Annotated in this window: 50 protein-coding genes and 1 tRNA gene (1 of these 51 only partly in view); 31 read left to right on the top strand and 20 right to left on the bottom strand. The window is 71.6% G+C overall.

Annotated features, from left to right (window positions below):
* Positions 1-31 precede the first annotated feature (31 nt).
* Positions 32-406: a hypothetical protein gene (locus AB0937_RS15350; protein ID WP_366712058.1), complete on the top strand. Its 375-nt coding sequence runs from the start codon at positions 32-34 to the stop codon at positions 404-406.
* A gap of 33 nt (positions 407-439) precedes the next feature.
* Here AB0937_RS15350 and AB0937_RS15345 read toward each other — a convergent pair whose 3' ends face one another.
* From AB0937_RS15345 to AB0937_RS15330, 4 genes are all read right to left on the bottom strand, one after another.
* Positions 440-730, bottom strand: a complete 291-nt coding sequence (locus AB0937_RS15345) for a hypothetical protein (RefSeq protein WP_366712057.1) — start codon at positions 728-730, stop codon at positions 440-442.
* Positions 730-1332, bottom strand: coding sequence for a class F sortase (locus AB0937_RS15340; RefSeq protein ID WP_366712055.1), 603 nt, complete (start codon positions 1330-1332; stop codon positions 730-732). Before AB0937_RS15340 ends, AB0937_RS15345 begins: the two co-directional genes overlap by 1 nt.
* A gap of 25 nt (positions 1333-1357) precedes the next feature.
* Complete coding sequence (locus AB0937_RS15335) at positions 1358-2185, bottom strand: DUF4397 domain-containing protein (RefSeq protein WP_366712054.1); 828 nt, start codon at positions 2183-2185, stop codon at positions 1358-1360.
* Between the two features lie 96 nt (positions 2186-2281).
* Entirely contained in the window at positions 2282-2887 is a 606-nt protein-coding gene (locus AB0937_RS15330) for a sigma-70 family RNA polymerase sigma factor (RefSeq protein WP_366712053.1), read from the bottom strand.
* A gap of 161 nt (positions 2888-3048) precedes the next feature.
* On the opposite strand from AB0937_RS15330, the gene AB0937_RS15325 reads away from it, so the two are divergent.
* From AB0937_RS15325 to AB0937_RS15310, 4 genes are all read left to right on the top strand, one after another.
* Positions 3049-4338, top strand: a complete 1290-nt coding sequence (locus tag AB0937_RS15325; protein ID WP_366712052.1) for a MerR family transcriptional regulator — start codon at positions 3049-3051, stop codon at positions 4336-4338.
* 196 nt (positions 4339-4534) lie between these two features.
* Positions 4535-5767, top strand: a complete 1233-nt coding sequence (locus AB0937_RS15320; protein ID WP_366712050.1) for a lycopene cyclase family protein — start codon at positions 4535-4537, stop codon at positions 5765-5767.
* Positions 5764-6480, top strand: coding sequence for a class I SAM-dependent methyltransferase (locus AB0937_RS15315; protein ID WP_366712048.1), 717 nt, complete (start codon positions 5764-5766; stop codon positions 6478-6480). The genes AB0937_RS15320 and AB0937_RS15315 overlap by 4 nt, the downstream gene beginning before the upstream one ends.
* Positions 6477-8051, top strand: coding sequence for an FAD-dependent oxidoreductase (locus AB0937_RS15310; RefSeq protein ID WP_366712046.1), 1575 nt, complete (start codon positions 6477-6479; stop codon positions 8049-8051). The genes AB0937_RS15315 and AB0937_RS15310 overlap by 4 nt, the downstream gene beginning before the upstream one ends.
* A 55-nt stretch (positions 8052-8106) precedes the next feature.
* Here the strand turns inward: AB0937_RS15310 and AB0937_RS15305 are convergent, their stop codons facing one another.
* From AB0937_RS15305 to AB0937_RS15275, 7 genes are all read right to left on the bottom strand, one after another.
* Positions 8107-9123, bottom strand: a complete 1017-nt coding sequence (locus tag AB0937_RS15305; protein WP_366712045.1) for a DUF5914 domain-containing protein — start codon at positions 9121-9123, stop codon at positions 8107-8109.
* Entirely contained in the window at positions 9116-10099 is a 984-nt protein-coding gene (locus AB0937_RS15300; RefSeq protein ID WP_366712043.1) for a phytoene/squalene synthase family protein, read from the bottom strand. Before AB0937_RS15300 ends, AB0937_RS15305 begins: the two co-directional genes overlap by 8 nt.
* A complete protein-coding gene (crtI, locus tag AB0937_RS15295; RefSeq protein ID WP_366712041.1) occupies positions 10086-11648 on the bottom strand; it encodes a phytoene desaturase family protein in 1563 nt (520 codons plus the stop codon). The genes AB0937_RS15300 and crtI overlap by 14 nt, the downstream gene beginning before the upstream one ends.
* Positions 11645-12787, bottom strand: coding sequence for a polyprenyl synthetase family protein (locus AB0937_RS15290; RefSeq protein WP_366712040.1), 1143 nt, complete (start codon positions 12785-12787; stop codon positions 11645-11647). Before AB0937_RS15290 ends, crtI begins: the two co-directional genes overlap by 4 nt.
* 84 nt (positions 12788-12871) lie before the next feature.
* Positions 12872-14245: a deoxyribodipyrimidine photo-lyase gene (locus AB0937_RS15285; RefSeq protein ID WP_366712039.1), complete on the bottom strand. Its 1374-nt coding sequence runs from the start codon at positions 14243-14245 to the stop codon at positions 12872-12874.
* Positions 14246-14248: 3 nt separating this feature from the next.
* Positions 14249-15829: an SDR family oxidoreductase gene (locus tag AB0937_RS15280; RefSeq protein ID WP_366712038.1), complete on the bottom strand. Its 1581-nt coding sequence runs from the start codon at positions 15827-15829 to the stop codon at positions 14249-14251.
* A 119-nt stretch (positions 15830-15948) separates the two neighbouring features.
* Positions 15949-18030, bottom strand: coding sequence for an MMPL family transporter (locus tag AB0937_RS15275; RefSeq protein ID WP_366712037.1), 2082 nt, complete (start codon positions 18028-18030; stop codon positions 15949-15951).
* A gap of 89 nt (positions 18031-18119) precedes the next feature.
* Between AB0937_RS15275 and AB0937_RS15270 the strand changes: the two genes are divergently transcribed.
* The 6 genes from AB0937_RS15270 (at position 18120) to tgmB (ending at position 21784) form a co-directional block, all read left to right on the top strand.
* A complete protein-coding gene (locus AB0937_RS15270; protein ID WP_366712035.1) occupies positions 18120-18629 on the top strand; it encodes a MarR family transcriptional regulator in 510 nt (169 codons plus the stop codon).
* Positions 18630-18693: 64 nt separating this feature from the next.
* Positions 18694-18855 carry a hypothetical protein gene (locus tag AB0937_RS15265; RefSeq protein WP_366712034.1) on the top strand — a complete coding sequence of 54 codons (162 nt, stop codon included), beginning with the start codon at positions 18694-18696 and terminating at the stop codon, positions 18853-18855.
* A gap of 131 nt (positions 18856-18986) precedes the next feature.
* Positions 18987-19724: an RNA polymerase sigma factor gene (locus AB0937_RS15260; protein ID WP_366712033.1), complete on the top strand. Its 738-nt coding sequence runs from the start codon at positions 18987-18989 to the stop codon at positions 19722-19724.
* Positions 19725-19975: 251 nt separating this feature from the next.
* Positions 19976-20470 (top strand): hypothetical protein, encoded by a 495-nt coding sequence (locus AB0937_RS15255; RefSeq protein WP_366712031.1) that lies wholly within the window; start codon positions 19976-19978, stop codon positions 20468-20470.
* A gap of 176 nt (positions 20471-20646) precedes the next feature.
* Positions 20647-20838, top strand: a complete 192-nt coding sequence (gene tgmA, locus AB0937_RS15250; RefSeq protein WP_366712030.1) for a putative ATP-grasp-modified RiPP — start codon at positions 20647-20649, stop codon at positions 20836-20838.
* Between the two features lie 13 nt (positions 20839-20851).
* A complete protein-coding gene (tgmB, locus tag AB0937_RS15245; protein WP_366712029.1) occupies positions 20852-21784 on the top strand; it encodes an ATP-grasp ribosomal peptide maturase in 933 nt (310 codons plus the stop codon).
* Between the two features lie 32 nt (positions 21785-21816).
* On the opposite strand, the gene AB0937_RS15240 is transcribed toward tgmB, so the two are convergent.
* Entirely contained in the window at positions 21817-22647 is an 831-nt protein-coding gene (locus AB0937_RS15240; protein ID WP_366712028.1) for an oxidoreductase, read from the bottom strand.
* 82 nt (positions 22648-22729) lie between these two features.
* Here AB0937_RS15240 and AB0937_RS15235 point away from each other — a divergent pair, with 82 nt between their 5' ends.
* The 6 genes from AB0937_RS15235 (at position 22730) to AB0937_RS15210 (ending at position 27426) form a co-directional block, all read left to right on the top strand.
* The gene (locus tag AB0937_RS15235) at positions 22730-23647 is read left to right on the top strand and encodes a LysR family transcriptional regulator (protein ID WP_366712027.1); all 918 of its coding nucleotides are present in this window, start codon (positions 22730-22732) and stop codon (positions 23645-23647) included.
* 86 nt (positions 23648-23733) lie between these two features.
* Positions 23734-24912: a DUF4190 domain-containing protein gene (locus tag AB0937_RS15230; RefSeq protein WP_366712026.1), complete on the top strand. Its 1179-nt coding sequence runs from the start codon at positions 23734-23736 to the stop codon at positions 24910-24912.
* A gap of 147 nt (positions 24913-25059) precedes the next feature.
* Positions 25060-25812 (top strand): GntR family transcriptional regulator, encoded by a 753-nt coding sequence (locus AB0937_RS15225; protein ID WP_366712025.1) that lies wholly within the window; start codon positions 25060-25062, stop codon positions 25810-25812.
* A gap of 339 nt (positions 25813-26151) precedes the next feature.
* Positions 26152-26346: an SPOR domain-containing protein gene (locus AB0937_RS15220; RefSeq protein WP_366712024.1), complete on the top strand. Its 195-nt coding sequence runs from the start codon at positions 26152-26154 to the stop codon at positions 26344-26346.
* Between the two features lie 62 nt (positions 26347-26408).
* Positions 26409-26858 carry a (deoxy)nucleoside triphosphate pyrophosphohydrolase gene (locus AB0937_RS15215; RefSeq protein WP_366712022.1) on the top strand — a complete coding sequence of 150 codons (450 nt, stop codon included), beginning with the start codon at positions 26409-26411 and terminating at the stop codon, positions 26856-26858.
* Between the two features lie 124 nt (positions 26859-26982).
* Entirely contained in the window at positions 26983-27426 is a 444-nt protein-coding gene (locus AB0937_RS15210; protein ID WP_366712181.1) for an ATP-binding protein, read from the top strand.
* Here AB0937_RS15210 and AB0937_RS15205 read toward each other — a convergent pair.
* Positions 27381-27464, bottom strand: a tRNA-Glu gene (locus tag AB0937_RS15205). The genes AB0937_RS15210 and AB0937_RS15205 overlap by 46 nt on opposite strands.
* A 214-nt stretch (positions 27465-27678) precedes the next feature.
* On the opposite strand from AB0937_RS15205, the gene AB0937_RS15200 reads away from it, so the two are divergent.
* Positions 27679-30315, top strand: coding sequence for a SpoIIE family protein phosphatase (locus tag AB0937_RS15200; protein ID WP_366712021.1), 2637 nt, complete (start codon positions 27679-27681; stop codon positions 30313-30315).
* A 68-nt stretch (positions 30316-30383) separates the two neighbouring features.
* On the top strand, positions 30384-31478 hold the full coding sequence (locus AB0937_RS15195; RefSeq protein WP_366712020.1) for a glycosyl hydrolase family 18 protein: 1095 nt from the start codon (positions 30384-30386) through the stop codon (positions 31476-31478).
* Here AB0937_RS15195 and AB0937_RS15190 read toward each other — a convergent pair.
* The 4 genes from AB0937_RS15190 to AB0937_RS15175 are packed head-to-tail and all read right to left on the bottom strand — an operon-like array spanning position 31467 to position 35407.
* Positions 31467-32243 carry a succinate dehydrogenase/fumarate reductase iron-sulfur subunit gene (locus tag AB0937_RS15190; protein ID WP_366712019.1) on the bottom strand — a complete coding sequence of 259 codons (777 nt, stop codon included), beginning with the start codon at positions 32241-32243 and terminating at the stop codon, positions 31467-31469. The two genes, AB0937_RS15195 and AB0937_RS15190, sit on opposite strands and share 12 nt — an antisense overlap.
* Positions 32240-34204: a fumarate reductase/succinate dehydrogenase flavoprotein subunit gene (locus AB0937_RS15185; RefSeq protein WP_366712018.1), complete on the bottom strand. Its 1965-nt coding sequence runs from the start codon at positions 34202-34204 to the stop codon at positions 32240-32242. The genes AB0937_RS15190 and AB0937_RS15185 overlap by 4 nt, the downstream gene beginning before the upstream one ends.
* Before the next feature lie 18 nt (positions 34205-34222).
* Positions 34223-35059 carry a hypothetical protein gene (locus AB0937_RS15180; protein WP_366712016.1) on the bottom strand — a complete coding sequence of 279 codons (837 nt, stop codon included), beginning with the start codon at positions 35057-35059 and terminating at the stop codon, positions 34223-34225.
* A gap of 57 nt (positions 35060-35116) precedes the next feature.
* Entirely contained in the window at positions 35117-35407 is a 291-nt protein-coding gene (locus tag AB0937_RS15175; RefSeq protein WP_234846170.1) for a hypothetical protein, read from the bottom strand.
* A gap of 288 nt (positions 35408-35695) precedes the next feature.
* On the opposite strand from AB0937_RS15175, the gene AB0937_RS15170 reads away from it, so the two are divergent.
* From AB0937_RS15170 to AB0937_RS15135, 8 genes are all read left to right on the top strand, one after another.
* Entirely contained in the window at positions 35696-37834 is a 2139-nt protein-coding gene (locus tag AB0937_RS15170; RefSeq protein WP_366712015.1) for an ABC transporter family substrate-binding protein, read from the top strand.
* A gap of 114 nt (positions 37835-37948) precedes the next feature.
* Positions 37949-38602 carry a hypothetical protein gene (locus AB0937_RS15165; RefSeq protein ID WP_366712014.1) on the top strand — a complete coding sequence of 218 codons (654 nt, stop codon included), beginning with the start codon at positions 37949-37951 and terminating at the stop codon, positions 38600-38602.
* A gap of 140 nt (positions 38603-38742) precedes the next feature.
* Positions 38743-40650 carry a translational GTPase TypA gene (gene typA, locus AB0937_RS15160; protein ID WP_366712013.1) on the top strand — a complete coding sequence of 636 codons (1908 nt, stop codon included), beginning with the start codon at positions 38743-38745 and terminating at the stop codon, positions 40648-40650.
* A 611-nt stretch (positions 40651-41261) separates the two neighbouring features.
* Positions 41262-42884: an ABC transporter substrate-binding protein gene (locus AB0937_RS15155; RefSeq protein ID WP_366712012.1), complete on the top strand. Its 1623-nt coding sequence runs from the start codon at positions 41262-41264 to the stop codon at positions 42882-42884.
* 151 nt (positions 42885-43035) lie between these two features.
* On the top strand, positions 43036-43968 hold the full coding sequence (locus AB0937_RS15150) for an ABC transporter permease (protein WP_366712011.1): 933 nt from the start codon (positions 43036-43038) through the stop codon (positions 43966-43968).
* The gene (locus AB0937_RS15145) at positions 43961-44893 is read left to right on the top strand and encodes an ABC transporter permease (RefSeq protein ID WP_366712010.1); all 933 of its coding nucleotides are present in this window, start codon (positions 43961-43963) and stop codon (positions 44891-44893) included. The genes AB0937_RS15150 and AB0937_RS15145 overlap by 8 nt, the downstream gene beginning before the upstream one ends.
* A gap of 11 nt (positions 44894-44904) precedes the next feature.
* Positions 44905-45963 (top strand): ABC transporter ATP-binding protein, encoded by a 1059-nt coding sequence (locus tag AB0937_RS15140; RefSeq protein ID WP_366712008.1) that lies wholly within the window; start codon positions 44905-44907, stop codon positions 45961-45963.
* A complete protein-coding gene (locus tag AB0937_RS15135) occupies positions 45956-47104 on the top strand; it encodes a dipeptide ABC transporter ATP-binding protein (protein WP_366712007.1) in 1149 nt (382 codons plus the stop codon). The genes AB0937_RS15140 and AB0937_RS15135 overlap by 8 nt, the downstream gene beginning before the upstream one ends.
* Before the next feature lie 103 nt (positions 47105-47207).
* Here the strand turns inward: AB0937_RS15135 and AB0937_RS15130 are convergent, their stop codons facing one another.
* The 3 genes from AB0937_RS15130 to AB0937_RS15120 form a co-directional block, all read right to left on the bottom strand.
* Complete coding sequence (locus AB0937_RS15130) at positions 47208-47750, bottom strand: hypothetical protein (protein ID WP_366712006.1); 543 nt, start codon at positions 47748-47750, stop codon at positions 47208-47210.
* Between the two features lie 154 nt (positions 47751-47904).
* The gene (locus AB0937_RS15125) at positions 47905-48345 is read right to left on the bottom strand and encodes a GNAT family N-acetyltransferase (RefSeq protein WP_366712005.1); all 441 of its coding nucleotides are present in this window, start codon (positions 48343-48345) and stop codon (positions 47905-47907) included.
* Positions 48346-48601: 256 nt separating this feature from the next.
* Positions 48602-50728, bottom strand: coding sequence for a prolyl oligopeptidase family serine peptidase (locus AB0937_RS15120; protein WP_366712003.1), 2127 nt, complete (start codon positions 50726-50728; stop codon positions 48602-48604).
* Positions 50729-50905: 177 nt separating this feature from the next.
* Between AB0937_RS15120 and AB0937_RS15115 the strand changes: the two genes are divergently transcribed.
* The 4 genes from AB0937_RS15115 to AB0937_RS15100 form a co-directional block, all read left to right on the top strand.
* On the top strand, positions 50906-51100 hold the full coding sequence (locus AB0937_RS15115; protein ID WP_031103282.1) for a hypothetical protein: 195 nt from the start codon (positions 50906-50908) through the stop codon (positions 51098-51100).
* Between the two features lie 179 nt (positions 51101-51279).
* A complete protein-coding gene (locus AB0937_RS15110; protein WP_366712002.1) occupies positions 51280-54876 on the top strand; it encodes a DEAD/DEAH box helicase family protein in 3597 nt (1198 codons plus the stop codon).
* Positions 54873-56399 carry a restriction endonuclease subunit S gene (locus AB0937_RS15105; RefSeq protein ID WP_366712000.1) on the top strand — a complete coding sequence of 509 codons (1527 nt, stop codon included), beginning with the start codon at positions 54873-54875 and terminating at the stop codon, positions 56397-56399. Before AB0937_RS15110 ends, AB0937_RS15105 begins: the two co-directional genes overlap by 4 nt.
* Positions 56396-57399, top strand: partial view of a class I SAM-dependent DNA methyltransferase gene (locus tag AB0937_RS15100; protein ID WP_366711998.1) — the 5' portion only. It continues 592 nt past the right edge of the window; 1004 of the gene's 1596 nt are visible here — the first part of the coding sequence; the start codon lies at positions 56396-56398; its stop codon lies beyond the right edge, outside the window. The genes AB0937_RS15105 and AB0937_RS15100 overlap by 4 nt, the downstream gene beginning before the upstream one ends.

Genomic DNA, 57399 nt, shown 5'->3' with positions numbered 1-57399 from the left:
AATCGACCTGGCCGCGCTCAGCGCGACGGACTTGCGCTATGGATTCTTCGAGTATCCGGTCGACTTCGTCGTGGGCGGGCACGCGTTCCTTTCGGCCGCTCGGCCCCCATTGACCGACATCATGTTCACTCTGGGGTACTCGCTGGAAGACTTGCGGTCCGTCGGGGCGGCGGAGATCGACTTCACGGAGAACAGCTACGTCATCCGGCTGAGACGCGCGGGCGACCAGGTGCAGTTCACCTCTACGCGCGGCGTTCCGATGCCGCATCCCAGCTGCTCGTTCGATGCGTACGCGGCCGAGGCCCGGGCATTCATCACCGGCGGTGTGGAGTATCTCGAACGTCGTCATCCGGCACTGGCCCGGAATCCGGCGATGACTTCACTGCGGGAACTGGCGGACATCTGACCGCGAGGTGTCGAGGCACGGGTGCGTGCCGCGTCACCCTTCCGGAGCGGCGTGGGAGCCGGGCCCCTCGTCGCCCCCTGCGGGTGGGGCGGGTTCCTGGGAGACCTCGCGGACGATGTGGTGCCAGACGTGGTCCGGGGGCGGGGTGGGCAGGTCCAGGGCCTTCGCGGTGCGGGCCGCTGTCACCAGGCGGTTCAGCACGCGGAGCTCGTCCCGGCAGCGGTCGCACTGTTCGACGTGACGCAGGGCCTCGGTGTCGGCCTCGGTCGGGGTGGCGTTGCGCAGCGCCAGTTCCACCAGGTGCGCGGGCTCTACGTGGGCCACTACGCCCTCCCGGACTCGACGGGTTCCGCCGTGACGACGAGGTTGGACAGGTAGCCGCCGCGCTCGGGGACGAACGGGGGCGCGCACGTGATGAGCGTGAGGACCGGGGCACCCGTGCGGCGGAACGCCGAGGGCGGCAACTCGTCCTTGGGCACCGTGACGCGTGCGAGGACGCGGTACCGCACCGGTTCCGCCCCGGCCCGCCGCACCTCCACGCGGTCCCCGCGGCGTACGTCGTACAGCCCGGCGAATTCGCCGATGGCCCCGGTGTCGCTGTCCACGTGGCCGACGAGCACCGCAGAACCCGAAGCGCTGCCGGGCGCCGGGCCGTAGCGGTACCAGCCGGCCACGGACGGGTCGTCGGGGACGGTCATGTCCCCCCGGTCCGTCACGCCGACCGGCGCGACCCGGGCGTCCACGCCCACGTCGGGCAGCAGGACGCGCCGGGGCGGCGGGGCCTGCGCCAGGAGAGGATCCTCCTCCGCCGCCGCGTCGGCCGTCCGCCCGGAGGGCGCGGTCGTGAAGCCGGGCGGAGGCGCGGCCGGCTGCGACGGCCGGTCCGGAAAACCGAGGACGGCTGCCAGAGCGGCAGCCGCCAGCATCGGTCCCGTAAGCCGTCGCGTGCCCTCAGCCACGTCGGCGGACGACCCGGCGGGCCACCAGCATGCCCGCCACCGCGACCGCTCCGGCCCCGGCGGCCCAGGCCGGGCCCAGGTCGGAGGAGTTCGTCGCGACGGCGGCTCCGCTGCCGCCCGCGGGGACGCCGCGCGGCGACGACGCCATGCCGCTGAACGTCTGCGTCGCCAGGGCCAGGTTCTTGTCGTCGGCGCTGCCCCAGGCGTAGACGACGTTGCTCGTGCCTTCGCCGAGCTTCAGGTCGGCCGGGCCTATGGCCACGGTGTCCGTCCCGGCGAGCACCACATCGGCGTTCAGGGTGCCCGCGTCGACGACGGCGGTGTCCTCCTTCGGGTTGGTCAGGTCGGTGAAGACGGGCTGTCCGCCCGCCCGGACGTCGACGGCCGGGGCTGCCGCGACATGGCGGACCGTCAGACGGGACTTGCCCGCCTCCACCTGCGAGACGTCGTTGGTGAAGGCCGTCAGCTCCGGTTTGCCGTCGGCGGAGAGATGGGCGGCGACCGTGGCGTTCGCGCCTTCGGGCACCTCGATCTTCTTCTCCAGGGCTGGAGTGCCGTCCGGGCCCTGGCCCGCTTCGAAGATCTGGATGTCGTAGGTACCGGCGTCGAGGGACTGCGGGTCGGTCACCGTGCCGGGCTTGAAGTCGCCGATCAGTTCGTCGCCGTTGGCGTACACGTCCACGGTCATGCCGGGGATGCCGTGGAAGACGGACACCATGGCCTGGTCCTGCTGTTCTGCCAGGGCGGGCGCGGAAACGCCGAGGGCCAGGGCGCAGGCTCCGGCCGAGGCGGCGATGGCGAGGCGGGTGCGGTGGATCATGGGAATCTTCCCTTCGTACGGAGCCTCCGTACGGTGCGGAGTCTCGGTCCTGTTTCGGATGCGGGGGCCGCCGCGGATGCGCGTGCGGCGGCGCCGCTACAGGTCCGTGTCGGGGACCGGGGGCTGCTCGATCACCATGCGCAGCCGGTGCAGGCCGCGGCGGGCGTGGCTCTTGACGGTCCCCAGGGGCATACCGGTCCGCTCCGCGATCTGCGCCTGGGTCAGGTCCTCGTAGAACGCCATGCACAGCACCTCCCGCTGGTGGCGCGGCAGCCGTGCCAGGGCGTCGACCAGCAGGACCCGGTCCAGGACGTGGTCCGGTGCCGCCTCGTCGGGCCCGGTGGTGTCCGCGTCCCGGGCGGCCGAGTCGATGAGGGTCAGGCGCCGTGTGCGGGCCGCCAGCGCGTCGACGATCTTGCGGCGCGTGATGCCGACCAGCCAGGCGCCGAGCGGGCCCCTCTCGGGGCGGAAGCCTGCCCTGCCGTTCCAGGCGCCGAGGAAGACCTGCTGCGTGACGTCCTCCGCCTCGTAGGTGTCGCCGAGCAGTCGGGTGGCCATGGTGTGGACGAGCGCGCCCCAGCGCCGGTAGATCGCGGCGAACGCCTCCTCGTCGGCGGCGACGAGGCCCCGGGCCAGCTCCTCCTCGTACCGCGTTTCCTCCGTGGGGGCGGCGGGGGCGGTGAGTCGCGTATTCGTGATCATGGCCTGGTTCCTCCTGCAGTGCGTCGCGCGGGGACGGAAGGCCGTCTGCCGAACCGCACCGGTCGCGCTGCACGAGCCGCGACCGTGCGCTCCCGGCCAGTGTCTGGTGCGCAAACGACGCGCCTCAACATGCGTCGTTTGTGCGTCGTACAGTCGGAGGTATGGGTACACACGAACGGGACAGCGAGCGCCGCGGACGCGAAGGCCGGCCGCTCGGCGACGGGCCGCTTCGGGGTGGGCTGCCCGGGGGTGGCCTGACCACCGGCGAGGTGGCCAGGAGGCTGGGGGTGGCGCCCACCACGGTCCGTACCTGGGACCGCCGCTACGGCCTGGGACCCGACGCGCACACCGGCGGCCGGCACCGGCGGTGGACCCCGTCGGACGTGGCGCGGCTGGAGCGGATGTGCGCCCTGACGGCGACCGGGATACCGCCCGCCGAGGCGGCCCGCGCGGTGCTCGCCGAAACGACGCAGCAGGCGGACCCGGCGGATGGGGCCGCGCGGGCAGCGCCACAGTCGGACACGGCCGGAGGAGCGCCCCGGGCGGCGCGGCCGTCGGGCCCCGCCGGCCGGGCCGCCCGAGCGTCCCTCGTGGCGCTCCCGGACACGGCGCCGGGAGCGTTCTCGGACGCGGCCCGTGATGTGGCCCGGGGAGCGGTCTCGGATCCGGCCCTTGATGTGGCTCCGGGCCGACCGGACGCCGGCCCGGAGTCGCCGAGACCGGTGGTCCCCGGCCCGCCGGCCGCCGACGCGGCATCGCGACCGCGGCCGTCCGCCCGCACCCGCAGCCGGGCCGGCAGCGGGCTGCGCCTCGGTGACGTGCGCCAGGAGTGCAAAGGCATCGCCCGTGCCGCTCTGCGCCTCGACGCCTCCGCGCTGGACGACCTGCTGGAGACCGCGATAGCCGAGCACGGCCTGGTCGCCGCCTGGACCGAGGTGATCATGCCGACCCTCCAGGCGGTCGGCCGCAAGTGGGAGAGCTCCGGGGAGAAGTACGTCGAGGTCGAGCACTTCCTGTCCTGGCACGTCTCCGGCGCACTGCGGCGAGGCGCCCCGCCCGCGGCCGCCGACCGCCCGGGCGCGACCGTCGTGCTCGCCTGTGTGCCGGGGGAGAACCACACACTGCCCCTGGAGGTGCTGTCGGCGGCACTGGCCGAACGCGGCCTGCCGGTGCGCATGTTCGGCGGCGCCCTGCCCGTGGAGTCCCTCGTCACGGCCGTCCGCAGAACGGGGCCGGCGGCGGTGGGGCTGTGGGCGCAGTCCCGGACGACCGCCAGCAGGCCGCTGGCCCAGCACGTGGCCGCGATGGAGTGGGGGGTGCGGGGCGCCCGCCGCAAGCCGGTCGTGCTGACGATAGGGCCCGGCTGGACCGGCCGGACGGTCCCCGGACTGCCCCGTCCGACGGGGCTGGCCGAGGCCGTCGCGGTGCTGGAGTCGGTCGTGTCGCGGTAACCCGGCCGACTGCATCCGAACACCGCCTCCGGCGGGAAGCGGTGAACGGACAGACCGAACCGGACGAGACGAACAGACTGAACGAACACAGCGAACGAACACAGCGAACGAACAGAGCGAACGAACAGTCCAGACAGTCCCAGTGGGCAAGGCGGCCGGAGCGGGGTGCGGAGATGAGCGGCGCGTGGGGGGCCCGGTGAGCGAAGGGCCCGTCGACACGTCCGACGTGGTGATCCTCGGGGGCGGTGCCGCCGGCCTCAGCCTCGCGTACCGGCTGCTCGAAACCGGCGTCGCGACCGTCACCGTGGTGGAGCCGCCCGACGGCCCCGCACGCCCGGCGGAACGCACCTGGTGCTACTGGGAACGGGGCGACGCCGGCAGCGAGGGCGATGCCGGCTTCGGCGAAGCGGTCACCGCCACCTGGCCCCTGCTGCGGGTGCACGGCCCCGACGGGAGCCCGCTCACCGTCGATCCGGCGCCCTTCCGCTACCGCATGGTCCGTTCCACCGCGTTCGAACGGCTGGTGCACGCGCGACTGGAGCGGTCGCCCGGCGGGCGGCTGCTGCGTGCGACCGCGGACACGGTGCGCGACGTGCCCGGAGGCGCCGAGGTCCGCTGCACCGCACCCGGCGGACGGACCCTGACCCTGCGCTCGCGCCACGTGTTCGACTCGCGGCCCCTGCGCACCCTGCCACCGGCCCGTACGCAACTGCTGCAGCACTTCCGCGGCTGGTTCGTGCGCACCGGCGCCGGCCGGTTCGACCCCGCGGTCGCCGATCTCATGGACTTCCGGGTGCCCCAGCCGCGCCACGGCCTCGCCTTCGGCTACGTCCTGCCGCTGGCACCGGACCGGGCACTCGTCGAGTACACCGAGTTCTCCCGGCGCCCGCTCACGACGGCGGCGTACGAGGCGGCGCTCGGCCACTACGCCCGCGAGGTGCTGCGCCTGGGCGAGTTCGCGGTGGAGTCGGCCGAGCAGGGCGTCATCCCCATGACCGACGCCCGCTTCCCCCGGCGCACCGGCACGGCCGTCTTCCGCATCGGCACGGCGGGCGGCGCCACCCGCCCCGCCACCGGCTACACCTTCGCCGCGGTGCAGCGGCACAGCCGGGCCGTCGCCGCGGCCCTGCGGGACGGGCGCGCCACCGTGCCCGCGCCCCACGGCCGGCGGGCACTCGCCATGGACGCGGTGCTGCTGCGGGCCCTCGACACCGGGCGGATCGACGGCCCCGCCTTCTTCACCGGCCTCTTCCGCCGCACACCCGCGCACCGCCTGCTGCGCTTCCTCGACGGCGCCACCTCGCTCCGGGAGGAGTGGGGCATCGGACTGCGCACCCCCGTGGGCCCGATGCTGCGCACCGCGCTCGAGGTGCCCTTCCTGCCCCGCCGTACCCACCCCGCCCCAGGAACCGGAGAAAGCCCCCGATGACCCTGCTGCGCGACCGCGACCTGGCACACGCCTTCGACCACGCGTCCCACACCTACGACCGCCTCACCGGCCTCAGCCCGGGCTACCGCGCCGACCTGCTGCGCTCGGCCCGCCGGCTCCGGCTGCCGCAGGACGGGGCGGGGCTGCACCTGCTCGACCTGGGCTGCGGCACCGGCGCCTCCACCCGGGCCCTGCTGCGGGCCGCGCCCCGGGCGCGGATCACCGCGGTGGACGCCTCCGCGGGCATGCTGCGGCGGGCGCTGGCCAAGCCGTGGCCCGACACCGTGCGCTTCCTGCACCTGAGCGCCGAGGAACTCGCGGCGGCCGGCGAGGGGCCCTTCGACGCGATCTTCGCCGCCTACCTGTTCCGCAACGTCTCCGACCCGGACGGCGTCCTCGGCACGGTGCGCGCACTGCTGCGGCCGGGCGGGAGGCTCGCCGTCCACGAGTACAGCCTCGGCGGCTCGCCGGCGCACCGGGCGCTGTGGACGGCCGTGTGCCAGGGCGTGATCATCCCCGCGGGCACCCTCACCGGTGACCGCGCCCTGTACCGGCACCTGTGGCACAGCGTCCTCGACTTCGACACCGCCTCCGCCTTCACCGGACGGCTGACCCGGGCCGGGTTCACCGGTGCGCGCGCCCTCCCCCTGGCCGGATGGCAGACCGGTATCACGCACACGTTCGTCGCCGCGGCGGGGGAGGCCGGCCGATGAGGCGCCCGACGAGCCCCCGCCCCGCCGCCCGGCGCGGCCGGGACCGCAAGGCCGAGGTCCTCATGCCCGCGCCGGGCCGGGACCGGTTCGCGCCGGGGGACGCGCCGTCCGTCGCCGTGGTCGGCGGCGGCATCGCCGGACTCGCCGCGGCCACCGGACTGGCCGAACGCGGCGCCCGGGTCACCCTCTACGAACGCGAGAACGCTCTCGGCGGCCGCCTCGCCGGGCACCCCACCCGGCTGGCGGACGGCTCCGAGGTGACCATGAGCCGCGGCTTCCACGCCTTCTTCCGTCAGTACTACAACCTGCGCGGGCTGCTGCGTCGCACCGACCCCGCCCTCGCCCGCCTCACCCCGCTGCCCGACTACCCCCTGCGGCACAGCGGCGGACTCACCGACAGTTTCGCCCGCGTCCCGCGCACCCCGCCCCTGAGCGCCCTCGGCTTCGTCGCCCTCAGCCCCACCTTCGGCTGGCGCGACCTCACCGCCCTGGACGCGCGGGCGGCGCTGCCGCTGACGGACGTACGCGTGCCCGACGTGTACAGACGCTTCGACGGGATCAGCGCGACCGCCTTCCTGGAACGCGTCCGCTTCCCCGAGGCCGCGCACCACCTGGCGTTCGAGGTGTTCTCGCGCAGCTTCTTCGCCGACCCGCGTGAACTCTCCGCCGCCGAACTGATGCTGATGTTCCACATCTACTTCCTCGGCTCCTCGGAGGGGCTGCTCTTCGACGTGCCCGACGAGCCCTTCCCGCAGGCCCTGTGGGAGCCGCTCGCCGACTACCTCCGGCGCCTCGGCGCGACCCTGCGCACCGGCACCCCCGTCCACGGAGTGGAGCCCGGCGGCGCCGGCGGAGCCGAGGTGCGCACCGGCACCGGCACCGACCGGCACGACGCCGTGGTGCTCGCGCTCGACACCGCCGGGCTGCGACAGGTCGTCGCCGCCTCACCCGGCCTCGGCACCGCCCCCTGGCGCGGCGGCATCGCCGCCCTGCGCACCGCCCCGCCCTTCCTCGTCTCACGGCTCTGGCTCGACCGGCCGGTCCGCGCCGACCGCCCCGGCTTCCTCGGCACCAGCGGCTACGACGGCCTGGACAACATCAGCGTCCTGGAACGCTACGAGGGCGAGGCCGCCCGCTGGGCCGCGAAGCACGACGGTTCCGTGGTGGAACTGCACGCCTACGCCGTCACCCCCGGGGCGGACCGGGAGAGCGTGCAGGACGCGCTGCTCGGGCAGTTGCGGCGGGTGTACCCGGAGACCGGCCGGGCGCATGTCGTGGACGCCCGGCACGAGTGGCGGTCGGACTGCCCGCTCTTCCCGGTCGGCACCCACCACCTGCGCCCCACCGTACGCACCCCGCACCCGTGGCTGACGCTGGCCGGTGACGGGCTGCGCTGCGACCTGCCCGTGGCCCTGATGGAACGCGCCGCCACCACGGGCTTCCTGGCGTCCAACGCCCTGCTCGCCGAGTGGGGCGTCCGCGGCCAGGTGCTGTGGACCGTGCCACGGTCGGGCCGCTCCCGGGTGCTGCGGGCACTCGGGACGCTCGCGGAACGTCCGGTGCGCCGGTGAAGGGCCGCCGGACGGGCCCGGGCCGCTCCGCGCAGGCCCGTCCGGCGGGGTCGTGTCAGCCCGGGAAGCGTCCGGTGCTGCGCAACTCCCAGCGCCTCTCGGCGTAGGCCAGGTCGTCACGCCACAGCCGCCCGGCCGTGTGCCGCATCAGGGGACGCAGCACGGGGGCCGCGGCCCGGGCCAAGGCGAAACCGCGCCGGTCGGAAGCGGCGACGACCGCCTCGACGACGGCGGTCCGCGGCTGCTGCGCGTCGGCGGCGGTCAGCGGCGTGGCATGGGTCTCCACCACGGACGTGGCCCCCTCCCCGTCGGTGATGCGCATCAGCACGGTGCGCGGCTCCGGCGCGGTGAACTCGGCCCGCACGGGCACCACCAGACGGCCCGCCACCCGGAAGGAGACGTCGACGACGAAGGCGTCGTCCTCGTCGCCCCCCTGGTCACCCCGCGGCTCCCTCACGACCGTCAGATCGACGAAGGAGTACGGGTGGAACCAGGACCCGTGCCACGGGTCGAGCCGGTTGGCCACCACGTCCTGCGGTTCGCACCGCCCGACCGCCGTGAACACCGCGTCCACCCCGCTGCCCGGTGCGGGCCGGGCCGGCACCACGGGCCGCTCCGACGGCTCCTCACCGCCGACCGCGTCCAGCCGTACCCACACCAGCACCCCGTCGTCGTGGGCGGGGTACGGCTGCCAGCCGGCGAACGCGGAGCCGTCCAGGGCCAGTCCGTGCCAGTGGCACACGAGCGTGCCGCACACCACCCGGCTGTCGCGCAGCGGGGCACCGAGGTGCGGGCAGGCGCCGGGACCCGCCCGGAGTTCACCCGCCGGCGAGCGCCACAGCACCACCTCGACGCCGCCGACGGTCCTGCCGCAGGGGCGGCCGGGGCGCACGTCCCGGGAGGCGCCCACCACGAACCAGTTGCCCGACGGACGGGCGGAGGCCCGTTTGAGGGTGCCGGCGATCAGCGCCGGACGGGCGTCGCGCCAGGTCGGCGTCTGCTCCGCCCAGCCGGGGCCGCGGCGCCGCCGCAGCGGTGAGGTCCAGCGTGCCTTGCCGGCTCGGTCAGCCACGACCCGGTCCCTTCCGTTCCAGGGCGCCGCGGTCCGCCGCGGGCGCCGCGTGCCGCCGTGCGAGGGCCACCTTGAGGACACCGGCCGCGGCGGTGGCGGCCCGCCGCCTGCGGGGTACCACCGCACGGCGGTGCAGCACGGTGTAGTCCTGCCGTGCGATCGCGTCGAGGATGCCGCCGTACAGCGTGAACGCGGTCCTGATGCAGGGCCTCACCCGCGGGTCGAGCATCGCGATGCCCGGTTCCGCCGCCCGGTACACGTCCCTGGTCAGGGCCTCGGCCGCGACCAGTGCCGCCCGGATGCGGGGGTCGCACCGGCCGCTGCGCCGGCTCCACTCCAGCAGCGGCCGGTCCACCCCGTGGGCGGCGAGCAGGTCCGCGGGCAGGTAGACGCGGCCCCGGTCCAGGTCCTCGCCCACGTCCCGCAGGAAGTTGGTCAGCTGGAACGCCACCCCGAGGGCCGCCGCGTGCGGTGCCGCCTCCTCGCGCGGGACGACCGTGCCGAGCACGGGCAGCATCTGCAGGCCGATCACCGCGGCCGAGCCGTGCATGTAGGCCCGCAGGTCGGCGTAGGTCGGGTAGTCCGTGACGGTCAGGTCGGCGCGCATCGAGGCGAGGAAGTCGGCGAACAGGTCCACGTCGATGCCGTAGCGGTCGGCGGTGTCGGCCACGGCCCGGACCACCGGTTCGTCCCCGCCGCCGGTGCGCAGCGCCTGGGTGAGGTCCTCCTCCAGCCGCTTCAGCAGCAGGTCCCGCTCGTCGGGCGTCAGCCGCCGGTCCAGGTCGTCGACGATGTCGTCGGCCCAGCGGGCGAAGCCGTACAGCGCGTGCACGGCCGTACGGCGTTCCGGTGGCAGCAGGCGCGTGGCCAGGAAGTAGGTGCGGCCGTGGCGCGCGTTGAGCCGGCGGCACCGGCTGTAGGCGGCGCGCAGGCCGGGGTCGGTGATCCCTGCGGCGTCCAGTTCACGACGGGTCATGGGCACCTGCTCCGGTCGGGGCGGACGGGCGGCGGTACGGGGACCGGCCCGCCCGGGGCACGGGGGCGGGGCCTCCGGTGACGCGGGCGGCGGCGAGTTTCCCGCTGATGAGCACGGTCGGTACGCCGACTCCGGGTGTGGTCCCGCAGCCGGCGAGCACCACGTTGTCCAGGCCGCGCACGAGGTTGCGGGGCCGGAAGGGCCCGGTCTGGGCGAAGGTGTGGGAGACGGAGAAGGGACTGCCCGCCGCGTGGCCCTGGGCCGTCCAGTCCAGCGGGGTCACCAGCAGTTCCTCCTCCACGCTGGCCGCGAAGCCGTCCAGGCCGCGGCGCTCCAGCTCGGCGACCAGCTGGTCGCGGTAGCGGGGACCCAGGTCCCGCCAGGCGGCGGCGGAGGGTCCCACCGCGGTGTTGGGGCAGGGCGCCAGGACGTAGTGGAGGTGGCGGCCGGGCGGCGCCAGCGAGGCGTCGTGCGTGGTCGGGCGGGTGATCAGCAGGGACGGATCGCTCATCAGCGTCCCCGTCCGGGTCAGTTCGTCGAAGGTGCGCTCCCACGCGGCACCGAAGGACAGCGTGTGGTGGGCGAGGTGGGGCCAGGTGCGGTCGGTGCCCGCGTGCAGGATCACCGCGGACGGCGAGTGCCGCAGCGGCACCGGACGCCGGGGTGCCCGGCCCAGCAGCCGGTGCGCGGCGGGCAGTTCACAGGTCAGCACCACCGCGTCGCACGGGATGCGCTCGCCCGAGGCGAGGCGGACGGCCCGCACCCGGCCCGCGGCGCGTTCCAGCGTGCTCACCTCGGCCGACCAGCGCAGCTCGGCACCGGCGGCGGCGGCCACGTCTGCCATCGCCCGGGGCAGCGCGTGCATACCGCCCTTGGGGAACCAGACCCCGGCCACGGTGTCCATGTAGGCGATCACCGCGTACGCCGCGAGGGCCCGGGCCGGGGCCACACCGGCGTACAGGGCCTGGAAGGAGAACACGCGGCGCAGCCGGGCGTCGGAGAGGAAACGGCCGATCCGGGCGTCCAGCCGGCCGAACCCGCCGAGTGCGGCGAGACGCGCCAGGTCCGGGTGCGCCAGCTGGAACGGCGAGTCGAAGTTGGTGTCGATGAACCGGCGCATCTGCGCCCGGTACAGCCGCTCCAGCCACCCGCGCAGTCTGCGGTAGCCCGCTGCCTCCGCCGGCCCGGCGAAGCGCCGCACCTCCGCCTCCATGGCGTCGCCGTCGGTGTGCACGTCGAGCGAGGACCCGTCCGCGAAACCGGCCCGGTAGGCGGGGTGCAGGGCCACCAGCTCGACGTGCCGGCGGAGGCTCTCGCCGACGGCAGCGAACGCCTCGTCGGCCAGGTGCGGCATGGTCAGCACGGTCGGCCCGGTGTCCACCAGGTAGCCGCCGAGCCCGGCCCGGCCGGCCCTCCCGCCCGGGCCGGCGTCCCGTTCGACGAGCGTCACCCGGCGGCCGGCGCCCAGCAGGTGCAGGGCGCACGCCAGCCCGGACAGGCCGGCGCCCACCACGACGACATGGTCCGTCGGACCCGTCACGGTCCTCATACGAGCTCCTGCGTGTGCTGCGGGGCGACGCCCGCCGCCCGCCGGACGAGGCCGGCGAACTCCCGCCGTACGGCGGGGGAGGCCCCGGCCGCCTCGAAGTGCCGCAGACCGGCGGCGGCCAGGTCCGCGATCCTCGACTCCACCTCGGCCCGGGCGCCCGTCCGCTCCAGCGCCGCCCGCATCCGCTCCACGGTGTGTCCCGGCCGGGCGTCCGCGTCCGGGGCGAGCACGGCGGCGGCGTCCTCGTCGCCACCGGCTTCCGCGAGCCGGACGGCGACGGCGAGGAGCGGGGTGAGCTTGCGGGAGCGCAGGTCCTCGCCGGCCGGTTTCCCCGTCAGCGCCGGGTCCCCGAACGCGCCGAGGAGGTCGTCGCGCAGCTGGAAGGCGAGCCCCGCGCACCGGCCCGCCGCCCGCAGCGCGCCGAGGGTCCGCGCGTCGGCGCCGGCCAGGGACGCACCCAGCGTCAGGGGCCGCACGACCGTGTACCGGGCGCTCTTCAGGACGGCGATGGTCAGTGCCTCCTCCGCGCCGGACGAGCCGCCCGCCTGCGCCCGCAGGTCGCGGTACTGCCCGGCGACCATCTCGGTGCGCATGGCCCGCCACTCCTCGTTCAGCCGCGCGCCGTACGGCGAGGCGAGCGCCGTCTCCGTCAGCAGATCGTCCGCCCACGCCAGCGCCAGATCGCCCGCGAGTACGGCCGCCGACGTCCCGAACGACTCGGCGGAGCCGCCCGCCCCTCCGGCCCGGTGCCCCCGGGCGAAGTCCACGTGCATCGCCGGCCCGCCCCGGCGCAGCGGCGATCCGTCCATCACGTCGTCATGGATGAGCGCGCAGGCCTGGAGCAGTTCGAGGGCGGCCCCGGTGCGCAGGACCGCGCCCGTGTCGCCCGAGCCGCCCGCGGCCCGCCAGCCGCACCACACGAACGCGGTCCGCAGCCGCTTGCCGCCCCGCCGGACGAACGCGGCGACGCGCTCGGCCATGTCGTGGGTGAACACCGCATCCACGTCGCGCGCTTGCCGCAGCCGCGCGTCGAGCACCCGCTCGAGGACCGCCTCCATGGCACGCGTGGCTCCGGGAGCCGTGAGCGGGGCGTCGTTCGTCTCCGCCGGTCCGGCCACCGTCGGCCGCGGTCCAAGCATGCGCAACCCCTTCTCGCTTCCGGTCATCCGCACATCAGTGCTTCCGCTGGGAGCGGTGTTTCGGATGCGCCGGGTTCCGGGCACTCAGTCGCGGCCCCGGGCCTGCCGGAACCGGGCCAGGCCCTCGCCGAGGTCGAGGAGCGGTTCCGGATAGCGCAGCCCGGCCCGCCGGTCCTCCGGCAGCCGCCACGGCTCGTGCACCGCGGAGCCGCCGACGTCCGCCAGCTCGGGGACCCAGCGGCGGACGTAACCGCCGTCCGGGTCGTAGCGCTTGCCCTGGAGCACGGGGTTGAGGACGCGGTGCGGGCGGGTGTCGGTGCCGGTTCCGGCGACCCACTGCCAGTTCAGCTGGTTGTTGACGAGGTCACCGTCCACCAGGAACCGCAGGAAGTGCCGGGCACCGATCCGCCAGTCCACGTACAGCGTCTTGGTCAGGAAGCTCGCCACCACCAGCCGGGCCCGGTTGTGCATCCAGCCCTCGTGGCGCAGCTGGCGCATGCCCGCGTCGACCACCGGGTAGCCGGTACGGCCCTCCCGCCACGCGGCGATGTCCTCGGCGGCCTCCTCCTCGCCGCGCCACCGGTCGTCCCGGGAGCGGTAGTCCCGGACGGACACCTCGGGCCGGGCCGCGAGGACCTGGTGGTGGAAGTCGCGCCAGCACAGCTGGCGGACGAACGCCTCCGCCCCGGCCCCGCCCTTCTCGCGGGCCCGCCGGACGACCTCCACCGGCGAGAGCGCCCCGAAGTGCAGGTAGGGCGACAGACGTGAGGTCGCGTCACCCGCCAGGTCGTCGTGCCGCTCCTCGTAACGGGACAGGTCCGCGTCCGCCCAGCGCGCGAACCGGTCGCGCCCCGCCGACTCCCCGCCGGGCGGGAGGTCCGGGGACAGATCCGTCCCCGCCGGGCGCGCGGGCGGGTCCTCGCCGCGGGCCGCTTCGGGGACCCGCACCGCACGCGGCGCGGGCAGGGCGTCGCGCAGCCGCTCCTTGGACCAGCGGCGCATGTACGGGGTGAACACGGCGAAGTGGTCCGAGCCGGACGGCGTCACGGCCCCGGGCGCGAGAGCGGTGACCACGCTGTCGTGCACCCGCAGCCGGACACCGTCGGCGTCGAGTTCCTTGCGCAGCCGCTCCTCACGGCGGTGGGCGAAGCCGGTCACCCCCGCCGCCATGTGCACCTCCGTGGCGCCGCACGCGGCGGCCACCGCGCGGACCTCGCGGGCGACCGGCCCGCTGCGCACGACCAGCCGTCCGCCGAGGCGGCGCAGCGACGAGTCGAGGTCCGCCAGGCAGTCGGCGAGGAAGGCGGCGCGGTTCGGCACGTCGAAACCGGCGGCGTGCACGGCGGGGTCGCGCACGAACAGGGGCACCACCTCGTCCGCCGTGTGCAGCGCGGCGTGCAGGGGCGGATGGTCGTGCAGACGCAAATCCGAGGTGAACAGGACGACCGCGACGGTCATGTGTCACTCCTGGTGCGGTGGTGCGGATGCCGTTCGTTCCGGGACACTTCGACGCCGGCGGGCCCGCCGGATGCGCGAGCCGCCGCGCCGTCCGCCGGTGCCCTCGGACGCGGCCCGGGCGATGTTGCGCGCCATGCCGCCGAACACGACGGAGTGGAACGGGGCGACGCTCCACCAGTAGGCGTGGCCCAGCAGGCCGCGCGGATGGAACAGGGCGCGCTGCCGGTAACGGGTACGTCCCGCCTCGTCGGTCTCGGCGTACATCTCCAGCCAGGCGAGGCCGGGCAGCCGCATCTCGGCGCGCAGGCGCAGCAGATGACCCGGTTCCAGCTCCTCGACCCGCCAGAAGTCCAGGGAGTCACCGACCCTCAGACGCTCGGTGTCCCGCCGTCCGCGGCGCAGCCCGACCCCGCCCGCGAACCGGTCCAGCCACCCACGGACCGCCCAGGCCAGCGGGGAGGAGTACCAGCCGTTGTCGCCGCCGATGCCCTCGACGACCTTCCACAGCGCTTCCCGGGAGGCGTCGACCGGCCGCTGCCTTTCGTCCTGGTAGAGGCTGCCGCCCGCCCAGTCCGGGTCGGTGGGCAGCGGGTCGCTGGGGGCTCCGGGCACCGATGCCGAGGACCAGCGCGTGGCGACCTGTGCCTCGCGCACCTTGCGCAGCGCCAGGGCCAGCGCCTCGTCGAAGGGCAGCGGCCGGCCGGGGAGGTCCGGCACGTACCGGGCGATGTCGTGCTCGCGGCAGACGACCTCGTGCCGCAGCGACTCGGTCAGCGGCCGGGCGAGGGAGGCGGGCACCGGGGTGACCAGGCCGACCCAGTGGCTGGACAGCCGCGGGGTGAGGACCGGGATCGGCACGATGAACCGCCGCCGCAGACCTGCCACGGCGGCGTAGCGCAGCATCATGTCCCGGTACGTGAGGACGTCCGGCCCGCCGATGTCGAAGGCCCGGTCGACGTCGTCCGGCATGGTGGCCGACCCGACGAGGTAGCGCAGGACGTCCCGCACGCCGATGGGCTGGGTGCGGGTGTGCACCCAGCTGGGGGTGACCATGACGGGCAGGCGCTCGGTGAGGTAGCGCAGCATCTCGAACGACGCCGAGCCGGAGCCGATGACGACGGCGGCCCGCAGCACCGTCGCGGGCACGGGGCAGTCGAGGAAGATCTGCCCGACCTCGGCACGGGACCGCAGGTGCGGGGAGAGCGACTCCTCGGGGACGTCACGCGGCGTGAGCCCGCCGAGGTAGACGATCCGCCGTACGCCGGCGGCCCGGGCCTGCTCGGCGAAGACCCGGGCGGCGGCGCGGTCGGTGTCCTCGAAGTGGGAGCCGGAGCCGAGGGCGTGCACCAGGTAGTAGGCGACGTCGACACCGCGCATGGCGGCGGCGACCGACTCCGGGTCCGTGACGTCGCCCCGGACCGTCTCGGCGTGCGCCGCCCAGGGGTGGTCGCGGAGCTTGCCGGGGGAGCGGGCCAGACACCGGACGCGGTGGCCCTCCTGCAGCAGCTCCGGCACCAGGCGCCCGCCGATGTACCCGGACGCCCCGGTGACCAGACAGTGCAGCCGCCGTCCGTCCGTCGCCATACCCGTGCCTCCCGGCGTCCCGTACCGCTGCCGCGCCGCCGGATCGCGACCGGCCCTGACGGGAGCACTTCCGGCCCGGCGCCCGCGGCGGATGCACCTCCCGGGGCCCGGCGGGCGGGTCAGCCGTCCCGGCGGGCCAGGACGCCCGGCCACCACGCCCGCGGCCCGATGTCGATCACCAGGGCCGGCACCAGCAGGGAGCGCACGACGAGCGTGTCGAGCAGCACCCCGAAGGCGACGATGAACGCGATCTGCACCAGGAACGCCAGGGGGATCACCATCAGCGCCGCGAACGTCGCGGCCAGCACCACACCCGCCGAGGTGATCACGCCGCCGGTGGTGGTCAGCCCGCGCAGCACCCCCTGCCGGTTGCCGTGCGCCAGCGCCTCCTCCCGCACCCGGGACATCAGGAAGATGTTGTAGTCGACGCCGAGCGCCACCAGGAACACGAAGCCGTACAGCGGTACCGAGGCGTCCGTGCCGCTGAAGCCGAGAAGGTGCTGGAAGACCAGGGCCGACACCCCCAGCGTCGCCAGGAAGTTGAGCCCCACGGTCGCCACCAGCAGCACCGGCACGAGCAGGGAGCGCAGCAGCAGCATCAGGATCAGCAGGATGACGGCCAGCACGATCGGCACGATGACCGTCCGGTCCCGGGCGGCGGTCCGCTGGGTGTCGTACTGCTGCGCCGTGTACCCGCCGACCAGGGCGTCGGCCCCGGGCACCGCGTGCACCTCCGAGCGCAGCCGCTCGACCGTCTCCTTGGCCGCGTCGCTGTCAGCCGCCGCCTTCAGGGTGACGTCGACGCGCACCCGCCCGTCCACGACGAGCGGTTCGCCCGCCCCGGGCCGTCCGGAGGCGGAGACGGCGCCGGCGGAGGCCACGCCCTCGGTGCCGCGCGCGGCGGCCGTCACCTCGGCGGTGCGGTCCGCGTCGGCGATGACGACGGCGGGGTTGCCGGACCCGCCGGGGAAGTGCGCGCCGAGCGTCTCCTGGGCGGTCACCGACGGCGCGTCGTTCACGAAGATCTGGTCGAGCGGCACGCCCTTGGAGGACAGGGAGGGCGCGAAGGCCGCGCAGACGGCCAGGACGAGCGCCGTGACCACCCAGGTCCGCCGGGGCCGGCCGTCCACCGTCCGGGCGATCCGCCGCCACACGCCGCTGCCCTCGGCGGACTCCTCGGGGGCCTTGGGCCGGGACGGCCAGTAGGCGGTGCGGCCCAGCAGGGCCAGCGCGGCCGGCAGGAAGGTGAGCGTGACGAGCACGGCGCAGCCGATGCCGACGGCGCCCACCGGCCCGAGGGCACGGTTGTTGGTGAGGTCGCTCGCGAGCAGGGCCAGCAGCCCGAGCGCCACGGTGGCGGCGCTGGCGGTGATCGCCCCGAACGACCGGCGCACGGCGGCCACCGCGGCTGCGGAACGGTCCTCGCGCAGGGCGAGTTCCTCCCGGAAGCGCGCGGCCAGCAGCAGGGCGTAGTCGGTGGCGGCGCCGATCACCAGGATCGACAGGATGCCCTGCACCTGGCCGTCGACCCGGACCACGTCCCGGTCGGCCAGTGCGTAGACCACGGCGCAGGCGAGGCCCAGCGCGAAGACCGACCCCAGGATGATCAGGAACGGCAGCAGGACGCTCCGGTACACCAGCAGCAGGATCAGCAGCACGGCCCCGAGGGCCACGCCCAGCAGCAGCCCGTCGATCCCCGCGAACGCGTCCGACAGATCGGCCTGACTGGCCGCCGGCCCGGCGATCCGCACCGTGGTGCCGGGCACGCCCCGGGCCGCCTCGCGCACCGTGTCGAGGGCGGCGGGCAGTTCGTCGCCGAGGTCGGGCTTCAGCGGGACGACGGCCTGTATCGCCTCGCGGTCGTCGGAGAGCAGGGCGGGGGAGGGGCGGCCCACGACGCCGGGCTTCCCGGCGAGCGCGGCGACGGCGCGGCCGGCCTCGGCCTGCCGCTCCGCGGTGAACCGCTGCCCGTCCGCCGTCCAGACCACGATGGCCGGCACGGTCTCGGCCCGGTCGAAGGCGGCACGGGCCTCGAGGACCCGGGTGGACTCGGCGCTCCGGGGCAGGAAGGCGGCCTGGTCGTTGGTGGCCACCTCGCCGAGCTTGCCGGCGTAGGGACCGAGCGTCCCGCCCACCCCCAGCCAGACGAGCAGCAGAACGAGCGGTACGAGCCGCCGGGCCCGTCGCGGTGCGGTATTCATGCGCATCCCAAGCCGTAGAGGAAGTGACCCTGGAGAAAGTAACTCACTCATAAAGTATCTCAATCATTGAGAGATACTAGGGTGGGGGGATGAGCGGCTCCGGTGCACCCACGGCATCTCTTCCGGCGGAGGACCCCACCGGGTTGCAGTCCTTCGCCGTTCTCCTGCGCCGGATGAACAGCGAGTTCAACCGCATCGCCCAGGAGTTCGCCCAGGAACAGGGCCTGCACCTCACCGACATGCAAGCCCTGATCGCGATCCTCGACGCCGAGTCCGACCCGGACGCGGCGGGCGAGCCCATGACGCCGGGCCGTCTGCGGGGACAGCTCAACCTCACGTCCGGCGCCGTGACCGCGTGCCTCGACCGGCTGGAGCGGGCCGGGCACATCCGCCGGGTCCGCGACGCCGGCGACCGCCGCGTGGTGCACCTGCACTACGCCGACGCGGCCCGCGGCCTGGCCCGCGACTACTTCCGGCCCCTGGCCCGCGGCACCGACGCGGCCCGAAGCCGTTTCAGCCCCGAGGAACTGGACGTGGTCGTCCGCTTCCTGGCCGAGATGAACGCCGAACTCGCCCTGCTGCGGCGGAACTCCGGCTGAGCGAAGGGCCGCGCGGGCGCGGCTCGCGGCGGCCGAGGGTGTCCCTGCCGAGTGGCCGAACGCGATGAAGAGCGCCGCGGAAGGCGGCGGCGGGCAGTTGAACGTCCCCGTGTCCGGGGCGGGGTCCGGCCCGGCCGGCGGAAGTGCCGTGCAGTGGGACGAGGCGGAGGCGCGGCGGCTCTTCGCCGGACTGCGCGACGACCGTCCGGTGCCCGGCGGCGTGTGATGTGAGGGACGTCCGGGGCGCTGTGACACTTCTGTGCGCACGCGCGCTTGACTCCATGAGGGTGCCGCAGCGAACGGGGCGCGACGGCCGGCACGGACTCATCGTGAACCCCGGTGCGAACGAGGACGGTCTTGGGTCAGGAACGGCAATCGCGCTACCCGCAGGCCCACGACGACGAGCTGGGCGAGGCCGTGGCGCGGGCCCAGCGGGGCGACGAGGCGGCCTTCGCGGTCGCCTACCGGCTCGTGCAGCCGGGCCTGCTCGGCTACCTGCGCGGACTGGTGCGTGACGACGCGGAGGACGTGGCGTCCGACGCCTGGCTGCAGATCGCCCGGGACCTCGGACGGTTCACGGGAGACGGGGCCGGCTTCCGCGGCTGGACGGCCACCATCGCCCGGCACCGGGCACTGGACCATGTGCGCCGCCAGCGCTCCCGCCCCCGGCCGGGCGTGATCGAACAGGAAGTCCTCGACCTGCCCGGCCCGCACAGCACCCAGGAGCAGGCCCTGGAGACCATCTCGACCGAGCGGGCCCTGGAACTGGTCCGCGGGCTGCCGCGCGACCAGGCCGAGGCCGTGCTCCTGCGCGTCGTCGTCGGCCTGGACGGCCCCGCCGCCGCGCGCGTCCTCGGCAAGCGCCCCGGCGCGGTGCGCACCGCGACCCACCGGGGTCTGAAGCGCCTCGCCCGCCAGCTGGGTCTCGGCCCGGAGAGCGGCGAGGGCGCGAGGGACGACGCGCCCCCGGCGCCGGAAGACCGGCATCCGTCGCCGCGACGCCGGCGGCCGGACAGACCGGTGGCACGGGCCGGCATCGCGGACCCGTCGAACAGCACAGGCAGGAACGGGCAACGGGCATGGGTGACCGGCTGAGCCGCGACCGGGCGACGGACCTTCGGCGTGCGCACCCCGGCGGCGCCGCGCCCGGGCCGTGGGACCCGCGTGACTCCGCCGCGCTGCACGCGGTCCTGGCCGCCGCCCTGCGCGCGGACGACCCCGGGCCCGAAGCCGAGCGCCGGGCCGTGGCCGCGTTCCGGACCGCACGCGACACGGGAGCGCACCAGGCGCGTACCCGGCACCGGGACGACTGGCGACTGCCCGCGCGGGGGTGTAGGGGCCGCCAGGTGAAGACCACGATCGCCACGGTGTTCACCAGCCTCGCCCTGGGGGGAGTCGCAGTCGCGGCCATGGGTTCCGTCGGTTCGCCCGCGAACGGCACCGGCGGGACGACGCGCTCCTCCCCTCCCGCCCCCGCCCGGTCGGGCGGTCACGTGTCACCGGCCCCCTCGGACGGCCCGGGGCGGGACCGCGGCCGGTCCTCCGCTCAGGACACCGAGGCCCAGTGCCGCGCCTACGAACGGGTCGACGGCCGGGGAGCGGCGCTCGACGCGACCGCCTGGCAGCGGCTCGTCGCGGCGGCGGGCGGCGAGGGCGAGGTCGACGCCTACTGCGCCGGGCGCCCGGCCCGGTCCGCGCCCGCGCCCGGACGGTCCGGCGATCCCGGCAGGCCGGGAGACGTCGCCGCGAACCCCGAGACGGGGGAAGCGTCCCGCGGCAGGGGCGCGACTGGGAAGGGAGACCCAGAGGGCCGCCGCCCGGGCGGCGGCGGGGGCGAGTGACCCCGTCGTGCGACCTCGGGCGTTCCGCTGTGACGATTCCGGCGCCACTTTCGGTGTGTAAGCAGTGAAGGAATTGGACGCAGTGATGCCGGTGATGTGGATGATGCGTGATGAGCGACACCTCGTGGACGCGCGCTGCACCGCACGCAGGCGATGCGCGAACCCGGAGGCTTCGAGTGCGACCGTTCACCCTCAACTACGCGCGGCCCACCTCACTTCCGACGGCGGTGCCGCCCTACCGCTTCGACGACTCGCTCCAGCTGAACGTGCTCCCCGACGGGCGCCCGGCGGTCAGCGACCCGGACCTCCTCCTGGCGGTCGGGACGACCGCGTCCACCGCCGGCTCCAAGACTCACTTCGACGACTGACCCCCGTGACCGCATGACCGTACTCATCCTCACGTCCAGGGACGACGTCACCGCCGACATGGTCGTGACGAGACTGCACGATGCGGCGGTGCCGGTCATGCGCCTCGACCCCGCAGACCTGCCGGTCAACACCCTGCTGTCCGCCCACTTCGCGCACGGTGACTTCGAGGGGCTGCTGTCGGCGAACGGGCACGTGGTCAGCATGGGGGGCCTGCGATCCGTGTGGGTGCGCAGGCCCGGCGAGCCCGCCGCGCACGCGGACGAACCCTCCGCGTGGCTGACCGCCGAGACCCGCCAGGCCCTCTTCGGCATGCTCTACTCGGCCTCGGCGCGCTGGATGAACCACCCGCGCGAAGCCGAGCGGGCCCGGCTGAAACCGTGGCAGCTGAGAACGGCCCACCTCAGCGGTTTCGCCGTGCCGCCGACGGTCGTCACCACCGTCCCGCGTCTGGCACGGCAGTTCGCCGAGGAGTACGGGGAGGTGGTGGTGAAGTCCGCCTCGGGGCCGCCGCCCGGCGAGCCCGCGATGGCCCTGCCCACCACCCTGATCGGACCCGACGCGGACTTCTCGGGCGTCGCGGCCGGCCCCGCGCTGCTCCAGCGGTACGTCCCCAAGCACGCGGACGTCCGCCTGACCTGCGTCGGCAGCCGGCTGTTCGCGGCACGGAAGAAGACCGAGCCGGACCAGGTGGACGGCCGCTACGGCGACACCGTGCACATCTGGGAGCCGGTGCCGGTGCCCGACCGCATCCGCAAGTCGGTGCACGACTACGTCGACCTGGCGGGACTGGCCTACGCCGCCTTCGACTTCGCCGAGGACGAGGACGGCTTCTGGTGGTTCCTCGAGTGCAACCAGGGCGGCCAGTTCGGCTTCGTGGAACTGGAGACCGGGCAGCCGATCTCGGAAGCGGTCGCCCGGTGGCTGGCACGGCCCGGACGGGGCTGACCCGCGGCAGGAGAAGGCGCGCAGACGGCCTGTCAGTCGTCGTACCCGGTATCCCGCGTCCGCTTCTCCCACGCCAGGACCTCGTCCCGCACCTGGTCGAGATGGCCGAGCACCGCGCTGACACCGTCGTCCCCCAGGGGCAGGCGCAGGGGTGTGCGCTCGGCGTCCAGGGCGGCCAGGATGAGAGCGGCGGCCTTGGCCGGATCGCCGGGCTGGGTGCCGTCACCGCCGGCGACGGCGCCACGTGTCGCGTTCACCTTGCCGTAGACACCGCTGTCCGCGCTGGTCCCGGCCCGCCCGGTCTCGAACAGGCCGGTGCGGAAGGCGCCCGGCTCGACGATCAGCACCTTGACGCCGAACTCGGCGACCTCGTCCGCGAGCCCCTCGGACATGCCCTCCAGGGCGAACTTCGTCGCGCTGTACGCCGAGAAGCCCGCGAACGACATCTGCCCGCCCATGCTGCTCATCTGCACGATCGCGCCCGAACGCCGCTCGCGCATGTGCGGCAGCACGGCCCGGGTGAGGGCGGCCGGGCCGAAGACGTGCACGTCGAACAGGGCCCGCAGCTCCTCCTCGGTGGTCTCCTCGAGCGCCCCGACATGCGTCCGGCCCGCGTTGTTGACCAGCACGTCGATCCGCCCGTGCCGCGCGACGACGTCCCGTACGGCGGACTCGGCGGCGCCGGTGTCGGAGACGTCCAGGCGCAGCGCCTCCACCCGGTCGGGGTGGGCGGCGACCAGGTCGTCCAGGGCCTCGGGGCGCCGGGCCGCGCCCACCACCACGTCGCCCGCCGCGAGGGCGGCCTCGGCGATCGCCCGCCCGAAGCCGCTGCTCGCGCCCGTGATCAGCCATACCTTGTTCATGACAGCTCCCCGTCTCGTGTCGTTACGTCAGTCACCCTCTCGCCCGGGGTGATGGCCCGTCCAAGACATGTGGTGATAGCCGATGGGCATGACCCTGGACGTCCACCTGAGGGACCTGCGCTACTTCGTGGCAGTGGCCGAGGAACTGCACTTCACCCGCGCCGCCGAGCGCCTCTACGTCTCCCAGCCCGCGCTCAGCAAGCAGGTCCGGGCGCTGGAACGGCAGTTGGGAGCCGAACTGTTCCGGCGCGACCGGCACGGCGTGGAGCTCACCGATGCCGGTACGGCCCTGCTGCCGCACGCGCGCAGGCTGCTGGACACGTGGCAGGAGGGCGCCGCCGCGGTGGACGCCGTCCGGGCGGCACGCCGCAGCACCCTGGTCGTCGGCATGAGCACCAGCCCGGTCCGCGGCGGCCTGCTGCCCGCGATCCGCTCCCGCTTCACGGCGGCGCACCCGGAGCCCGCCGTCCGGCTCCGGCAGGTGAACTGGGAGGACCCCACGGCGGGCCTCGCCGACGGCACCGCCGACGTCGCCTTCGTCTGGATGCCCCTGGCCGGCCGGGAGCGCTACGACTGGACGGTCGTCGCCGAGGAGCCGCTCATGGTCGCCCTCCCGAACACGCACCCGCTCGCCGGCCGCACCGCGATCGACTTCGCCGATCTGCTGGACGAGCCGTTCCTCGCCCTGCCCGAGAGCGCGGGACCGCTGCGCGACCACTGGCTCGCCCTCGACGCGCGCGGCGGCCGCCCGCCCCGCATCGGTGCCGAGATCGCCGGCACGGAGGAGACGTACGAGGCACTGGCCGCCGGCCTCGGCGTCTGCCTCGTGGCGGAGGGCAACGTCCCCCTGCTCACCCTGGGCGGCGTCACGGCCCGCCCGGTCAACGGCCTCGCCCCCAGCCGTTACGTCCTGGCCTGGCGCCGCGCAGACGAACGACGCCCGCTGGTACGGGCCTACGCGCAGGCCTGCCGGCGGGTGACGGGCGGCCGCGACGGCTGAGGTGCGGGCCGCTTACGATGCGCCCAGCCGTACGTCGGATTCGCACGGCCGCTTCCTCGACCGCCTCAGCCAGGAGCACCGCAGCCGTGTCGATACCCCCGTCCCCCGGGAACCGGCAGCCCTGGGACCCCTGCGGCCCGTCTCCGGCAACCTGGCCCCAGGGAGCCCCGGGCCCCGGCCCGTACGCCCAGGGAGCCCCCGGTCCCGGTCCCTACGGCCCCGCCGGCCGCCCCTACGGCGCCCCGGTCTCCGTCAACGCGCTCGCCGTGGCCGCACTGGTCCTCGGCGTGTTCTGCTTCCTGCCCGCCGCGGGACTCGTGCCGGGGCTGATCGCGCTGCGGCAGATCCGGCGGTCCGGGCAGAGCGGCCGGGGCATGGCGATCGCCGGGTCGGTGCTGTCGGCCGCCGGGATCGCGCTGTGGGCGGTGGTGCTGTCCACGGGGGCCGCCTCCACGGCGTGGGAGGGGCTCAAGGACGGCGCCCGGGGCAACGAGAGCCTGTCACTGGACAAGGGCGACTGCTTCGACGCGCCCGGCGGACTGGAGGGCGACACCTACGACGTCGACCGGGTGCCCTGCGGGGGCCGGCACGACGGCGAGGTCTTCGCGGTCGTCACGCTGCCCGGCGGCGCCTTCCCGGGCGACGCGAGGATCACCGGCGTCGCCGACGAGAAGTGCTACGCCCTGCAGGACCAGTACGCGATGGACACCTGGGCGATGCCGGCCGACGTCGACGTGTACTACCTGATGCCGTCCCGGGACAGCTGGCGCCACGGCGACCGCGCGATCACCTGCCTCTTCGGCAACACCGAGGAAGCGGCCGGGCTGACCGGCTCCCTGCGCGGCGACGCCACCACGCTCGGCACCGACCAGGTCGTCTTCCTGTCCACGGCCGATGCCCTGGTCGCGGCGCTCGACGACGAGCCCGGGAAGACCCCCGAGGACGACCTCGCCGCCCACCGGGTCTGGGCCGCCGAGGTCCACGACGTGCTCGGCGGGCAGATCGAGGCCCTGCGCGGGCACTCCTGGGCGGCCGGCGCGCGCACCCCCGTCGCCGACCTGGTCGCGGACCTGGAGGACGCCCGGGCGGAATGGCGGAAGGCGAGCACCGCGGGTGACGCGGACACGTACCACGCGCACTTCGACAAGGCGTACGGGTCGGTGGACGGGCCGGCGACCGTCACCGCGCGCAAGGCCCTCGGTCTGGCGACGACCCCGCCCGCTCTCGGGCGGGAGGGGAAGAAAGACTCCGCCGCGCAGGTGTGACGGCGGCCATAGCGGGGAGAAAGTGCCTGCGTAAAGCCCTCAGGGCCCACATGTCATCACATCGAGTGATTCTCTGGCCTTTGCTTGCACCGCACAACCTACGGTTGCCACGCTGTTGCTGTCTGTACAACCTGATGGGAGCGGCCAGTGACATTCGGTGAGCAGCCGGCGTACCTGCGTGTCGCGGGTGATCTCCGCAAGAAGATCGTCGACGGTCGGCTGCCCCCGCACACCCGCCTCCCCTCCCAGGCCAGAATCCGCCAGGAGTACGGCGTCTCGGACACGGTCGCGCTGGAGGCCCGCAAGGTGCTCATGGCGGAGGGCCTGGTGGAGGGCCGTTCCGGCTCGGGTACCTATGTGCGCGAGCGCCCCGTGCCCCGGCGCATCTCCCGCTCCGGCTACCGCCCCACCGGCGGGGCCACCCCCTTCCGCCAGGAGCAGGCTGACGGCGAGGGGCACGGCACATGGGAGTCCAGCAGCGCGCAGTCCGAGGCGAGCGTCGCGGTCGCCGGCAGGCTGGGCATCGAGCCGGGCGAGCGGGTCATGCGCACGAAGTACCTCTACCGCGAGGGCGGCGAGGCGATGATGCTCTCCACGTCCTGGGAGCCCCTCGCCGTGACGGGGCGTACGCCCGTGATGCTGCCGGAGGAGGGGCCGGTCGGCGGCATGGGTGTCGTCGAGCGGATGCGCGCCATCGACGTGATCGTGGACAACGTCACGGAGGAGGTCGGCGCCCGGCCCGGCCTCGCCGAGGAACTGCTCGTCCTGGGCGGCGTCCCCGGACATGTGGTGCTGGTCGTCCAGCGCACGTTCTACGCCTCCGGCCGGCCGGTGGAGACGGCCGACGTGGTCATCCCGGCCGATCGGTACCGGGTCGCCTACCACCTTCCGGTCAAGTAGCGAACGCTCCCATCCGCCCGCGGCGCACTCCCCGCGCGCCCTGTTCACACGATCACCGCCCGGAGTGTTCCGGGCCGGGGTGGTGCGCGGCCACCGGCCGGTTGTCGTTCACGCAGGTCGCCGCTCGTGTATGCGGTATGCCCGCGACCGGCTGCCTCGGTGTGCCTGGACGGCGCGTTCACCGGCGTGCGCCCCCGCGTCCTGGCCGGTTGCGTACCTCTTCGTGAAAACCCGTATTCGCTCCGTAAAGGTTAGGCGTAGGCTCGGGCATATGCGCATTGCGGTTTCCTTGGCGGGTGGGGTACGGCACAGGCCGCGGGTGGGAAGTGGAGGGGCGCGATGAACGACAGCACGGTCGCTCTGCCCTGGCTCGTGATACGGGAGGACGACAACGGCAACCGCTACCGAGTGGGCCGTTACGCGACCCGGGCCGAGGCCCAGAAGATCGCGGACAGCCTCGACGGTCGCGGCCACAAGCAGCTGTACTGGGTCGAGAGGCTCGGCCGGAACGGGACGGCCGTGGCCCACGACTGACCCCGGTCCGGGCGCCCCGGGCAGGGCTCCGGAGACCGGCGGGGCTCCCGTAGGCTCCCCGCATGAGTGAGCGGATCGTCGTAGGGGCCGCACTGGTCGAGGGCGGGCGGCTGCTGGCCGCACGGCGCAGCGCGCCCGTCGAGCTGGCCGGGCGCTGGGAGCTGCCCGGTGGCAAGGTCGAGCCCGGCGAGACGGCCGACGCGGCGCTCGCACGGGAGCTGCGCGAGGAACTCGGCGTCGACGCCGAGGTGAGCGACCGCGTCCCGGGGCAGTGGCCCCTCAGGGCGCCGTACGTCCTGCACGTGTGGACCGCCCGGCTGCGTCCCGGCTCAGCCGCTCCGCGGCCCCTCCAGGATCACGACGAACTGCGCTGGCTCGGCCCCGACGAGATCTGGGACGTGCCCTGGCTCGACCAGGACGTCCCGGCCGTACGGCAGGCCCTCGCCCATCTGGGACCGGTCGACGGCCCGATCTGTCGCGGTCCACGCGGCGTGCCGGAGCCCGGCGCCTGAAGCCCGCCGGGGGCGTGCGGCCCCATCGGAGTGCAGTGGGCACGCCCCCTACGCCTTTCGTGCCACAGCGCGTTGCCCCCCGCGATACTTCAACCCGAATATCGGGTATGTGCCCATTAACCCCATGAAACCGGACATGGGTGAGGCTCCTGCCTGGGAAGTGATCGGCGTGATCGACACCGAGGACGACTGCGCCGACTGGACCTTTCCCGCCGAACCGGGCGCCGTGCGCACCGCTCGCCAGGCAGTGCGCGGCCGACTGCGCGACTGGGGCCTCGACAGCCTCGCGGACCTCGCGGCACTGCTGGTCAGCGAGCTGGTCACCAACGCCCTGCGGCACGCCACGGGCCCCATCGGGGTGCGCCTGGTACGCCACTCCGGCCTGGACGGCGCCCTCCTGGTGGAGGTGTCCGACCCACTGCCGGACCCGCCCCGCGAGCGCGCCGCCCGCCCGGAGGACGAGAGCGGCCGCGGACTGCACCTGGTGGCCTCCGCCTCCCGCCGCTGGGGCACCAGACCCGGCGCCGCGGGCAAGACGGTGTGGTTCGAACTCGCGGTGCCGGAGTGAAAATCCGGTGTACGTACGTCCCGCCGCTGTAGAGCGGCTGGTTCAGGCCGGTGGCGGTTGCCGGTGCACGGGATTCGACGCCGTGTCCCCTGGTTAGAAGACTGGAAGTGTTGTCACGGTCCGGACCGAAAACCATCGGGACCGTGCTGTGATCGTGAACACCGTGTTGTGCGGCACCGTAGTGCTGGATACTGCGGGCAGCCGCCCCCGGTGACCGGTGCCGGACGCGGTGAGCTGGAGGGGACGGTTCGCGTGAGCGAGATACCAGCGAAGGCCACGGAGTCCGAGGACCCGTCGGAGGGCGCGGGGTCGAGGCCGGCCGACGGCCTTGCCTCCGCGGTGGGAGGTGCGCTCGCCGCCGACGGGGTGCGATCCGGGGACGCCATGTGGCAGAGCAGTCCCCCCGGTTCCATCTACGACTACATCAAGGTCGCGTCCTTCTCCATCGGACCCGACGGCCTGGTGGACCAGTGGAGCCTGCGCGCCGAGCACCTCTTCGGCATCCCCGCCGGCCGCGCCGTGGGAATGGACCCCATCGAGGCGTTCATCGACCCGCGCCATCGCGAGCGCGGCATGCGCAAGATGACCGAGATCCTCGACGGCCGCGAGTGGACCGGCGTGGTGCCCTTCCGGTTGCCGAAGGGCGTCAAGGGGGAGTGCGGCCACGAGGGACTCGCCGAGGTGTACGTCATGCCGACGCGCACCGAGGACGGTGAGAAGGCCGCCGTCTGCATCGTCGTCGACGTGCGCACCCTGCGCAGCATCGAGACCGACCTCGCCGCCTCGCAGGCCATTTTCAGTCAATCGCCCTTCGGATTCCTCCTGATCGACCCCGATCTGAGGGTCCGTCGCGTCAACCAGCGGTTTGCGTCGATCTTCGGCGGCGACGTCGACGACCACCGCGGCAAGGGTGTGCACGACTACCTCCAGCGCGGCGAGGCCGACCGGGTCGCGGCCACCCTGCGGCGGGTGCTGGAGACCGGCAGTTCCATCACCGACATGCACGTCACCGGCTTCGTGCCGGGGTCCGACGAGCGCCGCCACTGGTCCGTCAACCTCTACCGCGTGCACAGCGGTTCGGGCCGTCCCATCGGCATCGCCTGGCTCGGGATCGACATCACCGCCCGGCGCGCCGCCGCACGCGAGGCCGCCGCGGCCCGGCGCAATCTGGCCCTGCTGAACGAGGCCGGTGCCCGTATCGGCAACTCCCTCGACCTGGAGACCACGGCCCGTCAGCTCCTCGACGTCGTCGTCCCCGGCTTCTGCGACCTGGCCACGGTCGACCTCTACCAGGGTCTGCTGGTCGGTGACGAGACGCCGCCCGGGCTGGCCGACGGCAGTGCCGAGTTGCGCCGCGTGGCCTTCGCCAGCGCCGTCTCCGACGAGCCCTTCGCCGGCACCGGTGTGCCCGTCGCGGTCGGCGCCGTCCACCACTACCCGTTCAACTCGCCCTGCGCGGACGCCCTGCGCACCGCCCGGCCCCAGACCGTCCCCGGCGGGGACGGCGGGCTCGTGCAGTCCACGCTCGCCGTGCCGATGGTCGCCCACGACACCGTCGTCGGGCTGGTGCAGTTCGCCCGGACCAAGGGCAGCGAGCCGTTCGGCGACCGGGATCGCGACCTCGCCGTGGAACTGGCCGCCAGGGCCGCGGTCTGCATCGACAACGCCCGCCTGTACCGCCGTGAGCACGAACGGGCGTTGATACTGCAGCGGTCCCTTCTCCCGCCCGGCGACCCGGAGGCCTCCGGCCTCGACATCGCCTGCCGCTATCTGCCCGGCAACGCCAACACCGGCCGGCCCAGCGAGGTCGGCGGCGACTGGTTCGACGTCATCGAACTGCCCGGGCACCGCACCGCGCTGGTCGTCGGCGACGTCATGGGCCGCGGCCTGCGCGCCGCCGTCGCCATGGGCGAACTCCGCACCGCGGTCCGCACCCTGGCCCAGCTCGACCTGGAACCGGCGGAGGTGCTCTCCCAGCTGGACGAGATCGCCCGCGGCCTCGGCGCCCCCGGAGGGGTCCAGCAGGCGACCCGGGCGGCCCGCCGCCCCCGCGAGGCGGACCTGTCGGAGGTGTACCTCGCCACCTGCGTCTACGCCGTCTACGACTCCGTCACCCGGCGGTGCACCTTCGCCAACGCCGGCCACCTGCCGCCCGTCCTGGTCGAACCGGGCGAACCGGCGCTGATGCTCGACGTGCCGCCGGGCATGCCGCTCGGGGTCGGCGGGGAGCCCTTCGAGGAGGTCGAGGTCGAACTCCCCGAGGGCGCCCTGCTCGCGCTCTACACGGACGGCCTGGTCGAAAGCCGCGACCACCCCCTGGACGAGGGCCTCCAGGCCTTCGTCAGCGCCCTCTCCGACCCGACCCAGCCGCTGGAGGACGTCTGCGACCACGTCCTCAACACCCTCGACACCCATCACGGCGAGGACGACATCGCGCTGCTGATGGCACGTGTACAGGGGCTGCCCACGGATTCCGTCGGCGACTGGACCCTGCCGCGCGAGCCGCGCAGCGTGGGCCGGGCCCGCGAGTACGCGCGTGCGCAGCTGCTCGCCTGGGGCATGGAGCCCCTGGTCGACACCACGGAGCTCCTGGTCAGTGAACTGGTCACCAACGCCCTGCGCTACGGCGAGGGTGAGATCCGGCTGCGCCTGCTGCTCGACCGCACCCTGGTCTGCGAGGTCTGGGACTCCGGCCTGGTCCAGCCCCGCCGCCGCCGGGCCCGCGACACCGACGAGGGCGGCCGCGGCCTCCAACTGGTCGGCCTCCTCAGCGCCGCGTGGGGCTCCCGCCGCACCCCCCGGGGCAAGACGGTCTGGTTCGAACTGCCCCTGCCGGGCGGCGACACGAGCCTCACGGATCCGGCGGAGGCGCTGCTGAGCCTGTTCTGACCCGCAACCGAACAGAGGTACTGATCGTCCTCCCCGGCAACATCAACCGCACGACCGGGGGAGACGGCATGGAGCGCATCGCGGAAACCGGCAGTGACAACTCCTTAGCTGGCGAGTCCACGCCCGCCCGGGAGCGCGGTGCGAGACGCCGGCGCTGGATCAGACGCACGGCCGTCGGCCTTCTCCTGCTCCTCCTGCTCCCGCTCCTCTCCGCTCTGACGGCCCTCAGGATCGCCTACATGGGCGATCCGGCCGACGGCACCCACAGCCGCGGCCGGGACGCCCTCTGGCTGGGCCACGCCTGGGTGGACGGGCGCAAGAAGGACGCCGACGTCACCGCCCTGGCCCGCCGTCTGCGAGACACCGGCATCCGCGACCTGTACGTCCACTCGGGCCCGCTGGAACACGACGGCACGCTCCCCGAGTCGGTCCACCCCCGGGCGCGCTGGTTCATCGACGCCGTGCACGACCGGCTCCCCGGCGTCCGCGTCCAGGCGTTCCTGGGGGACGTCGTGGCCACCGAGAGCGACGAGGGCATGCGGCTGGCGGACCCGGCGACGCGAAGCGCCGTCCTGCGCTCCACCCGCCGGATCCTGGACATCGGCTACGACGGCGTCCACCTCGACCTCGAACCCCTGCACTCCGGCGACCGGAACCACCTGCGCCTCCTGGACGCCCTGCGCCGCGAGACCCGCTCCCGGGACGCCCTGCTCTCCGTCGCCGCCCACCAGATCGACCCGCTCCCCGGCCTCCACACCCTGCGTGGCGGCCTCACCGGCCACCCCAAGTGGTGGTCACAGGAGTTCTTCGGCCAGGTCGCCCGCCGCGTCGACCAGATCGCCGTGATGTCGTACGACACCGCGCAGCCCCTGGAGAGCACCTACGGCGGCTACGTCGCCCAGCAGACCTCCCTCGCCCTGGAGGTCACCCCGCCCTCCACCGACCTGCTGATGGGCCTGCCCTTCTACTGGGAGAACGACGTCAGCCACTGGGGCCACGCCGAGACGGTGCCCGCGGCGGTCCGGGGCGTCCGTCTCGGCCTGTCCCGCACGGACGCGGACCGGGCCCGCTTCGGTGTCGCGCTGTACATCGACTACACGGCGACCGAGGAGAACTGGCGGGCGTACGAGGAGGACTGGGTCAGCGGGTGCTCAGCCTGCTGAGGAGCGTCTGCGGATCTTCGAGCCCAGCCACACCAGCGGGTCGTACTTGCGGTCGACGGCCCGCTCCTTCAGCGGGATCAGCGCATTGTCCGTGATCTTGATGCCCTCGGGGCAGACCTCCGTGCAGCACTTGGTGATGTTGCAGTAGCCGAGGCCGTGTTCGTCCTGGGCGGTGGTCTTGCGGTCCAGGCCCGTCTCAGCCGCCGCGTCCAGGGGGTGCATGTCCAGCTCCGCCACCCGCATCAGGAAACGGGGCCCGGCGAACGCCTGCTTGTTCTCCTCGTGGTCGCGCACCACATGGCAGGTGTCCTGGCACAGGAAGCACTCGATGCACTTGCGGAACTCCTGCGAGCGGTCCACGTCCTCCTGCATCATGCGGTACTCGCCGGGAGCGACACCGGCCGGCGGGACGAAGGCCGGGACCTCCCTCGCCTTCTCGTAGTTGAAGCCCACGTCGGTGACCAGGTCGCGGACGACCGGGAACGCCCGCAGCGGCGTCACCGTGATCGTCTCCTCGCGGCCGAACACCGACATGCGCGTCATGCACATCAGGCGCGGCCGCCCGTTGATCTCCGCCGAGCAGGAACCGCACTTGCCGGCCTTGCAGTTCCAGCGCACGGCCAGGTCGGGTGCCTGGGTGGCCTGGAGGCGGTGGATGATGTCGAGCACCACCTCGCCGTCGTTGACCTCGACCTCGAAGTCCTCCAGGCCGCCGCCGCTCACGTCCCCGCGCCACACCTTGAAGTGGGCCGTATAGCCGCTCATTCGTAGAGCTCCTCTTCGGAGAGGTACTTGACCAGCTCCTCCTTGTCGAACAGGGCGAGCAGGTCGGCACGGACGGGTTCGGTGGTCTCGCGGGTGAGGGCGATCTGGCCGCGGACCGGGTCCGTCGCCGCCAGCCCGCCCGTCGGGTCGGTGAGCGCGCACAGCAGGTTGATCCGGCGCCACGCGCGGTCCATCCCGGGGTGGTCCTCGCGGGTGTGCCCGCCGCGCGACTCGGTGCGCTCCAGCGCGGCCCGCGCCACGCACTCGCTGACCAGCAGCATGTTCCTGAGGTCCAGGGCGAGGTGCCAGCCGGGGTTGAACTGCCGGTGCCCCTCGACCCCGGCCCGGCGGGCCCGCAGCCGCAGTCCGGCCAGTTTCTCCAGGGCCTGCTCCATCTCCGGCGCGCGGCGGATGATGCCGACCAGGTCGTTCATCGTCTGCTGGAGTTCCTGGTGCAGGGTGTACGGGTTCTCCGGCGGGCCACCCGCCGGCTCCTCGGTCTCCGCCTCGGCCGAGAAGGGCCGCAGGGCCTCCGCGGCCGCCGAGTCGATCTGGACGTCGTCCACCACGGGCCGTGCCCCGGCCGTCCCCGCCGCGTACTCGGCCGCGTGCCAGCCGGCCCGGCGGCCGAACACCAGCAGGTCGGACAGGGAGTTGCCGCCGAGCCGGTTGGAGCCGTGCATGCCGCCGGCCACCTCACCGGCCGCGAACAGCCCGGGCACCCCGCGCGCCGCCGCCGTTTCGGAATCGACCGCGACCCCGCCCATCACGTAGTGGCAGGTGGGCCCGACCTCCATCGCCTCCGCCGTGATGTCGACGTCCGCCAGCTCCTTGAACTGGTGGTACATCGACGGCAGCCGGCGCTTGATGACCTCGGCGGGCATCCGCGTCGACACGTCGAGGAACACGCCCCCGTGCGGGGAGCCGCGCCCCTCCTTCACCTCGGCGTTGATGGCCCGCGCGACCTCGTCACGGGGGAGCAGTTCGGGCGGGCGCCGGTTGTGGTCGGGGTCGTCGTACCAGCGGTCGCCCTCCTCCTCCGTCTCGGCGTACTTGTCCTTGAAGACGTCGGGGATGTAGTCGAACATGAACCGCTTGCCATCGGAGTTGCGCAGGACACCGCCGTCGCCGCGCACCGACTCGGTGACAAGGATGCCCTTCACCGACGGCGGCCAGACCATGCCGGTCGGGTGGAACTGCACGAACTCCATGTTCAGCAGGGGAGCGCCCGCGAGCAGGGCCAGTGCGTGGCCGTCGCCGGTGTACTCCCACGAGTTCGACGTCACCTTGAAGGACTTGCCGATGCCGCCGGTGGCGATCACCACGGCGGGTGCCTCCAGCACGAAGAAGCGGCCCGACTCGCGCTCGTAGGCGAAGACGCCGGAGACCTTCCCGCCCGCGGCGGAGCCGCCGTCGGACACCGTCTTGAGCACGCGTGTGACCGTGCACTCCTGGAAGACCTTCAGCCGGGACTCGTAGTCGCCGGTCGCACGGAAGTCCTCCTGCTGGAGGGAGACGATCTTCTGCTGGAGGGTGCGGATCAGCTCCAGGCCCGTGCGGTCGCCGACGTGGGCGAGACGCGGGTACTCGTGGCCGCCGAAGTTGCGCTGGGAGATCCGCCCGTCCTCGGTGCGGTCGAACAGCGCTCCCCAGGTCTCCAGCTCCCACACCCGCTGCGGCGCCTCCTGGGCGTGCAGTTCGGCCATCCGCCACTGGTTGAGGAACTTGCCGCCGCGCATGGTGTCGCGGAAGTGCACCTGCCAGGAGTCGTTCTCGTTGGCGTTGGCCATCGCCGCGGCGATGCCGCCCTCGGCCATCACCGTGTGCGCCTTGCCGAACAGCGACTTGCAGATCACGGCCGTACGGGCGCCCCGCTCACGGGCCTCGATGGCGGCGCGCAGGCCCGCGCCGCCCGCGCCCACCACGACGACGTCCCACTCCTGCCGGTCGACCACGGACATCAAAAAGGCCCCATCCCTCTAGAAGAAGCGCGGATCGTCGAAGGCGCCCGACGCGACCAGGTAGACGTAGAAGTCGGCGAGCGCCACGCTCACCAGCGACGCCCAGGCGAGCTGCATGTGCCGGGCGTTGAGCTTCCCCGCCCACTGCCACATCCGGTAGCGCACGGGATGCCGGGAGAAGTGCTTGAGCTTGCCGCCGACGATGTGCCGGCAGGAGTGGCAGGAGATCGTGTACGCCCAGATCAGCACGATGTTGACCAGGAACACCAGTGTGCCCAGACCCATGTGGCCCCAGGCGTAGGTCTCGTCGCGGAAGGCGAGCACGGTGTCGTAGGTCAGGATCCCGGCGACCACGAGCGCGGCGTAGAAGAAGTACCGGTGGATGTTCTGCAGGATCAGCGGGAAGCGGGTCTCGCCGGTGTACTTCTTGTGCGGCTCGGCCACCGCGCAGGCCGGCGGGGACGCCCAGAAGCCCCGGTAGTAGGCCTTGCGGTAGTAGTAGCAGGTCAGGCGGAAGCCGAGCGGGAAGATCAGGATGATGATCGCGGGCGAGATGCCCCACCAGCTCCCGAAGATCTCCCAGTTCGGGCCGGACCGCATCGGCTCGCAGTTCTCCGCCAGGCACGGGGAGTAGAAGGGCGAGACGTAGGGCGCCGCGTAGTAGTCGGTGTTGGCGAAGGCACGCCAGGTCGAGTAGACGATGAAGGCCAGCAGGCCCGCGGCGGTGCCGGCCGGGGCCAGCCACCAGCGGTCGGTGCGCAGGTGCGGGGCGGCGATCGCGGCCCGCACAGCGCCCCGGACACCGCCGCTCTCAGGTCTGGGTTCGGTGGCAGGGGGTTCCGTACCAGTGGCCACGTGACGACTCCGGTCGGGTTCGGGGGAGGTGCCGGTCGCGCTCGACTCCTCCCCGGGTCAGGGAGCGCGCCGGTCCCGGGCGCCGAGCCCCTCGTCGTCCGAGTCGCTCCACAGGGCGGAGTCGTACGGCGTGTCCGAGATGGTGACCAGCTCGGGGCGCTTCGGCGCGGCCGGGGACGCGGCGGCGTCGCGCAGCAGGGCGACGCTCTCGCGCAGGTGATTGGCGTCGGCACGGACGCGGCGCATCTCCAGGCCGCCGGTGCCGAGCTGCTTCTCCAGCCGCCCCAGCGAACGGAACACCTCGTCGAGACTGCGCTGGACTGACATCAGTTCGTCGTGAACGGACATGACTTGCCCTCACTTCCGCGGGTCCTTCGTGGCCCAAGGCGGCAACGTTCATGCGCCTGCGAGTGTTGCGCGTCACACCTTGTGCTGTGAAGGGATGTGCATCGATTGGCCGAGGCGTGCGGGTGCACTGTGCGGTGCGTTGCGCCGCACGGGTGGCTTCCCGCCCGTGACCGCCGTGTCGCCCTGTGTTGCCGAACCCTTTCCTCTTCAGTGGCCGCATACATCAGATGAACTCCAAATACCGCCAAAAGTGATCATAACGCCCGCGGCTTCCCGGAGGTAGCACAGATGTCCCAGCACGGCGTCGGCCCGCGCGCGGTCACGCGCTCGGTCGCCTTCCTCACCGCGGGCGTGCTCGCGGTGCCCGCGCTCGCCGGATGCGGCTCCGACGACCCGTCCGGCAAGCCGCTCGCCGGGCAGGACATCCAGCCCGCCCCCCGCGACCGGATCACCGACGGGGGCACCCTGCGGTGGGCCGCCGACTCCGTACCCGACACGCTGAACACGTTCCAGTCGGACGCCGACGCCACCACCACCCGCGTCGCCCAGGCCGTCCTGCCGTCGATGTTCCGCATGGACGCCTCCGGCCGCCCGGAGCGAAACCCGGACTACCTGGAGTCCGCCAAGGTCGTCGACACCGAGCCCAAGCAGGTCGTGCTGTACAAGCTCAACCAGCAGGCCGTGTGGAGCGACGGCCGGGAGATCGGCGCCGCCGACTTCGCCGCCCAGTGGCGCGCCCTGTCCGGCAAGGACACCGCCTACTGGACCGCCCGCAACGCCGGCTACGACCGCATCCAGAAGATCGAGCGCGGCGACAACGCCCTGGAGGTCCGGGTCACCTTCAGCCGCCCCTACGCCGACTGGCGCTCGCTCTTCTCCCCGCTGTACCCGAAGGACGTCATGGGCACCCCGGACGCCTTCAACGACGGGGCCCGCAAGAAGCTCAAGGTCACCGCCGGGCCCTTCATGGTGAAGAAGGTCGACCGCAAGGACGAGGAGATCACCCTCGCCCGCAACCCGCGCTGGTGGGGCGAGCCGGCCAAGCTCTCCGAGATCGTGCTGCGCACCGTCCCGCGCGACAAGCGGGCCGCCGAGCTTGCCGCGGGCAACCTGGACCTGGCCGAGATCGACCCCTCCGCGGCCCGCCGCATCACCGTCGCCGCCCGCCCGCAGAGCTCCGGCAGCCCGCTGATGGGCCCCGGCGCCGACCGGTCCGCCGCGGACTCCCCGGAGTCCGGGGCCCGCGCCGACGGCTCCGGCGAGGAGGCCGCCGGCGAGGAGACCGCCGCCCGCGAGACGCTGCGCAAGGCGACCACCGCGTACGCCCGGCAGCAACAGGCCCTCAGCGGGTTCGAGGTCCGCAAATCCCTGGAGCCCGCCTACACCCAGCTCGCCCTGAACGGCGCCGAGGGCCCGCTCACCGACGAGCGCGTCCGCCGTGCCGTCGCCCGCGCCCTGGACCGCAAGGACATCGCCCGGGTCGTCCTGAAGCCCCTGGGTCTGCCCGCCGTCCCGGTCGGCAGCCACCTCGCCCTGTCCGGCCAGGCCGCCTACGCCGACAACAGCGGCGCCCTCGGCGACCAGGACACCGAGGAGGCCCAGGCGCTGCTCGCGGACGCCGGATGGGTGCGCGGCGGTCCGGTCAAGGAGCAGGAGAAGCAGAAGGAGAAGGCGGCCGGCCCCGAGGGCGGCAAGGCCGACGACACCGGCCAGGACGACAAGGCGCGCCGCGGACCCGACCCGGCCGGGCACCTCGCCCAGGACGGCAGGCAGCACGTGGGCGGCGCCCCCGGGGCGTACGCCCCCAAGGGCACCGCCGCCCCCGCGAACCAGGAGTCCGCTCCGCTCGCCAAGAACGGCAAGGCACTCACGCTGCGCTTCGTGCTCCCCTCCGGGCCCGGCTCCCAGACATTGCGCACGGTCGCCGACCGCATCTCCCGCATGCTGGAGCGCGTCGGCATCACCACCGAGATCTCCAAGGTCTCCGACGAGTCCTACTTCAAGGACCACATCGCCTCCGGCCAGTACGACCTCGCCCTGTACTCCTGGCCCGCCACGGCGTTCCCCGCCACCGACGCCAGGCCCGTCTACGCCAAGCCCGTCCCGGCCGCCGACGGCTCGCTGAACGTCGAGCAGAACTACACCCGCGTCGGCACCGACCAGGTCGACCAGCTCTTCGACGAGGCCGTGGCCACCCTCGACGAGGGCGAGTCCCGCTCCCTGATCCGCAAGGCCGACTCCCGGATCTGGGCGGCGGCCGGCTCGATCCCCCTCTTCCAGCGCCCCCAGCTCCTGGCGGCCCGCAAGAACCTCGTCAACACCGGCGCCTTCGGCTTCGGCACGCCGGTCTACGAGGACATGGGCTTCCTGAAGAAGGGTGCGAAGCCGGCGTCGGGACCGTCGGCGAAGGGTTCCACCGCTCCGTAGCTCTGGGAACGCTCAAACGCCTTGCCGTCCCGCGCCCGGCGTCCGCACCATGAGTCCCGACACGATCATGGTGCGGACGCCGGGCGTCCGTACGCGGGGGACGGAGACCGACGCATGCGCGACACGACACGCCGTGCCGTCACGGCCGGGCTGGTCATCGGGGTGCTGGTGACGGGGGTGGGGGCGTGCACGGGGAGCGCGGGCGGGGACGGGGCCGACCAGGGCCGTAAGACCGACGAGCCCGTGGCGACGGCCTGTGCGGACGGCACCTTCACCTGGTCCCACCTCTCCGAGCGGGACCGACTGACCGGTGTCTCCGGCCCCGAGCGGATCGGCAAGGGCGGCGGCGCCCTGCAGAACCCGATACGGCGGGTGTACACCCCCAGCCCCTCGGTGCGCGCCGAGGGACCGGCCCCGTCGGCCGCGGAAATCCTCTTCTCGCTCGGCAAGAAGGCCGGTGAGATCGACTCCGACGCACCCACCCTCGCGGAGGCGGGCGGCGAGACCTGGCCGTTCACCGACGTCCGGCAACCGGCCCCGAAGCTCGACAACGACCGCATCCAGCCCCGCGCGGCGGGCGAGTACGTCCAGTACGCCGGGGTGCGGGAGGTGTCGGCCGACTTCCGCTACCGCTGCCCGGACGGCAGGACCGTCTCCGGTCACGCCCGCAACTGGACGGTCGACATCGCAGGACTGACCGACTGCGGGGTTCACCCGGACTCGGCCCTGGCCCGAGAGGTCTTCCGGCGCTCCTGTGAACCGGCCTGACCTGCATCGACGTAGCCCGGCTAACCCCTGCGGCCGCAGCCCCGTACCATGGGGTGAGGCCGTGGCATGTTGAGCCCGGCAGGGCCCGCGCACCACCGACGTACGCGCAGGGCATTCACTACTCCGGGAGTACGCCTTTTATGGCCACGCGCCACGACATCCGCAACGTCGCCATCGTCGCCCACGTCGACCACGGCAAGACCACCATCGTCGACGGCATGCTGAAGCAGGCCGGCGCCTTCGCCGCGCACCAGCTCGACTCGGTCGACGACCGCATGATGGACTCGAACGACCTGGAGCGTGAGAAGGGCATCACGATCCTGGCCAAGAACACGGCGGTGAAGTACCACCCGAAGGACGGGGGGGACGTCATCACCATCAACATCATCGACACCCCCGGCCACGCCGACTTCGGCGGCGAGGTCGAGCGTGGTCTGTCGATGGTCGACGGTGTCGTCCTGCTCGTGGACGCCTCCGAGGGCCCGCTCCCGCAGACCCGCTTCGTGCTGCGCAAGGCCCTCCAGCAGCGCCTGCCCGTCATCCTGTGCATCAACAAGACGGACCGCCCGGACTCCCGGATCGACGAGGTCGTCAACGAGACCTACGACCTCTTCCTCGACCTGGACGCCGACGAGGAGCAGATCGAGTTCCCGATCGTCTACGCCTGCGGCCGCGACGGCATCGCCTCGCTGACCAAGCCGGACAACGGCACGGTCCCGTCCGACTCCACCAGCCTGGAGCCGTTCTTCTCCACGATCCTGGAGCACATCCCGGCCCCGACCTACGACGAGGACGCCCCGCTCCAGGCCCACGTCACCAACCTGGACGCCGACAACTTCCTCGGCCGTATCGCGCTGCTCCGCGTCGAGCAGGGCGAGCTGCGCAAGGGCCAGACGGTCGCGTGGATGAAGCGCGACGGGTCCGTCAGCAACGTCCGTATCTCCGAGCTGATGATGACCGAGGCGCTCACCCGCAAGCCGGCCGAGATGGCCGGCCCCGGTGACATCTGCGCCGTCGCCGGTATCCCCGACATCATGATCGGCGAGACCCTGGCCGACCCGGAGAACCCGGTCGCGCTTCCGCTGATCACGGTCGACGAGCCCGCGATCTCCATGGTCATCGGCACCAACACCTCTCCGCTGGTCGGCCGTGGCGCCACCGGCAAGGGTGCCGACAACAAGGCGGCCGTCAAGGACCGCAAGGTCACCGCCCGCCAGGTCAAGGACCGCCTCGACCGCGAGCTGATCGGTAACGTCAGCCTCCGCGTGCTCGACACCGAGCGGCCGGACGCCTGGGAGGTGCAGGGCCGCGGTGAGCTGGCGCTGGCCATCCTGGTCGAGACGATGCGCCGCGAGGGCTTCGAGCTGACGATCGGCAAGCCGCAGGTCGTCACCAAGGAGGTCGACGGCAAGACCTACGAGCCCGTCGAGCGCATGACGATCGACGTGCCCGAGGAGCACATGGGCGCCGTCACGCAGCTCATGGGCGTCCGCAAGGGCCGTATGGACAACATGTCCAACCACGGCTCCGGCTGGGTCCGCATGGAGTTCGTCGTGCCCTCGCGCGGTCTCATCGGCTTCCGTACCGAGTTCCTGACCCAGACCCGCGGCACCGGCATCGGCCACTCCATCCACGAGGGCTTCGAGCCCTGGTTCGGCACGCTCCAGACCCGTAACAACGGCTCCCTGGTTGCCGACCGCGCCGGTGCGGTCACCGCGTTCGCGATGACCAACCTCCAGGAGCGCGGCGTGTTGTTCGTCGAGCCGGGCACCGAGGTGTACGAGGGCATGATCGTCGGCGAGAACTCCCGCTCCGACGACATGGACGTCAACATCACCAAGGAGAAGAAGCTCACCAACATGCGGTCCTCGACGGCCGACGTGACCGAGTCGATCGTCCCGCCGCGCAAGCTGTCGCTGGAGCAGTCCCTGGAGTTCTGCCGGGACGACGAGTGCGTCGAGGTCACCCCGGAGGCCGTGCGCATCCGCAAGGTGAACCTGGACGCCCGCGAGCGCGCCCGCGCCGCGAGCCGCGCCAAGCACGGCTGACGCCTGCCGCTGATACGACGACACCGGGCACCCCGCGAGGCGGGGTGCCCGGTGTCGTCGTTTGAAGGGCGGGGAACGCGGAGGCAAGGGTAGGGAAAACCCTCGACTTGCCTGTGACAGCCGTCAGGGGCGGTTTTCTCCCACTACCCTGCTCCGGAAGCGCCACGCGCCCCCGGCCTCGGGGGTCGCACAACGGCCTTGCCGCACAAGCCACTTGAGCGCGCGACAGTCGCCGATGGAACCCTGCACGGATCCCACGGTACGTCGCAACCGGTTTATCTCACTCTCGCGTCCGGAATGCGGACAGCCGACACCGATAGATGTGTAACAAGTCCGTTTCGCAGGGATCTTTCACCAAACCCTTTGTCCGGATTTTGGAAGATGTAGGCGAGAGCTGTGATCGAACCGAGACCTCGAGAGTGTGGTTCGGTCCTGGCGTTTGGCAGATAGTTAGGCGCGTAGAGCTCGGATGAACGGGTCACGACGCTTCGGCGGGAACCCACTTACGAGCGCGGGGGCACCTGACCAATTCCGGCACCGGCGACGGGCGGTGCGGTGCTGTGTCGTGTGCTCTCTTTGCGGTGGACCATTGGACTCATGAGGAGGAACCCATGCGCGGTGCCAAGAGCGCCAAGTGGGTGGCGATAGCCGCGGTTGTGGCGCTGGGCGCGACGGCCTGTGGTGGGGGAAGCGACAGCGGTGACGACGGCAAGGCAGCGGTCGACCCGAACGGCAAGTTCTCGATCGAGGTCGGCGAACCACAGAACCCGCTGCAGCCGGCGAACACCATGGAGTCCAACGGCAGCATCGTGACGCGGGCTCTGTTCACCACGCTCGTCGACTACGACTCCAGCGGCAAGATCGTCATGATGAACGCCGAGTCGGTGGACACCAAGGACAACAAGACCTTCACGGTCAAGCTGAAGTCGGGCTGGAAGTTCCACGACGGCACCCCGGTGACCGCCGAGTCCTTCGTCAAGGCGTGGAACTGGGCCGCCAACCCGGCCAACAAGCAGACCAACAGCTTCTGGTTCTCGGACATCAAGGGTTACTCCGACGTCGCCCCCGACAAGGGCAAGCCGAAGGCCACCGAGATGTCCGGCCTGAAGGTCGTCGACGACAGCACCTTCACCATCACGCTGAACAGCCCGCTGCCGTACTTCGTGTACAAGCTGGGCTACGAGGTCTTCTCGCCGCTGCCCGAGTCCTTCTACAAGGACCCGAAGGCCGCCGGTGAGAAGCCGGTGGGCAACGGCCCCTACAAGTTCGTCAGCTGGCAGCACAAGAAGCAGATCGAGGTCGCCCGCAACGACGACTACCAGGGATCGAACAAGGCCAAGAACGGCGGAGTGATCTTCAAGAACTACTCCAAGCTCGAGACGGCCTACCAGGACCTGAAGTCCGGCAACCTCGACGTCATGCGGCAGATCGCCCCGCGTGACCTGCCGGTCTACAAGGCCGACCTCGGCGACCGCGCCGTGGACCAGGCCTACTCCTCGATCCAGACCATCGCCCCGGCCTTCTACACCAAGCAGTGGAAGGACATCGACCCGAAGGTCCTGCAGGGCCTGTCGATGGCGATCGACCGCAACACCATCACCAAGACCGTCCTCCAGGGCACCCGCGAGCCGGCCACCGGCTGGGTCGCCAAGGGCGTCCTCGGCTACCAGCCGGACCTGGGCACCGACATCTTCAAGTACGACCCGGCGAAGGCGAAGCAGCTCATCAAGGACGGCGGCGGCGTCCCGGGCAACAAGATCTCCATCCAGTACAACGTGGACGGCGGTCACAAGGAGTGGGTCGAGGCGGTCTGCGGCTCCATCACCAAGGCGACCGGCGTGGCCTGCACCGGCGACGGCAAGGCGGACTTCCAGGCGGACCTCAACGCCCGTGACAACCAGGAAGTCAAGTCGATGTACCGCTCCGGCTGGGTGCTCGACTACCCGTTCAACGCCAACTTCCTCCGCGACCTGTTCGGCACGGGTTCGTCCGGCAACCAGAGTGGCTTCTCGAACAAGACGATCGACGGCCTGATCAAGAAGGCCGACGGTGCCAAGTCGATCGAGGAGTCCCAGTCGCTGTACCAGCAGCTCGAGAAGGACCTGCCGAACTACATGCCGAGCATTCCGCTCTGGTACTACAAGGTCAACGCGGGCTACTCGGAGAAGGTCACCGGCGTCAAGTACGCCCAGGACGGCGACCCGATCCTGACCGGCGTTCAGGTCAAGAAGTAACCGCTGACAGCCCGCGATTCCGGGTGCGGCGCCGCCTCGTGCGCCGCGCCCGGAGGGACGGCAGCGGCCGGGGGGCCCTTTCCGCGCGCATCCTTCGCGGTGCGCGCGGAAAGGGCCCGTCGGCTGCCGCTGGAACTGACATGGAGGCACGATGGGGCGCTACGTCGCACGACGACTGCTCCAGATGATCCCGGTCTTCATCGGGACGACTCTGCTTATTTTCCTTATGGTCTACGCCCTGCCCGGCGATCCTGTGCGGGGCCTCTTCGGTGACAAGGCCGCGAGCCCGGCGGTCCTGCGGTCCCTGCGGCACGAGTACGGCCTCGACAAGCCCGTGCTCGTCCAGTACTGGGACTACATGCGGAACATCGTTCTGCACCTCGACTTCGGCACGCAGATCGGCAGCGGACGCCCGGTCACCGACATTCTGGGTGAAGCCTTCCCGGTGACACTGCGTCTGGCGGGCCTGGCCTTCGCCATCGAGGCGACCCTGGGCATCCTGCTCGGCGTCGTCGCGGGCCTGCGCGCGGGCAAGGCGACCGACACGGCCGTGCTCTTCCTGACGCTGCTGCTCATCTCGGTGCCGGTCTTCGTGCTCGGCTACATCTTCCAGACGGTGTTCGCCTTCCAGCTGAACTGGCTGGAGCCGTCGGTCGTCGACGACACCGACTTCAGCCAGCTGATCATGCCCGCCCTGGTGCTGGCCTGCGCCTCGCTCGCCTACGTGGCCCGTCTGACCCGTACCTCGGTCGCCGAGAACCTGCGCGCCGACTACATGCGTACGGCCATCGCCAAGGGGCTGCCCCGGCGCCGCATCGTCGGCGTGCACCTGATGCGCAACTCGCTCATCCCGGTCGTCACCTTCCTCGGCACCGACATCGGTGCCCTGATGGGTGGTGCCATCGTGACCGAGGGCATCTTCAACATCCACGGCGTGGGCGGCACGATCTACGAGTCGATCGTGCGCCGTGAAGGCACCACGCTCGTCGGCCTGGTCACCATCCTCGTCCTCGTCTACCTCGTCACCAGCCTGATCGTCGACCTGCTCTACGCGGTCCTGGACCCGAGGATCCGTTATGCCTGAGCTGACCAAGACCGCCGACGACGCGGTCGTCGCCGCCGCGACGAACGTGCCGACGTCCAAGCCGGAGAAGACCCGCAGCCTGTGGGGCGACGCGTGGCTGGACCTGCGCAGCAACTGGATCTTCATCGTCTCGGCCGTGCTGATCCTTCTTCTGCTGGTCATCGCGGCCTGGCCGGGGCTGTTCACCGGCGCCGACCCGAACAACAAGGACCTGGCGAACCACTACCTGCAGCACCCGAACTACGGCAACGTCTTCGCGGCCGACTGGCTGGGCTACGACGCCCAGGGCCGTAGCGTCTACGCCCGCGCCATCTACGGCACGCGGGCCTCGCTGCTGGTCGGCGCGGGAACCGCCCTGGTCGTGACCGTGTTCGGCGGCCTCGTCGGCATGCTCGCCGGCTACTTCGGCGGTTGGCTCGACGCCGTGTTGTCGCGGGTGACCGACATGTTCTTCGGCATCCCGTTCCTGCTCGGCGCGATGGTGATGCTGAACTCCTTCACCGACCGCTCCATCCCCGTGGTCATCGGCGCCCTGGCCTTCCTGGGCTGGACGCAGACGGCCCGTGTGATGCGCGGTTCGGTCATCACCATCAAGCAGGCGGACTACGTACAGGCGGCCAAGGCGCTCGGCGCCGGAACCCGCCGTATCCTGTTCCGCCACGTGCTGCCCAACGCGGTGGCCCCCGTGATCGTCGTCGCCACCATCTCGCTCGGTGTGTACATCGCCGCCGAGGCCACGCTGTCGTTCCTCGGCCTCGGCCTGGCCGGCGTCTCGTGGGGCAACGACATCTCCGACGGCGGCAACCAGATCCGGGTGGCGCAGTACATCATGCTCTACCCGTCGATCATGCTCAGCATCACGGTGCTGGCGTTCATCATGCTCGGTGAGGCCGTCCGCAACGCCCTCGACCCGAAGATGCGCTGAGGGAGGCGTACGTGACCATCATCGAAGAAGCGACTGCCGTGCCCTCGCCCCGTGGCGACGGGGACGACGGTGCCCCGCTGCTCGAAGTGCGCGACCTGCACGTCGAGTTCCACACCCGTGAGGGTGTCGTCAAGGCCGTCAACGGCGTCAACTACAGCGTGAGCGCAGGGGAGACGCTCGCCGTGCTCGGCGAGTCCGGATCCGGCAAGTCGGTCACCGCACAGGCGATCATGGGCATCCTCGACATGCCCCCGGCGAGGATTCCGCAGGGCGAGATCCTCTTCCGAGGCCAGGACATGCTCAAGATGTCCGCCGAGGAGCGCCGCAAGACCCGCGGTCGCCGCATCGCGATGATCTTCCAGGACGCGCTCAGCTCGCTCAACCCGGTGCTGACCGTCGGCTACCAGCTCGGCGAGATGTTCCGTGTCCACCAGGGCCTGTCGAAGAAGGAAGCCAAGGCCAAGGCGATCGAGCTGATGGACCGGGTGAAGATCCCGGCCGCAGCGGCCCGCGTCGGCGACTACCCGCACCAGTTCTCGGGCGGTATGCGCCAGCGCATCATGATCGCCATGGCGCTCGCCCTGGAGCCGGACCTGATCATCGCCGACGAGCCCACCACGGCCCTCGACGTGACGGTCCAGGCCCAGGTCATGGACCTGCTCGCGGATCTGCAGCGCGAGTTCAACATGGGCCTGATCCTGATCACCCACGACCTCGGCGTCGTTGCCGACGTCGCGGACAAGATCGCGGTGATGTACGCGGGCCGGATCGTGGAACGCGCCCCGGTCCACGAGTTGTACAAGCGGCCGGCGCACCCGTACACCAGGGGGCTGCTGGACTCGATTCCGCGCCTGGACCAGAAGGGCCAGGAGCTGTACGCGATCAAGGGTCTGCCGCCCAACCTGCTGCGTATCCCCACCGGATGCGCCTTCAACCCGCGCTGCCCGAAGGCCCAGGACATCTGCCGCACGGAGGTGCCGCCGCTGCACCCCGTCACCGAACAGGACGGCACGGAGCTCGTCGGCCGCGCCTCGGCCTGCCACTTCTGGAAGGAGACGCTCCATGGCTGAGCTCAGCAAGAACGACGAGCCGCAGGACGCCACGCCGAACGTCTCCGATGTGGAGGTCGTGGACGCCCACTCCGAGTCGGAGTCGGTGGCCGCCCTCGAGGCGCCCGTCGAGCGTGGGGAGCCGATCCTCCAGGTCCGCAACCTGGTCAAGCACTTCCCGCTCACCCAGGGCATCCTGCTCAAGAAGCAGGTCGGTGCGGTGAAGGCCGTCGACGGTGTCTCCTTCGACCTGTACCAGGGTGAGACGCTGGGCATCGTGGGCGAGTCGGGCTGCGGCAAGTCCACCGTCGCCAAGCTCCTGATGAACCTGGAGCGGGCTACGGCGGGCGAGATCTTCTACAAGGGCCAGGACATCACCAAGCTGTCCGGCCGCGCGTTGAAGGCGGTCCGCCGCAACATCCAGATGGTGTTCCAGGACCCGTACACCTCGCTCAACCCCCGTATGACGGTGGGCGACATCATCGGGGAGCCCTTCGAGATCCACCCCGAGGCGGCCCCGAAGGGCGACCGGCGCAAGCGCGTCCAGGAGCTCTTGGACGTCGTCGGCCTCAACCCGGAGTACATCAACCGCTACCCGCACCAGTTCTCGGGCGGCCAGCGCCAGCGCATCGGCATCGCGCGAGGTCTGGCCCTGAACCCCGAGATCATCATCTGCGACGAGCCGGTCTCCGCGCTGGACGTGTCTGTCCAGGCGCAGGTCATCAACCTGATGGAGAAGCTGCAGGACGAGTTCAACCTCTCCTACATCTTCATCGCGCACGACCTGTCGATCGTCCGGCACATCTCGGACCGCGTCGGCGTGATGTACCTCGGCAAGATCGCCGAGATCGGCACCGACGAGCAGATCTACGACCACCCGACGCACCCCTACACGCAGGCGCTGCTGTCGGCGGTGCCCGTGCCGGACCCGGATGCCCGTGACCACCGCGAGCGGATCATCCTGACCGGCGACGTGCCGTCCCCGGCCAACCCGCCCTCGGGCTGCCGCTTCCGCACCCGCTGCTGGAAGGCCCAGGACAAGTGCGCCGAGGAGGTTCCGCTGCTGGCCATTCCCGAGCGCTTCCAGAGTTCCGACTCCCCGGCGGCCCACGAGTCGGCCTGCCACTTCGCCGAGGAGAAGGACGTCGTCCACGCGGTCTGATCCCGCGATGTCTTACCAGTCGGAGAAGTGACTACCGCCCGTGTCGCGACGGGGCCTTTCGGTCCTGGTCGTGGCACGGGCGGTAGTTACTGTGCGAAGGCGGCTACTTCTGCTTCAGGTAGAAGTAGATGTAGGCCGACTGCCCGCAGAAGAGGGCGTCTTCGTTCTTCCGGGACGAGATGGTCGTCTTCATGATCAAGTACGCCTTGTGCTTCTTGACCTTCAGCGTCTTGTTGATGGTGTACTTCCGGTGGTGGGCGCCCTTGGCCACATCGCCGGGCGCCACCTTGTTCCAGACACGCTTGTCGTCGTCGACGAGGGCATAGTTACCGACGTAGATCTTGCGCCCGTTGGAGTGCCGGATATCGATGCTCTTGACCCGGATGCTGCTCTTGGTCACCTTGCCGAGCTTCCAGGTGACTATCGCGTTGTACGTGTTGTCGCTGAAGCACCCCTTGTCTTCCGAGCGGTCGACACCGGCGACACCCGAGGTGATGGTCTGAGCCCCTGTGGTGACCTTGGCGTAGCTGGTGGTGCCGGGCTTCATCGAACTCGCCTGGGCGGGGGCCGTGCCAAGCGTTGCGGCCACCCCTGCGGCGGTGACGAAGGTGGCGAGTGTGAGCCCTCGCCGGGTCTCGAACGACATGCAGAACTCCTGGGTCCCTGGTCATGAGGACGTCGTCACGAATGTGACGTGATCAATATGGCTGAGCGCGCTCAACTGCGCATTCGATTTGAGGGAGTTCTGAGGTGAAGGTGCAGAAGCAAAGGAGCGCCGGCGGTGGCTGGCCGTGCCGGTGTCAGCGGAGGCGCAGGTCGACCCAGGGGATGGTGTCGCCCGGCAGCAGGTACCGTTCGATCTCGACGAACCCGTGCTTCTCGGCGAACCGCAGCCCGTCCTCGTTGCAGGAGAGGACGACCGTCTCGATCGTCTGCGCTCCGAGCTTCCGCGCCCGGTCGACCCCGCGCGCGTAGAGCTCCGTGCCGAATCCCTGGCGGCGATGAGCGGCGAGCACCCGGGCGATCACGGTCGCTGTGCGCGTGTCGTCGGCCGGCGGGCGCACCGTGCTGCAGCCCACGAGTACGTCATCGGAGTAGGCCACTTCGAGGTGGTTGCGCTCGGCGCGTTCCCGCACCTCGTCCAGGGAAAGCGGGTGCGTCGGAATGATCACGTTGTGAACGTGCTGCCAGTCTCCGAGGCCGGCGTCGCCGCTCGGCTGCTGGATGCGAAGTGCGGACATCGGCACAGCGAACACGATGGTCGTGCGGGTGGCAACCCCGTTTGTTCACCCGCGCGTTCGGCCCATGCCGACTGCGACGATACCGGTGGCGGCCGCGGCCCACGCCTTCGGTGAGCCCCCCGCCAACTGCGTTAACGAGCAGGCAACTTCGCCGACCCGGTTCCGATATACGGACGCGTCAGGCTGGTCGGCGTACGGCCGTGCGGGTGCCGTAGACGGGCCGGGCGCCGGGAGGCGTTCCGGCCCGTCGCCGTGTTCAGGGGGTCGTGATGCCCAGGGAGCGCTTCAGGAAGTCGACCTGGAGGAGCAGCAGGTTCTCGGCGACCTGTTCCTGAGGGGTGATGTGGGTGACGCCGGACAGCGGCAGCACCTCGTGCGGGCGGCCGGCGGCCAGCAGGGCCGAGGACAGGCGCAGGGCGTGGGCCACCACGACGTTGTCGTCGGCGAGGCCGTGCACGATCATCAGCGGGCGCTGCGGCTCGGCGGGGGAGGACAGCCCGTCGGGAGTCACCAGGGAACTCTTCGCGTACGCCTCCGGGTGCTCCGCCGGGGTGCCCAGGTAGCGCTCCGTGTAGTGGGTGTCGTACAGGCTCCAGTCCGTCACCGGCGCGCCCGCGATGCCCGCGTGGAAGACGTCCGGGCGGCGCAGCACCGCCAGGCCCGCCAGCCAGCCGCCGTAGGACCAGCCGCGGATCGCCACCCTGGACAGGTCCAGGGGGTAGCGCTTCGCGAGGTCCTCCAGCGCGTCCACCTGGTCGTCCAGCGACAGCGTGAAGTCGTGGTGGACCGCCTTCTCCCAGGCGGGTGAGCGCCCCGGGGTGCCACGGCCGTCCGCGACCACGACCGCGAAGCCCTGGTCCGCGAACCACTGCGACGTGAGGTGGGCGTTGTGCGCGGCGACCACCCGCTGGCCGTGCGGACCGCCGTACGGGTCCATGAGGACCGGCAGCGGGGTGTCTCCGTCGTAGTCCCGAGGCATAAGCACGGCGCACGGTACGCGGCGTGCGCCCCCCTCGGTGAGCGTCACGCGGGGGGACATACCGGGATCTTCGGCGTACGAGGGGACAGTCCTGGTCGGTTTTCCGTCGCGCAGGACCTGCACCAGCGAACCTGGCCGGTTCAGTGCGGCCGAGACCAGAACCGTCACCTCCCCGGCCCGCACCGCCGCGTGCACCCCCGGCTCCGGGGACACCCGCTCCACACCCAGCTCGTTCACCCGGTACACGTGCACCTCGCCCGTCTCGGCCTCACCGGCGGCCTCCGCGCCCGCCGACGCCGAGATCAGCACGTCGTGCTCGGAGACGTCCAGCACGGCCCGCACGTGCAACTGCGCCCCCGTCAGCGGCCGGTCCCCGACCGCCAGCACCCGCGCCCCGCCCTCGTCGGCGATCCGCACCAGCTGACCCGAGGGGCTCCAGCACGGCACGCCGGGGAAAAGATCCAGCCAAGTTCGATCTTCGTCGGCGTGCACCATCCGCGTCGCGCCCGAGTCCGGGTCCACGGCCAGGATCAGCTGACTGCGCTGGTCGCGCGCCTGTACGAGCAGCAGTGGAGCACCCGCCGCTGACCAGTGGACATGTGCCAGATACGGGTAACGCGCCCGGTCCCAGGCGACCTCCGTACGCAGCCCGTCCAGGCCGATCACGAACAGCCGCACCTCCGCGTTGGCGGTGCCCGCCGCCGGGTAGGGCACCCGCTGAGGCTCCCGTTCCGGATGCGCGGGGTCGGCGATCCACCAGCGCCGCACCGGCGTGTCGTCCACCCGCGCCACGAGCAGCCGGTCCGACTCCGGCGCCCACCAGAAGCCCCGCGAACGCCCCATCTCCTCGGCCGCGATGAACTCGGCCAGTCCGAACGAGACATTCTCCGACTCCGGCTCGGCGAGCGCCCGGTCGCCCTCACCCTCGGCGCCCACCACCCGCAGGGCGCCCTGCGCGACATACGCGACCTGCCGCCCGTCGGGCGACGGACGCGGGTCGATCACCGGTCCCGGCACGCGCAGTTCACGCGCCGTCCCCGCGCGCAGCTCCGCCGCGAAAAGCCGCCCCGACAAGGCGAAAGAGGCCAACTCGACGGCCGTGTCGGTGGCGTACCCGACGATGCCGGCCCCACCCTCACGGCTGCGCTCGCGCCGCGCCCGTTCTTCGGGCGAGAGGTCCTCCGACGCGCCTCCCAGCAGGGCGCGCGGGTCGGCGGCCACACGCTCCGCGCCCTCCTCCGTGTCGAGGACCCAGAGCGAATTCGCCCGGTCCGTACCGGAAGCGGAGCGCAGGAACACGACACGGGAACCGTCGGGCGCCACGGTGAACGAGCGCGGCGCGCCGAGCGTGAAGCGCTGGGTACGGGCGTGCCGTCGGGGGAAGGAGTGAGGCTCGGTCGTCATGCCCTGACCATATTGGCCATGCGCCCCCTTGTGCGGCCGTGCGCCGATCGATGCGCGCGAAGGGATAGTTATGATCAATGACGCATAGTGGGTATGAACCTGCTGGCTGCTGTACGGATTTGATGCCCCCATAGTCCGACCCCCCGCGTCCTCGTGGATCTTTGGAGGTGAACCGCCGTGGCACTCTCGATTTCGGCGGTGGTGCTGCTGGCGATCATCGTCTTCCTGCTCGTCAAGAAGTCGGGGCTGAAGGCAGGACATGCGATCGTCTGCATGCTGCTCGGCTTCTACCTCGCCTCCTCGACCGTCGCTCCCACGATCAACGAGCTGACGACGAACATCGCGGGGATGATCGGCAGCATCAAGTTCTGAGCGACGGCCTTTCCGGCCGAGGTTCGAGGGGAGACCCCGGCCTCGGCCGGAGTCAGTGCCTCTTCTGTCCCGATGCCCCTTCTGTCCGGATGCTTCGTCTGTCTTGATGTCCGGCTTTCCCGAGTCGGATTCCGTAGGCTTGCCGGGCCGGGCATGAACGAGGGTCGAGGGGGCGGCACGTGGACGACGAGAGCGTGGACAGGCGGCTTCGGGAGCAGGCGAAGGCGTCCCCCAACTTCGGTCGCCTGTACCAGCACCAGCCGCTCCTCGCGATCTACGGCTCACAGGCAGAACTCACCGTCCTGACCAATCCGAACGCCGCCTACGTCAGCGCCGGTCAGTTCGGCGAGGTGCTGGCCGAGGAGTTCGTCACGCGGACGGGCACGCGTGTCGAGGGAACGAACCAGGTCGACCGCATCAACGCCCTCACCCGGGCCGGTGTCCTCGTGGGCTGGAGTCGTGACGCGTTCCACAAGTTGCGCCGGGGCCGTAACGAAGCGGCACACAACCACCTTTTCGATACGACCATGGCCCTTGAGGCCTTGAAGCTGTGCTGGCAGTTGGGCGACCTCTTCGACCGTGCCATGGGCGGCACCCGCGCCGTGACCGCGTTCGTTCCGCCCACCCTCCCCGCCGAGACGCCAGAGACCGACCCGCGGGAGATCGCAGAGCTGCGCGAGGCGCTGGAGGGGCACCGGCGCACGCTCGCCGAGTCTCGGGTGAAGCTGTCGGAGGTCGGCGACCGTCTTGAGGCCGAACGACAGGCCCGCGCCGAGGCCGAGCGGATCATCGCCAGCGCCGAAGAGGCCAAGACCGCTTACGCCGCACAGGTCGAGGAGTTGCGGGCGCAGGTCACCGAGCTACGGGCCGCGCACCAGCAGCGGTACGACCGCGAGCGGCTCAAGCCACGCCCGGTCGCCTCCGCCGCCCGTGACGCCATCGTGGAGCGCGCTCAGCGTCCCGCCCCGCTCAACGAGGTGCAGGCGCGAAAGAAGATCGACGCGATGTTGGGCAAGGCGGGCTGGCTGCTCCAGGACAAGGCGGACGCCAACCCGCTCGCGGGTACGGGCGTCGCCATCCGCGAGTTCACCCTCGCTAGCGGCCGCGCCGACTATGTCCTCTACGTCGACGGGAAGATCGTTGGCGTCATCGAGGCCAAGCGGGAGGGGGCGCCCCTCGCCGGCGCCCTCGCCCAAAACGAGCGGTACGCGGCGGGTGTGCTCAAGGAACACGCCATGGCCGTGTGGCGCCGTGACGAGCCCTTCGCCTTCCGCTACGCCACCACCGGCACCGAGACGTACTTCCTCAACCGCGTCGACCCGGACGCCCGCTCCCGCGAGGTCTTCGCCTTCCACCGTCCCGAGACCTTTGCCTCGTGGATGCGATACGCCGACGAGCACCCGGACGCGCCCACCTTCCGGGCGGCCCTGCGCACCGCCATGCCGCTGCTGGAGACCCACGGCCTGCGCATGGCCCAGGTCGAGGCCATCACGGGCTTGGAGGGCTCCCTGGCCACCGACCGGCCGCGCGCCCTGATCCAGATGGCGACGGGCGCCGGTAAGACGTTCACGGCCGTCACCGAGACCTATCGGCTGCTCCGTTACGCGGGCGCCCGCCGGATCCTGTTCCTCGTCGACCGCAACAACCTCGGCCGCCAGGCCCGCGCGGAGTTCGACAAATACCGCACCCCCGACGAGAACCGGAAGCTCACCGACCTCTACAACGTCGACATGCTGGGCCGCGCCGGCCTTCAGCAGACCTCCTCGGTGGTCATCTCCACGATCCAGCGGATGTACGCCCTCCTCAAGGGCGAGCCGCTGGAGGACGGGCCGGAAACCGAGGATCGCGAGGACAAGGCCGCCTCGCCCCTGGACGAGTCCTACGTGGCGGACGAGCCGATCACCGTCGAGTACAACCCCGACGTCCCCATCGAGTCTTTCGACGTGATCGTCGTCGACGAATGCCACCGCTCCATCTACGGCCTGTGGCGTGGCGTCCTGGAGTACTTCGACGCCCACCTCGTCGGTCTCACCGCCACGCCCACCCGGCAGACCAAGGGCTTCTTCGACAACAACGAGGTCTCGCGCTACACCTACGAGCAGGCCGTCGCCGACGGCGTCAACGTCGACTTCGACATCGCCCGGATCGTGACCGACCTGCGGGAAGAGGGAGCCGTAGCGAGGATCGAGTCGGGGACGACGGTACGGATCCGTGACCGTCAGACACGCAGCCAACGGTACGAGGAACTGGACGAGGACTTCACCTACACCGCCCCGCAGATCGGCCGCACGGTCATCACGGAGGACGAGATCCGCGCCGTGCTGACGACGTACCGGGACAACTGGAAGCGGTGGTTCCCCGGCCGGGCCGACCTTCCCAAGACCCTGATCTTCGCGGGCCCGTACGACGACCACGCCGACGAGGTGCTCAAGCAGGTCAAGCAGGTCTTCGGCCGGGGCGACGACTTCGCCAAGAAGATCACCTACCGGTCCCGCGACAACGGCGACGACCCCGAGGCCCTCATCAACGACCTGCGCAACTCGCCCCGGCTGCGGGTCGCCGTCACCGTCGACATGATCGCCACGGGCACGGACGTGAAGCCGCTGGAGTGCGTGATCTTCCTGCGGCCGGTGAAGAGCCCCGTGATGTTCGAGCAGATGAAGGGCCGGGGCGCCCGTTCCATCGACGCGGACGAGCTGAAGGCGGTGACCCCGGAGGCGGCACCCGACCTGAAGAAGGACCGTTTCGTCCTCATTGACGCGGTCGGCGTCACCGACTCCCCGCTCGTCGACGCCCGTCCGCTGATCCCGGCGGGCGCGCAGCGCGGCATCCCGCTGGCCAAGCTACTCGACAAGGCTGGCACGCGGTCACTGACCGCCGACGAGGCGGAAACCCTGGCCCGCCGCCTGGCCCGCATCGACCGCCAGCTCGGCGAGGACGAGAGGAAACTGCTGGTTGAGACGTCCGGCGGCCCGAGCCTCGCCGACCTGGCCCGCCGCATCACGGACGCGGTGGACGTCGACACCCAGGACCGGGCCCGGCACGAGGGCGGCCCCGAGCTGGCACGGAAACTGGTCCAGGACGCGGTGGCCCCTCTCACCGCCCGCCCCGCACTGCGCAAGCTCATCCTGGAGATCCGCCACCAGCAGGACCTGACCTACGACGAGACGACCGAGGTCAAGGTCACCGAGGTGCGTGAGATTCCGATGGAGGAGCGCGCGCGGAAGGAGCTGGCCGAGTGGAACGAGCTGCTGGAGAGGGAACAGCGGGACGAGAACGCGGCGATACAGGTCGCGCTGGGCAGCGGGTCGCGGCTCACTCCGGGGGAGGCACGGGCCGCGCTGAAGGAACTCGCCGGCCGTATCAGGGCGACGAAGCGTTCATGGACGACGCCGGTCCTTTGGGAGTACTACGAACAGGTCGGCAAGGCGGCGGCCAGTCCCGGCAAGGATGCGAGCCTCGGTGACCTGGTGCGGCTCATCCGCTACGAGCTCGGCGCGGACGACGAACTGAGGCCGTATCGTACGGTGGTCGAGGAGCGCTTCGAGGGCTGGCTGCTGCGGCAGCGGCAGGCGGGCGTGGAGTTCACCGAAGAACAGCTGTGGTGGCTGGAGCGGATAAAGAACGCCATCGCCGTCGACGTCGGCATAGAGCCCGGGGACTTCTCCGTCGCACCCTTCTCGGAGCGCGGTGGTGGCAGGGGCTTCATGCGGGCGTTCGGGGACAAGGACCGGGCGCTGGAACTGTTGGATGAGCTGAATCAGGAACTGGCTTGAGCGAGAGCAGCGGCGTGGACGGGGAGAGGGAACTTCCAACGGGGTGGGCTTGGGCCGAGCTGGGGGACTTGCTGCACCGCATTGAAGCGGGGAAGTCCTTCACCTGTGAGCCACGCCCTGCTCTTCCCGATGAGTGGGGCGTCATCAAGGTGAGCGCCATGACGTGGGGTTCCTTCGATCCGGACGAGAACAAGGCCGTTCCGGCAGGGCGTGACATCAATCCTGCTTACGAAATCTCTTTGGGTGACTTGCTGGTAAGTAGGGCTAACACCAAGGCTTATGTGGGTGCTCCTGTTCTGGTCGGAGCAAGTCGTCCCAAGTTGCTCCTGTCAGATAAGAGCTTGCGTCTCATTCCGTCTGGTTGTGTCAGCAAGCGTTGGCTCGTGCACTTCTTGCGCTCTCCCGAGGCCCGTGCCTACGTCGAGGCGAAAGCGAGTGGGACCAAGGATGCTATGCGCAACCTCTCGCAAGATGCATTGCGAAGGATGCCAGTCGCGTTGCCGCCACTTGCGGAGCAGCACCGGATCGTCGAGGCGCTCGAAGAGCAGCTGTCACGGCTTGATGCGGCGCGGGCGAACGTTCGCAAGGTCATGCAACGTACTGATGCCCTTCTCGGAAGGGTTACCGATTTCACTGCCGAACTCTCCATCGGCGCTGACGACCCTGTTGCGCCGTCTCCCGGGGCAGCCGATTCGATTGACGGGAAGTTGCCGCGCATTCCAGTGGACTGGCGATGGATGCGTCTAGGCGAGCTGGCTGACGTTGTCGGCGGCGTGACGAAGGACAAGAAGAAGCAGTCCGATCCGGAACTTCCCGAAGTTCCATATCTTCGTGTAGCAAATGTTCAGCGTGGCCATCTCGACCTCGAACAGGTCGCGAACATTCGAGTTCCGCCGAAGAAGGCTGAGCAGTTGAGGCTGCAAGACGGCGACGTCCTGATGAACGAGGGCGGTGACCGTGACAAGCTGGGCAGGGGGTGGGTGTGGCGCGAGCAGATCCCCAATGCCATCCACCAGAACCACGTATTCAGAGCCCGCATCCGTCATGGTGTGCTCATTCCTGAACTCCTTTCCTGGTACGCCAATGGTGCAGCTAAGTGGTTCGAAGGAAACGGGAAACAGAGTACGAACCTTGCCTCCATCAGCCTTAGCAAGATCAAGAATCTGCCCGTTCCTGTACCGCCGCAATCTGAGCAGCGACGCCTTGCGGAACGGATCGAAGAGCGGCTGATCCAACTACGGCACGCCCGCGCGGCCACAGAACGCGCCCTGCTTCAAGCAGCAAAGCTACGGAACGCCCTTCTGCGTAAAGCGTTCCGAGGGGATCTTGTTCCTCAGAACGAAGCCGATGAGCCCGCAGCGACGACTCTCGCCCGTATCGCTGTTGAACGGGCAGCGCAGCCCAAGCGTCCTCGTAGGACTACGACCAAGGCCCCGCCCCAGCGAGTCGCAGAGTCGGTCGGCCCGGCCCCCGAACCGACCCCCATCCCCGCCCTCGCCGTACAGCAGGAGTTCGACCTGTGACCGCCCCCGCAGACGCCCCGCAGCCCGCCGAAGAGCCGGTCAAGACGGCCAAGGCGGTCGCTCAGACCAACACGCTCGTCTCCAAGCTCTGGAACTACTGCAACGTCCTCCGTGACAACGGCATGTCCACCATCGAGTACGTCGAGCAGCTCTCCTACCTGCTCTTCCTCAAGATGGTCGAGGAGATCGAGAACGACCCGTGGGACGGTCAGGACATGAGTGCCATCGTCCCCGCCGAGTACAACTGGCAGACCTTGGTCACCAAGCGCGGTCCCGAGCTGGAGAAGCACTACCGTGCCGTCCTGGAGAACCTGGGCAGGCGTCCCGACACCACCATCGGGACGATCTTCGACGAGGCCCAGAACCGGATCACGAAGCCCGCCCTCCTCGAAAAGCTCGTCGTCGAGCTGATCGGTCGTGAGGACTGGACGATGACCGGGGTCGACCTCAAGGGCGACGCCTACGAGGGCTTGCTTGCCAAGGGCGCCTCGGACACGAAGACTGGCGCCGGCCAGTACTTCACTCCTCGGCCTCTCATCGACGCCATGGTCGACGTCATGCAGCCCGGCCCGGACGACACGATCACCGACCCGGCTTGCGGCACCGGTGGCTTCCTCATCGCCGCCCACGCGTATATCCGCGATCACCACATGAAGACCATGTCGCTGGACGAGCGCAAGGCCTACGACGAGGGTCGCAAGATCTGGGGCAACGAACTCGTCACCGGCACCGCCCGCCTCGCCGCGATGAACATGCTCCTCCACGGCATCGGCAAGAGCGACGGCCCGAGCCTGATCACCGTCGGGGACGCCCTCGCCGACAAGCCCAGCGGCAAGCACGCCACCCTCGTCCTCGCGAACCCGCCCTTCGGCCGCAAGTCCGCGATCACCGTGATCGGCCAGGACGGTGAGACCGAGAAGCAGGAAACCGAGTACGACCGCGACGACTTCACCGCCACGACCACCAACAAGCAGCTCAACTTCCTGCAACACATCATGTC

This window comes from Streptomyces sp. NPDC047880 (assembly GCF_040706515.1).
In the GTDB taxonomy this organism is placed as follows: domain Bacteria; phylum Actinomycetota; class Actinomycetes; order Streptomycetales; family Streptomycetaceae; genus Streptomyces.
The sequence above is the reverse complement of the archived record's forward strand: the minus strand, read 5'-3'. Positions and strand labels throughout refer to the sequence as shown.

Coding starts and splice junctions, on each gene's coding strand:
- AB0937_RS15240 (WP_366712028.1), bottom strand. CDS start 22,647: ATGAACAAGGTATGGCTGATCACGGGCGCGAGCAGCGGCTTCGGGCGG.
- AB0937_RS15290 (WP_366712040.1), bottom strand. CDS start 12,787: ATGCTTGGACCGCGGCCGACGGTGGCCGGACCGGCGGAGACGAACGAC.
- AB0937_RS15150 (WP_366712011.1), top strand. CDS start 43,036: ATGGGGCGCTACGTCGCACGACGACTGCTCCAGATGATCCCGGTCTTC.
- AB0937_RS15280 (WP_366712038.1), bottom strand. CDS start 15,829: ATGGCGACGGACGGACGGCGGCTGCACTGTCTGGTCACCGGGGCGTCC.
- AB0937_RS15135 (WP_366712007.1), top strand. CDS start 45,956: ATGGCTGAGCTCAGCAAGAACGACGAGCCGCAGGACGCCACGCCGAAC.
- AB0937_RS15130 (WP_366712006.1), bottom strand. CDS start 47,750: ATGTCGTTCGAGACCCGGCGAGGGCTCACACTCGCCACCTTCGTCACC.
- AB0937_RS15285 (WP_366712039.1), bottom strand. CDS start 14,245: ATGACCGTCGCGGTCGTCCTGTTCACCTCGGATTTGCGTCTGCACGAC.
- AB0937_RS15185 (WP_366712018.1), bottom strand. CDS start 34,204: ATGTCCGTGGTCGACCGGCAGGAGTGGGACGTCGTCGTGGTGGGCGCG.
- AB0937_RS15270 (WP_366712035.1), top strand. CDS start 18,120: ATGAGCGGCTCCGGTGCACCCACGGCATCTCTTCCGGCGGAGGACCCC.
- AB0937_RS15235 (WP_366712027.1), top strand. CDS start 22,730: ATGGGCATGACCCTGGACGTCCACCTGAGGGACCTGCGCTACTTCGTG.
- AB0937_RS15175 (WP_234846170.1), bottom strand. CDS start 35,407: ATGTCCGTTCACGACGAACTGATGTCAGTCCAGCGCAGTCTCGACGAG.
- AB0937_RS15340 (WP_366712055.1), bottom strand. CDS start 1,332: ATGCTGGCGGCTGCCGCTCTGGCAGCCGTCCTCGGTTTTCCGGACCGG.
- typA (WP_366712013.1), top strand. CDS start 38,743: ATGGCCACGCGCCACGACATCCGCAACGTCGCCATCGTCGCCCACGTC.
- AB0937_RS15330 (WP_366712053.1), bottom strand. CDS start 2,887: ATGATCACGAATACGCGACTCACCGCCCCCGCCGCCCCCACGGAGGAA.
- AB0937_RS15190 (WP_366712019.1), bottom strand. CDS start 32,243: ATGAGCGGCTATACGGCCCACTTCAAGGTGTGGCGCGGGGACGTGAGC.
- AB0937_RS15170 (WP_366712015.1), top strand. CDS start 35,696: ATGTCCCAGCACGGCGTCGGCCCGCGCGCGGTCACGCGCTCGGTCGCC.
- AB0937_RS15155 (WP_366712012.1), top strand. CDS start 41,262: ATGCGCGGTGCCAAGAGCGCCAAGTGGGTGGCGATAGCCGCGGTTGTG.
- AB0937_RS15325 (WP_366712052.1), top strand. CDS start 3,049: ATGGGTACACACGAACGGGACAGCGAGCGCCGCGGACGCGAAGGCCGG.
- AB0937_RS15195 (WP_366712020.1), top strand. CDS start 30,384: ATGGAGCGCATCGCGGAAACCGGCAGTGACAACTCCTTAGCTGGCGAG.
- AB0937_RS15275 (WP_366712037.1), bottom strand. CDS start 18,030: ATGAATACCGCACCGCGACGGGCCCGGCGGCTCGTACCGCTCGTTCTG.
- AB0937_RS15310 (WP_366712046.1), top strand. CDS start 6,477: ATGAGGCGCCCGACGAGCCCCCGCCCCGCCGCCCGGCGCGGCCGGGAC.
- AB0937_RS15165 (WP_366712014.1), top strand. CDS start 37,949: ATGCGCGACACGACACGCCGTGCCGTCACGGCCGGGCTGGTCATCGGG.
- tgmB (WP_366712029.1), top strand. CDS start 20,852: ATGACCGTACTCATCCTCACGTCCAGGGACGACGTCACCGCCGACATG.
- crtI (WP_366712041.1), bottom strand. CDS start 11,648: ATGAGGACCGTGACGGGTCCGACGGACCATGTCGTCGTGGTGGGCGCC.
- AB0937_RS15120 (WP_366712003.1), bottom strand. CDS start 50,728: ATGACGACCGAGCCTCACTCCTTCCCCCGACGGCACGCCCGTACCCAG.
- AB0937_RS15335 (WP_366712054.1), bottom strand. CDS start 2,185: ATGATCCACCGCACCCGCCTCGCCATCGCCGCCTCGGCCGGAGCCTGC.
- AB0937_RS15215 (WP_366712022.1), top strand. CDS start 26,409: ATGAGTGAGCGGATCGTCGTAGGGGCCGCACTGGTCGAGGGCGGGCGG.
- AB0937_RS15220 (WP_366712024.1), top strand. CDS start 26,152: ATGAACGACAGCACGGTCGCTCTGCCCTGGCTCGTGATACGGGAGGAC.
- AB0937_RS15300 (WP_366712043.1), bottom strand. CDS start 10,099: ATGACCCGTCGTGAACTGGACGCCGCAGGGATCACCGACCCCGGCCTG.
- AB0937_RS15210 (WP_366712181.1), top strand. CDS start 26,983: ATGAAACCGGACATGGGTGAGGCTCCTGCCTGGGAAGTGATCGGCGTG.
- AB0937_RS15145 (WP_366712010.1), top strand. CDS start 43,961: ATGCCTGAGCTGACCAAGACCGCCGACGACGCGGTCGTCGCCGCCGCG.
- AB0937_RS15265 (WP_366712034.1), top strand. CDS start 18,694: ATGAAGAGCGCCGCGGAAGGCGGCGGCGGGCAGTTGAACGTCCCCGTG.
- AB0937_RS15315 (WP_366712048.1), top strand. CDS start 5,764: ATGACCCTGCTGCGCGACCGCGACCTGGCACACGCCTTCGACCACGCG.
- AB0937_RS15125 (WP_366712005.1), bottom strand. CDS start 48,345: ATGTCCGCACTTCGCATCCAGCAGCCGAGCGGCGACGCCGGCCTCGGA.